The organism is Nocardia sp. NPDC005745, from assembly GCF_040630775.1.
Classification (GTDB): domain Bacteria; phylum Actinomycetota; class Actinomycetes; order Mycobacteriales; family Mycobacteriaceae; genus Nocardia.
Genome location: NZ_JBEXYF010000015.1, coordinates 110,455 through 168,125, shown reverse-complemented (window position 1 = coordinate 168,125; position 57,671 = coordinate 110,455). Strand labels below are relative to the sequence as shown.

The window sequence follows — 57,671 nt, the reverse complement described above, 5'->3', positions numbered from 1 at the left end:
GGGCGCTGGGAAAATCAACACTGTGAACCGGATGGCGGCGCTGCGCGGCACGATCGCGGGCGAGGTCGACACCTCCGAGCGACGGCGCGCGGAGTACTCCTCGGACGCGTCGAACTATCGGGTTCTCCCGGCCGCGGTCGTCTTTCCCCGCACCGACGAGGACGTCGCGATCACCCTGGAATTCGCCCGCGATCACGGCCTGCCGGTGACCGCACGCGGCGCGGGAACGTCGGTGGCGGGCAATGCGATCGGTCCCGGACTCGTCCTCGACTTCAGCAGGCATATGAACCGGATCGTGTCGATCGATCCGGCCGCGCGCGTGGCCACCGTGCAGCCGGGCGTGGTGCTGTCGGAGTTGCAGCGGGCGGCTCGTCCGCACGGGCTGCGCTTCGGGCCGGACCCTTCGACCCAGAATCGCTGCACGCTCGGCGGCATGATCGGCAACAACGCCTGCGGACCGCGCGCCGTCGCGTGGGGCCGCACCTCCGACACCGTGCGCGCACTGCGCATCCTGGACGGCACCTGCACCGAACGCACGCTGGCCGCCGACCTGTCGGCGGTGCCGGGTCTCGCGGAATTCGGCCGGGCCAATCTCGCCGTGCTGCGCACCGACCTGGGGCGCTTCGACCGGCAGGCGTCCGGGTACGGCTTGGAACATCTCCTTCCCGAACGGGGCGCGTCGGCGGCGAAGGCGTTCGTCGGCAGCGAGGGCACCTGCGGCCTGCTGCTGGACGCGACGGTCGACCTGGTCGCGCTGCCCGCGGCCACCGTCCTCACGGTGCTCGGCTACCCGGACATGGCCACCGCCGCCGACGACGTCGCCGCCGTGCTGGCCTGCGCGCCGATCGCGGTCGAGGGCATCGACGCGCGGCTGGTCGACGTGGTCCGGGCGCACCGGGGGCTGGTGCCCGACCTGCCGCGCGGCGGCGGTTGGCTCTTCGTGGAGACCGCGGGCGAGACTCCGGCCGACGCGCTGGCCGTCGCACAGCGGCTGTGCCGGACGGCGGGGGCGATGGACACCCGGATCGTCACCGATCCCGGGACCGCCGCGGCGCTGTGGCGGATCCGGGCCGACGGCGCGGGGCTGGCGGGGCGCACACCCGACGGGCGACCGGCCTGGCCGGGGTGGGAGGACGCGGCCGTTCCACCCGCGCGGCTGGGCGCCTACCTGCGCGATTTCGCGGCCCTGACCCGCGACCACGGCGTCGACGGACTGTTGTACGGGCACATCGGCGACGGCTGCATCCACGTCCGCCTCGATCTCCCGATCGCCGACGCGCCACGCCGTTTCCGTGCCTTCCTCTTCGACGCGGCGGAGCTGGTCGTGCGGCACGGCGGTTCGCTCTCCGGCGAGCACGGCGACGGCAGGGCCCGCTCCGAGTTGCTCTCGGTGATGTACTCCCCCGCGGTGCTCGACGTCTTCGCCGGCTACAAGGCGCTGTTCGATCCGGGCGACGTCCTGAATCCGGGTGTCCTGGTCGCGCCGCGGGCGATCGACGCGGACCTGCGCCTGGCGGGAGTTCCGGACGTCCGGCCGTCGAGCGGCTACGTGCTGTCCGAAGACGACGGCGATCTGGGCGTCGCGGTCCATCGCTGCGTCGGCGTGGGCAAATGCCGCGCCGACGGCGGTTTCATGTGCCCGTCCTACCAGGCCACCCGGGACGAGAAGGACAGCACGCGCGGGCGGGCGAGGGTGTTGCAGGAGGTGGTGCGCGGCGCGTTGCCCTGGTCGTCGGAGGCCGTCGCCGAGTCGCTCGACCTCTGCCTGTCCTGCCGGGCGTGCCGGTCGGACTGTCCGGCGGGCGTGGACATGGCCACCTACAAATCGGAGACGCTGTATCGGCGCTACCGCCATCGGCCGCGCCCGATCGACCACTACTCGCTCGGCCAGTTGCCCCGGTGGTTGTCCGTGGCGAGCCGGATGCCGCGGGTGGTGAACGCGCTGTCCGGGCGAGTCACACTGCGCCGTGCCGGTTTACGAGCGGCCGGCATCGATCCGCGCCGTGACGTACCGCGCCTGGCCCCGCGCGGCTTCCGCCGGATCTGGCGTGATCTGGACGGGGGCGCCGCACTGGCCGAGTCGTCCTACGCGCCGGAGGAACGGGGTGGTTCCGGCGAGGTAATGCTGTGGATCGATACCTTCACCGACGCGTTCGCCCCGGAGATCGCCCTGGCCGCGGCACGGCTGCTGTCCGCTCTCGGCTACCGGGTCCGGATTCCGGAGCGACGCGTCTGCTGCGGACTCACCTGGATCAGCACCGGTCAGCTCGACGGCGCCCGTGCGCGGTTGCGGGCCACCTTGAGCGCGTTGGAGCAGCACGTGGGCGCGGGCGGCCTGGTCGTGGGACTGGAACCGTCCTGCACCGCGGTCCTGCGCGCCGACCTGACGGAATTGCTGCCGGACGACCCGAGATCGGCCCCGACCGCCGCCGCGGTGCGCACCTTCGCCGAATTCCTCGCCGAACAGCCGACCTGGCGTCCGCCGAAGCGAACCGGGCAGTCGGTGGTCGTCCAGCCCCATTGTCACCAGCATGCGATTCTCGGATTCGATGCCGAGCGCCGATTATTAGCCGGCATGGGAGTCGGGGTGACGGAAATCACCGGATGTTGCGGGCTGGCGGGAAACTTCGGAATGCAGGAAGGCCATTACGACATTTCGGTGGCGGTGGCCGAGAACGGCCTGCTTCCCGCGCTACGCGCCGCGGGCGAGGACGCGATCTTCCTCGCCGACGGCTTCTCCTGCCGCACCCAGGCCGCTGCCCTGGCCGGTCGACAGGCGTGGCATCTCGCACAGTTTCTGCTGGGCGAGTGATCCTTTCGCACGCGCCCGCCGGCAATCCGGGCGGGCGCGCCGCGTGTGTCAGCTACCGAACGGCAGGGTGCCGGGCGGGATCTGGTAACCCGAGCTGCCCGCGGAAACCCCGCCCCAGGCGTTGAGCAACCAGTTGAGCAGATTGGTGATCATTCGAACCTCCGTCATTGCTACAGCCAGCTATTTGCCGAACGAAATCGATATCGCCTTGAATCTCGTTCCGTTACATCGGATTGCGGAACGATAATAATGCACGATAGATATAGAAAGACTTCTGGTGTGGTCCAGATGATAATCGTGGTGTCCGGCCGGAGGGTGCTGTGCCGCCGCGCGCCGCACCGGGCAGAATGGGTGCGGTGCGCAGCGTGACGGTCGAGCCGGAAGCGAGCCGGACGGTGACCACGGATCGGCCGATCGATCTGGCGTGCACGCTCGCTCCGCTCGGCCGCGGCACCGGCGACCCGTGCCACCGGGTGACCGGCGACGGCGCCCATTGGCATGCCTCCCGGCTGCCGACCGGGCCGGTCACCTACCGGTTGGCCCAGTCCGGCCCGTGCACTGTGCGGGCAGGGGCGTGGGGGCCTGGAGCGGCGGAATTCCTCGCGGGTCTCGAGCACATGCTCTGCCTGGACGAGGACGTGTCCGCGTTTCTCCCGGATCACCCGAAGCTCGCCGATGCCCACCGCCGCTTCCCCGGACTGCGTATGTTGCGCACAGGCCTGGTCTTCGAAGCTTTGGTGCCCGCGGTGCTGGAGCAGAAGGTGCACACCGTCTCCGCACGGGCGTCGTGGCGGAAGCTGGTCCGGCAGTACGGCGAACCGGCGCCGGGTCCAGCGCCGGACGGAATGCGGCTACCGCCGGACGCCGACACCTGGCGGCGGATTCCCTCCTGGGTCTACCACCGGGCCAATGTCGGACCGCAGCGCGCGCAGACCATCGTGCGTTCGGCTCGGATCGCCGAGTCGCTGGAGCGTGCCGCGCGCGCCGACCCGGCCGAGGCGGCACGCATGCTGCGCAGTGTGCCCGGTATCGGGGTGTGGACCGCCGCGGAGATCGCGCAGCGGGCTTTCGGCGACGCGGACGCGCTGTCGGTCGGCGATTATCACCTAGCCGCCGCGGTCGGCTGGACTCTGCTCGGCCGTCCGATCGATGACGAGGCGATGGTCGAATATCTGGAACCGTTGCGTCCGCACCGCTATCGAGCGATTCGCCTGCTCGAAATCAGCGGCCACTTCCACAAACCGAAGTTCGGCCCTCGCACCGCCCTGACGGACCATACCTGGCACTGAGTCACATCTTTCACATGCGCCTCGTAGGGAACCGTTTTTCTCCGATTTTGCACATTCTTTATCAGTCGCAGCGGCCCCCGGCGAAGCGAAACTAGAGTTCGCCGCGCCACACTCGGCCATCGCCGCATTCACATCGGTACGCGAGCGGGAGCCGTGGTCAGATCGCAGGGGCTTCGGTATGGCGCCGCATCTCATCGTCGAACCACACAACTGCAGGGGGTTGTCAGTGGAGCAGAGGCCACTTGGGGATACACCGCGGTCCAGATGCCAGTTCTACCGGCGGGAATGTGATCTGCCCGCCATTGTCGACCCACCGGGACTCGGCCGGATCGTGCTGCGCGCCGGATCGGTGTGGGCGTTGACCATGCCGAGCAGCCTGGGTCAGGCGGTCAAGGCGCATATGCAGAGCAAACGTGTCCGGCTCGGCCCCATCCTGGCGCACCCGCGCTCGAACCGATGGACCTTCTTGATCGCGCCGGACCTGCCCGAAAACGACACGCGCCTGTTCGCGGAATTGTTCCGGCTGAACGTGTCGGTATCCCGCACCGGATCGACGATCGCGCTGCCATCCCCGACCGCTTCGGTCGGCGCGATCCGAACCTGGATCGTGCCGCCGCGCAACGGGTTCCGACCGTCCGGGCGGGCGGTGGTCGCGGCCATCCGCGCGTGGGCGGATCCGGCGCCGCGCCGCCGTTGAGGGCAGGCGGAGCGCGCTGCGAGGACGTGCCGGGAAATCGTGGCCGGGTCGGGATACCGGCTCGATTTTCGGCAGGCTGTTCGCCCTACAGCGCCGGTCTGCGGCGGTAATATCGGGCCGCGCGTGAGTGCGTCCAGCGGGGAGTGCTGGGTTCTCGGTCCGTACACGTCTGCCGCGGCAGACAACGAAGGAGTCCAATTCGTGAGCATTCAAGGCAACGCGAACATAGACCTGACCGGCGCCACGTGGCGGAAGGCCGGAGAAGGGCCGGGGAGCGACAGCGTCGAGGTGGCGCTACTGGCGGACGGCCACGTGGGAATGCGCAACGGAAAGGACCCGGACGGGCCGGTGTTGATCTTCACGCCCGGCGAGTGGGCCGCCTTCACCGCAGGTGTGCAAGACGGTGAGTTCGACCGGCCGCGATAAGGCGCGGCGGCTTCCGAAGATCACGGAACGACGCATATTCGGCAACGAAAAGACGTTTGCCTGGTTCCGAGACGGGTAGCCCACTATCTGTGGACCGTGGGCTCAAGAGTTCCCATCCCCGGCACAAGAAATTACTGCCGGATGATTGGGTGGAATGGCTGATCGTCGCGCTGTTGTTCGCAGTGTCGGCGGTCGGAGTCTTCGTCCTCACCCACTCGCTGCTGTCGGCGTTGCTCGTCGGCCTGCTGGTGTGGGTCGTGGCCCTCGGTGTCGTAGCCATGTTGTAAGGGTGCGCCGACCGGCCGGGGATCGCCCCGGCCGGTCCTCCCAGCCGCTAACGGCGAAACAGCTTGTTGCCCAGCCAGACCAAGGGATCGTATTTGCGGTCGGCCACCCGTTCCTTCATCGGGATCAACGCGTTGTCGGTGATCTTGATATGTTCCGGGCACACCTCGGTGCAGCATTTGGTGATGTTGCACAGGCCGAGCCCGTGCTCGTCCTGTGCCAACTCGGTCCGGTCGCCGACGTCCAGCGGATGCATCTCCAACTCGGCGATCCGCATCAGATAGCGCGGCCCCGCGAACGATTTCTTGTTCTCGTCGTGATCACGTACCACGTGGCAGGTGTTCTGGCACAGGAAGCATTCGATGCACTTGCGGAATTCCTGGGAACGCTCCACATCGACCTGCTTCATCCGGTACTCGCCCGGTTTGAGATCGGCGGGCGGCGTGAAAGACTGGATCTCGCGGGCTTTCTCGTAATTGAACGATACGTCCGTCACGAGATCCTTGATCACGGGGAAGGTGCGCATCGGCGTCACCGTGATCACTTCGTCCTCGGTGAAGGTGGACATCCGCGTCATGCACAGCAGGCGCGGCCGCCCGTTCACTTCGGCCGAGCAGGAACCGCACTTGCCTGCTTTACAGTTCCAGCGCACCGCCAGGTCCGGCGCCTGGGTGGCCTGTAGCCGGTGGATGATGTCGAGCACCACCTCGCCCTCGTTCACCAGCACGGTGAAGTCGTGCAGTTCTCCGCCGTCGAGATCGCCGCGCCATACGCGGAATTTGGCGTCGTAACCCATCGTTACGCCTCTCGCTCCGTCGAATGCCCGGCCGCGGCCGGGTGCCCGGCGAGTTCATCCGGGGTGTAGTACTTCTCGAGCTCGCCGAGATCGAAGAGGGCGAGCAGGTCCGATCGCATCGGTTGCTGATCCTTGCGCGTCACGGTGACGCCCGGGATCGGATCGTCGGCCGTGCTCGGATCCACCGCGCAGACCAGCAGTTTGTTGCGCCAATCGGGATCCATCGACGGGTGGTCGTCGCGGGTGTGCCCGCCGCGGCTCTCGGTCCGCAGCAGCGCCGCGTGCGCCACACATTCGCTGACCAGCAGCATGTTCTGCATATCGAGGGCGAGATGCCAGCCGGGATTGAACTGGCGGTGGCCCTCCACGGTCACCTGACGGAACCGGGCGCGCAACTCGGCGAGCTTGTCGATCGCCTCACGCACCTCGTGTTCCTTGCGGATGATGCCGACCAGGTCGTTCATCGTCTGCTGCAGATCGGTGTGCAAGGTGTACGGGTTCTCGCCCTTGCCGTCGGCAGGAGGATCGAACGGAGCGACGGCGGCCTTCGCGGCCTTCGTGACGTCGTCTTCCGAGACCGAGGGCCGCGCGCCGAGCTGCTCCACGTAGGCGGCGGCCCCGAGTCCGGCCCGGCGACCGAATACCAGCAGGTCGGACAGCGAATTCCCGCCCAGGCGATTGGAGCCGTGCATGCCGCCGGAGCACTCGCCCGCGGCGAACAGTCCCGGCACCGTGGCCGCGCCCGTGTCCGGATCGACCTCGACACCGCCCATCACGTAGTGACAGGTCGGCCCCACCTCCATCGGCTCCTTGGTGATGTCGACGTCCGCGAGTTCCTTGAACTGGTGGTGCATCGAGGGAAGCCGCCGCACGATCTCCTCGGCGGGCATCCGGGAGGCGATGTCGAGGAAGACGCCGCCGTGCTCGGTGCCGCGCCCTGCTTTGACCTCTTCGTTGATGGCGCGGGCTACCTCGTCACGCGGCAGCAGATCGGGCGTGCGGCGTGCGGAGTCGTTGTCGCGCAGCCATTGGTCGGCCTCTTCCTCGGTCTCGGCGTACTGCCCTTTGAAGACCGGCGGAATGTAGTCGAACATGAACCGCTTGCCCTCGGTGTTCTTCAGCACCCCGCCGTCGCCGCGCACACCCTCCGTGACCAGGATGCCCTTCACGCTGGGCGGCCAGACCATGCCGGTCGGGTGGAACTGCAGGAACTCCATGTTGATCAACGTCGCGCCCGCGCGCAGCGCCAGCGCGTGCCCGTCACCGGTGTACTCCCAGGAATTCGAGGTCACCTTGTACGACTTGCCGATGCCACCGGTCGCCAGCACCACCGCCGGGCTCTCGAACAGGATGAAGCGGCCGGATTCGCGCCAGTAGCCGAACGCGCCGGAGATGCGGTCGCCGTCCTTGAGCAATTCGGTGATGGTGCATTCGGCGAAGACCTTGATGCGCTTCTCGTAGTCACCGGTCTCGGCGAAATCCTCCTGCTGCAGCGAGACGATCTTCTGCTGCATCGTGCGGATGATCTCCAGGCCGGTCCGGTCACCGACGTGGGCCAGCCGCGGGTAGGTGTGGCCACCGAAGTTGCGCTGGCTGATGCGGCCGTCGGGCGTCCGATCGAACAGCGCGCCGTAGGTCTCCAGTTCCCACACCCGATCGGGCGCTTCCTGGGCATGCAGTTCCGCCATGCGCCAGTTGTTCAGGAACTTGCCGCCGCGCATCGTGTCCCGGAAATGGACCTGCCAATTGTCCTTTTCGTTGGCGTTGCCCATCGAAGCCGCGCAGCCGCCTTCGGCCATCACGGTGTGGGCCTTGCCGAACAGTGATTTGCACACCACCGCGACCGACAGCCCGTGTTCTCTGGCTTCGATGACCGCTCGCAATCCGGCGCCGCCCGCTCCGATCACGACGACGTCGTAGTTGTGCCGTTCCACTTCTGCCATGCAGAAAAACTCCTCGATGAGGCGGTCAGTCGATGAACCGCAGATCCGAAATCGTTTGGCTGGCAACCAACATGACGTAGAAGTCGGTCAGCACGAGCGTGCCGAGAGTGGTCCAGGCCAGCGCCATGTGCCGGGTGTTCAACTTGGAGACCTGCGTCCAGAACCAGTAGCGCACCGGATGGCCGGAGAAGTGCTTGAGCCGTCCGCCCGCGATATGCCTGCACGAGTGGCACGACAGCGTGTACGCCCACAGCAGGATCACGTTGACCAGCAGCACGATATTGCCGAGGCCGAAACCGAAGCCGCCGGATTTGCCGTGGAACGCGACGATGGCGTCGTAGGTATTGATCACCGAAACGATCAGGGCCACATAGAAGAAGTAGCGGTGCGCGTTCTGGATGATCAGCGGCAGCTTGGTCTCGCCGGTGTACTTGGCGTGCGGCTCGGCCACAGCGCAGGCGGGCGGTGAGAACCACACCGACCGGTAGTAGGCCTTGCGGTAGTAGTAGCAGGTCAGGCGGAAGCCGAGCAGGAAGGGCAGCACCACGAAGCCCAGCGGCAACAACACCGGCAGTTCGCCGAACGGGGTGCCGAAATGGCTGGAGCCCTCGACGCAGGAAGTGCTCAGGCACGGTGAGTAGAACGGGGTCAGATAGTGGTAGTCGGGAACCCAATACGCCGTGCGCACATACGATCTGACCGTCGCGTAGATGACGAACGCGGCGAGTCCGAGCACCGTGACGAGTGGGGGGATCCACCATCGGTCGGTGCGCAATGTGCGTTCCGAGATCCGGGCCCTTGTTCTGCTGAAAACGCCGGTGCCCGCTTCCGGGGCGGCGGTCGGTGCGGCACTCACAGGTGGATGCCTCGCTGATCTTGTGTGCGGGTGGTCATCGTTACCTCCGCAATCGAATGTGATGCTGAGCACCATACGACACGTGCGCTATGGATCGAGCGGGGTCTCGACAAACCAAGCCCGCCGTCAACCGTATGATTTGCGCCACATCCTGCGTGCCGCTTGATTGCTTACGCCGCGTAGCGGGCTAACCGGACTTTTCGAACTCGACTCGCGTGAAACAAGATTCGGGCGAGGCGGTCGCCGATACCGGATGGGGTGATCGCGCCGGGCGCTTCGAACTCGCGACAACGATGCGGGCGGCTGTGGTAGCGGGTCCGATCGAGGAACTTGCCCTCACCGATTTGCGACCCAGAAGGCGGTGCGGGCGTGATTCCAGTGCCTGCGGCCCCGGGCGTCGCGCCCGCGGTCTCGATTGCCGTCGAACCGGCCCGGCATAAATTTGCCGGTCGAACCGGCGTCGCACCTTGGTTACCCGTCGAACCGGCGTCGCCCTTGATTGCCCCGTCGAAGCGTGGTTGCGCTGGGTGGCTGGTTGAAGCGTGGTTGCGCTGGGTGGCCGGTTGAACCGGCGTCGCGCTGGGTGGCCGGTTGAACCGGCGTCGCAATTGTGGAGGGTCGAACCGGCGTCGCCCTTGATGGCCCCATCCAACCGGCTTGGCACTCGTGGCCCGGATCTGCGCAGGCTTTGCGGCGGAAGTGCCGCTTCGGCGACCGGTATGACATCGACCCCGGGATCGACGTGAGCGGCGATGGTGAGTCGAGCGGTCACGGAACACACGCCGGTCGAGCCGGTGCCGACGACGGCGGTCGATCGCGCTCGAGAGCGGCGCGGCCCCGCAACGTGCCGACGTTGTGCCGAGCTATGGCGCACGCAGACGCCGCGCACCGAGGGCTTTGGCGCGTTCGGCCACGATCTCCGCCCTGGTCGAACGCGGCCCCGCTGACACGCGGGCCCGGCCGCCGCCCGGCCTCAACGCACCGTGATGGGCGGCTTCGCGCCGCCCAGCACGGATTACTTCGTCCGCGGCCGGGAGTGGAAGCCGAGCCCCTCGTCCTGCGCGCCCATCCAGGCGGCTTCGTCGGACTTGCTGTCCGGCACGTAGATGACGTCCTGCGCGCTGCGCCGCACCTCCGGCGGCGGTGACTTCTCGAACTCGTCGGCGTCGATGACGAGCCGCTCGAGGTCGTTCTCCAGCCTGCGTACCGTGCTGGCGTCGCCGTACTGGTTGCGCAGTACGCCGATGGATTGCCGGAGCTGGCCAACCGCGTAGCGTAGTTCCGCAAGTTCGCTGCGTGTCATCGAGACCTCCTGAAATTCCTGGCGGATCTGCGAACTCGATGCCGTGGTGCACGGTTGCCCCTTTGCCTTGGACCGCGCGACATCAAGTTGTGTGACCCACCGCACAACGTGATCTACAACACAGTACAGAAAGATTTTGTTCCTGGCTCGTGCCGGGCCGAAATCAGATGATTGCCCCTCGGTTGCCGAAGGTCAGCCGGCGGCGGCGTACCCGGTGGCCGAGCATGCCGCGGCGAAGGCTCGTTCCACCAGTCCGGCGATGGACAGCGCGACTTCTTCGGCCCGTTCGAGCATCACACTGTGGCCGGCGCCCTCCAGGCGGACCAGCTCGGCGCCGGCCAGTTGAGAGGCCAGTGCCACCGAGTGCGCGAACGGGAAGATGATGTCCGCAGACCCTGCCAGCACCAGCGCGGGGATGACGCCGAGGTGGTGCAGGGTCGCCGTCTCGTCGAAGGTGATCAGCGAGTGCAGGAACCCGGCCATGGTCAGCAGCGGCGTTTCGTTCAGCATCGCGGTGGCCAGCGCGGTCATGCGCGGACTCGCCTTCTTGGTGCCGAATTCCGCCTCGCGCAGGATCGGCGTGCACAGGCGACGAGTCAGGCGCCTGGACGCCCGCATCACGCGTGGGGCGCGGGTGACGGCCACTTGCAGCGAGTTCACCGCCCGCCGGTTCAAAAGGCGCGCCAGCCCGACCTCGGTGATTCCGGCGGCCGCGGCCGCGAGCAGCCCGACGCCGGTGATCCGCGTGCCGATGGCCTCGGGATGAAGGCGGGCGTAGGCGAGTACCACCATGGCGCCCATGGAATGGCCGACCAGGATCACCGGCCCCGTCGGCGCGGCCGCGCGCAGCACGGCGTCCAGGTCGTGACCGAGTTGCTCGATGGTGTAGGTCGACGGGTGCGCCGCCCCGGATTCGCCGTGGCCGCGGTGGTCGTAGAACACCATCCTGGTGTCGCTCCCCCACCGCCGCAGCAGCAGATCGCGCAGGTAGGACCAGGATTCGGTGCGCAAGCAGTGGCCGTGGACGAAGACCACGGTGGCGGTGGCGTCGTCGGCGCCGAAGACGCGGACCGCGAGGGGAATGCCGTCATCGGCCGACACCGTGACGCGGTGGCCGTCGTGATCGACGGCGCGGCGGGCGATGCTCGTGGACATGGCACTCTCCTGTGAGCGAGGCGCATGATCGGCGCTCCTGCCCAGTTGTCGGACTGGATTTCCGCGCCGTTAGCGGCACACGCCTGCCGTTACGCACACGTTGCGCAATTGAGGCTGCCGGTCGATCGGGCAGTCGTCAGGGGGGTCCACAGGAAAATCTACGAATGAATAGCTCAGAAACTAGATTCCTTTAGATTGCGCTGCGCAACTTCAGGCTTCCGCGCGAGCGGCAAGGAGAATCTGCGTATTTCTAGGAGAAATCCGAGACTTGCGAATAATCCGCGAGCGGCCGCCCGCCGCGGCCCACGTCGGGCGGCCGCGACGGGCGGGCGGTGATCAGGACCCCGCGCGGGGGCGCGTAGACGGCAGGAACGGGCGCAGGAGGTTTTCCTCCGTCGACGGACCCATCTGCCACTCCGCGATCCACGGCCCGGTTCCCTCGCTCGGGTCGAGCACGCCCTCCTCCAGCCACTCGTAGCGGCCGTCGAGCACGCCGCGGGTGAGGGTGCGGTCGTCATCGTCGGTGTTCTCCCACAGCGAGTCGAACAATCTGCGCACGCGCACGCGAGACTGCCTGCAGAAGGCGTCCGCCAATTCTTCGGCCGCCTTGCTCTCCGGCGCGTCGGCGGCGCGCAGTGCCTCGGCCCGTACGCAGGCCGCCGACATGGCGAACAGCTCGGCGCCGATGTCGACGATCCGGCCGAGGAAGTTCTGCCGATATTCCAGGCCTGCCTGCCAGCGGCCCATCGCGTACATCAGCGACCTCGCCTGCTTGCGCGCACTGCGCTCGACGAACCGCAGGTGCCGGGCCAGTACGCCGAATTCGGTGTACGCCGCGGGCACCGTCCCCGCTCCGACCGCCAGCTGCGGGAACCACTTGGCGTAGAAGCCCGTCGCTCCGACCGCCGCCTTCGCCTTGTCCTTGAGCTCGGCCTTGCGGTCGACCAGCGCGCCCGCGGCGGCCATGTGCGCGTCGGCCATCTCCCTCGCGATCAGCAGCCGCATGATCTCGCTGGAGCCCTCGAAGATGCGGTTGATCCGCAGATCGCGCACCAATTGCTCGGCCGGAACGGCCCGCTCGCCCCGCGCGGCGAGCGAAGCCGCCGTCTCGTAGCCGCGTCCGCCGCGGATCTGCACCAGTTCGTCGGCGATCTGACAGCTCATCTCGCTGGCCCACAGCTTGGCCAGCGCGGCCTCGATCCGGATGTCGTTGCGGCCCTCGTCGGACATGGTCGCCGACAGATCCAGCGCCGCCTCCAGTGCGAACGTGGTGGCCGCGATGAAGGCGATCTTCTGCCCCACGGCCGCGTGCTCGCCGACCGGCCTGCCCCACTGCACGCGCTGCGTGCTCCACTCGCGCGCGATCTTCAACGACCACTTGGCGGCGGCGGTGCACAGGGCGGGGATGGCGAGCCTGCCCGCGTTCAGCGTGGTGAGCGCGATCTTCAGGCCGTCGCCCTCCCGGCCGATCAGGTTGCGCTTGGGTACCCGGACGTCGTGCATCCGGGTCAAGCCGTTCTCGATGCCGCGCAAGCCCATGAAGGAGTTGCGCCGCTCCACGGTGATGCCCGGTGAATCCGCCTCGACCACGAAGGCCGAGATGCCGCCGCGATGCCCCTCGCTCTTGGGCACCCGGGCCATCACCACCAGCAGTTCGGCGACCACGCCGTTGGTGGTCCACAGCTTCACGCCGTTGAGCACGTAGGCCTCGCCGTCTTCGGTCGGCGTCGCGGTGCTGGCCATCCTGGCCGGGTCGGAGCCGACATCGGGCTCGGTGAGCAGGAACGCGCTGACCGCACCGGCCGCGCAACGGGGCAGGAATTCGGCCTTCTGCTCGTCGGTGCCCGCCAGCTTGAGCGGCTCGGGCACACCGATGGACTGGTGCGCCGAGAGCAGGACGCCGAGACTCGGGTGCGTCGAGCCGACCAGCATCAGCGCGCGGTTGTAGCCGAGTTGGGAAAGACCCTGGCCGCCATACGATTGCGGGATCTTCAGGCCGAAGCAGCCGAGCTCGGCCAGGCCCTTGACGTACTCGTCCGGGATCCGGCTCTCCGCTTCGATCACCGATCCGTCGATGGACTCGCACAGCGTGCGCAGCCGGGACAGGAACGCCTCCGTGCGCTCGGCCTCCTCGGGGCCGGGCTGCGGATACGGGTGGATCAGGTCGAGCCGGAACCGTCCCAAGAACATCTCCTTGGCGAACGACGGCTTGGCCCAGCTCGTTTCGCGGGACTCCTCGACCAGTGCGCGGGCCTGTTCTTCGGTGGCGTCGACTTTCGCGGCTGTCGCCATGATGTCCTCCCTCGGACGTGATCAGGATCACATCCGAGTGTAGGAGGGTTTGTTACCCATCGGTAGGGCTGCTGGCCGAGATAAATCTACGAATATCTATTGATCTTGGAAGAGATGGCCATAGTCGGCAATGCATCGCCGGGCGACGCTCAGACCGAGCGTAGATACCGGCCGAAGTGCGGCACCGTGAAGCCGATCGTGCCGCGTTCGGCGGAGTAGATCAGCCCTTTCTTGATCAGGCCGTCGCGGGCGGGGGAAAGGGAAGCCGGTTTGCGGCCGAGTTCGTTGGCCACCGCCGCGGTCGCCACCGGGCCGTCGTCGCCGGCCAGGTCGGCCATGGCGCGCATGTATTCGCGTTCGGCGGGTGTAGCCCGCTCGTAACGGGACCCGAAGAACCCGACCGCCAGCTCCTCCTCGGCGGCGGGTGAGGCCACCTCGACGTCCTCGGCCGTGATCGGACTCTCGGGCGCCTGATCCCAGGCGGCCTTCCCGTAGGCCTGCACGAAATACGGGTAGCCATCGGCCTTGCGGTACAGCGCGTCCAGCGCCTCGTCGGTGAACTTCACGTCTTCGCGCTGGGCGGGCGCGATCAGCGCTTGGTCGGCGGACTCCCGGTCCAAGCGGTCGATGCGGTGGTAGCTGAACAGTCGCTCTGAGTAGCTCTTCGAGGCGGAGAGCACCGCGGGCAAGTGCGGGAGGCCCGCGCCGACCACGATCAGCGGCGCGGCGTCCTGGCTCAGTTCGTGGCACGCGCCGCAGATCGCGGAGACGTCCGCGGGCCCCAGATCCTGCATCTCGTCGATGAAGATCGCGATGCCGACGCCGATGTCGCCGGCCAGCGCCGCCGCCTCGACCAGCAGTTCCACCAGATCGATCTCGATGTCGCCGGAATCGGCCCGACCGCTGACCGCGGGCACGTCGATGCCGGGTTGCCAGCGTTCCCGCATGCCCTTGTCCGCGGTGGCCCGCAACGCGAAAGCCTTGAGGATGCCGAGGAAGTCGTCCACCCGCTCCGGATTCCGGTGCGACGTGGCGATCGCTCGCGCCGCCATGTGCAGCGCCGAGGACAGCGGGCGGCGCAGGTCCTGGTCCGGCCGCGCCTCGATCTTGCCGGTGCCCCAGCCCCGGGATATCGCCGCGGAGCGAAGTTGGTTGAGCAGCACCGTCTTTCCGACCCCTCGTAAGCCGGTGAGCATCACACTGCGTTCCGGGCGGCCGCGCGCGACGCGTTCGAGCACGATGTCGAAAGCAGTGAGTTGCTTGTCGCGCCCGGCTAATTCGGGTGGGCGCTGTCCCGCTCCGGGGGCATACGGATTCCGCACGGGGTCCATGCCCTGACACCGTAGCGCGTTTCGTCCGGATAATCTGGGCGCGTCTACGGCGTGTCCTAGAGAGCCCTAGCGGTCCGTATTGCACTATTGCTCTCGCCGCCGGTTCTCTAGGCTGGTGGCGGTTCGCCAGAATGGTCGCGCGGTATCGACGCGCGGGAACGGAGGGGGCATGTCCGACGAACCGAACCCGCCCGGCCTCGCCGAAGTGGTCGGGTCCTGGAATGTCCCGGCGGGCGCCACGGTGGCCCAGCGCATCCGGTCCAACATCCTCGTCGCGATCGAACGCGGCTACGACGATCCCCAACTGGTCGCCGATCTCGCGGTCGGGCCGCTGGTCATGGCGCTCGGCGGGCTCGAGGTCGAACTGGCCGAGGCGCGCCGCAGGATCGACGAACTCGAGCGCACGGTGCACGGCTCGCGGTCCTGACCCCGGTGCCCGTACGGGAGCGAAGTCGTCCTTTCGGTGACCCGGCCCCGCCGACCGAGATCCGGTCGTGACCCGAGTCCCGATGGCCGTTTTCCGCCTACGGTGTCGCGGCCCCGGTGGTGATGGAAAAGTCGCAGCTCTGTGCGCTGGACAACATCGCGTCCGCACCGTAATCTTCTCGTGACTTAGTGGAACAAGTCGCTTCGTAAGTGAAACGGCGCCACTAGTTACCGCCTTAACGGCTGTCGGGGCCAACTGGTCTCGGCTGTCGTGCCGGGGACCCACAGGTTCGTCTGGGGTGAATCCTTGCGGCCATTTTCGGTTGCGAGGTAGGGCCGCTCTCCCGGTCCGAACCCGTCAGCTAACCCGGTCGGCGGGAGAGCAGCAAGATCGGAGACGTAGCTCGGTGGGTAAACACAGCTTGCAACGGGATTCTCGGGTTCCGAATTCCGTCAAGGGTGCGATTGTCATGGGTGCGGTGGCCGCGACCGGCGCCATGCCCGCGATTCCGGCCATGGCCGCGACCATCAACGTTCCCGGTGTCGGCAATTTCGACGTTCCGCAAGAATGGGAACAGCCGGTCCAGCAGCTCAATCAGCAGATCCAGCAGGCGCTCGCGGCTGCCCCGGCAGCTCCCCAGGCGCAGCAGCAGGTCGCTCCGCAGGCTCCCAATTTCGCGCCGATGCTGCCGGGCCTGTTCGGCCAGCAGCAGAACTCCCCGGGCGATATCGCCCTCGACGCCGCCAAGACCAAGGTCGGCGCTCAGTACTCCTGGGGCGCCGCGGGTCCCCGGGCCTTCGACTGCTCCGGCCTCGTCCAGTGGGCGTTCCGCCAGGCGGGCGTCGAACTGCCCCGCACCAGCTTCGAGCAGTCGCACGTCGGCGCTCCGGTCGCCTACCACGACCTGCAGCCGGGCGACATCGTCATCACCAACGGCGGCGGTCACGTCGGCATCTACGCGGGCGACAACAAGCTGCTGAACGCGGTGCAGTCGGGTACGCCGGTGTCCTACACACCGCTGCGCCCCGACATGGTGGTCACCGCACGCCGTATCGTCTGACGAGTGGCCCGCGCCGAATCCGGCATCCAGAGCACTGCGACCCAGGCCCGGGTCGACTCGTGGACCTGGGCGGTGCGCCTGTTCAAAACCAGATCCGCTGCCGCGGAGGCATGTCGCGGTGGGCACGTCCGGGTGAACGGCGCGACGGCCAAGCCCGCCCAACCCGTACGCCCCGGTGACGAGGTCCGCATCCGGGCCGGCGGTATCGAACGCATCGTCATCGTGGAGCGGATCGTCACCAAGCGTGTCGGCGCTCCGATCGCCGCGCAGTGCTTGATCGATCGCAGTCCGCCTCCTCCTCCGCGCGAGATCGTGGCGAGCCTGCCCCGTCGCGACCGCGGCGCTGGGCGGCCCACGAAGCGTGAGCGGCGCGAGACCGATCGCCTCATGGGCCGAGCCGATTCCTGAACGAGCGCGTCCTTGTCAGGGCCGTTCGCTTCGCGGAGATTCGTCGGCTTCAGATCATGGCGACCGGCTGCAGCCGGCCCGCGAGGTAGCGGGCCCTGCACTCGCCGCGGCGGAGCTTGCCGCTGCTGGTCTTGGGAATCCGTCCCGGCTCCACGAGCAGCACCGCACCGGGCATCACCTCGTGGATGGACGCGACCGCGGTGCGGATGCGCCGGGCCAGGGCGAACAGTTCGATGGTCTCGCAGCCGCCGAGCGTGACGAGTTCGGCGACCACGACCAGGTCTTCGCGAAGCCCGTCGTCGTGCCCGAACGCCGTCACGTGGCCCGGCCGGACCTCCGGGGCGCATGCCTGCACCGTCGCCTCGATATCGGCGGGATAGTGATTTCGCCCGTCGACCACGATGACGTCTTTGCGGCGGCCCGCGATGTAGAGCTGCCCCTCGTGCTGGAATCCGAGGTCGCCGGTGCGCAGCCAGCGGGCGGCGCTGCCCGGCACGGTGGCGCCGAAGGTCTCCTCGGTGGCATCCGGCCTGCCGAAATACCCGTCGCACACATTGTCTCCGGCTACCCAGATCTCGCCGACGCGCCCGGCGGGCAGCACGGTCCCGGCCACCGGATCGACGATTCGCAGCTCCTGCCCGACGGGTGCGCCGCACCCGACCAGCGGTACGCCGTCCCGGTATCCCGGCGCTGCCTCGGGTAGCGCGACCACGCGTCCTTCGGCCAGCGCGGCACGGTCGAAGTGCTGCCACACGGGGTCCTCGCGCTGGTCGCAGACGGTGACCGTGAGGGTGGCTTCGGCCAACCCGAAGCCGGGGGTATGCGCGTGATGACGGAAGCCGTATGGGCCGAAGGTCTCGGTGAATTCGGTGAGCGCGTCGGCGCGGACCGGTTCCGATCCGTTGAGCACGAGGTCGAGCCCGGACAGATCCAGCCCGGCCCGCTCGGCGGGGGTAGTGCCCGAGACCGCGAGCTTCAGGCCGAAATTGGGGCACCCCGTGGTACCGGCGCGGTAGTCGGAGATCGCGCGCAGCCAGCGGACGGGGCGCTTCACGAACTCCGCGGGCGCGAGCGTGATGCCGTGCACGCCCAGGAACAGCGGCAGCGAAAGGCCGAGAATCAACCCCATGTCGTGGAAGAACGGCAGCCAGGACACGACGGGCCGATCGTGCGCGACCGACACGGCATGCCCGAGCTGCGTCAACGCCGTGGCGAGGTTCTCGTGGGTGACCCGGACACCGGCGGGAGACTTGGTCGAGCCGGAGGTGTACTGCAAGTAGGCGAGTTCGTCGCCCACCGGGTCGATGACGGGCGCGGCCGCGAAGTCCACCGCGGGCGAACCCGTGATCGAAGCGGTTGGACACATGCCCGGCGTACTGGATGGTGCCTGCGATGATTCCGCCTGCGGCGAGACCGCATCCGCCGTTGCGAGCACCGGATAGGTGCTCGACCGAATCTGATCGGCCGACCTCCACTCCGCTACCGAGAGGGTCGCGGGCAAGGTGAGTATCCGGCCCAGCGCGGGACCGAGGATCGGCGCGGTGATCTCGTCCGGCGCAGAGAGCAGGCTGAGCGTGGGCCGGGCGTCGGCCAGGACGGCATGCAGACGGTCGCGGTTGCGCGCGCCCGTGGCCGGGAACAGCGGCACCGCGACTCGATTGCTGTACAGGCAGGCGAGGAACGCCACCGCGTAGTCGATGCCGTGGGCGCAGAGAAGGGCCACTCGGTCGCCGGGCGCGCTCTCCTGCCGTAGTCGTGCGGCCAGCGCGCCCGCCGCCGCGTGCAGACGGGCGTAGGTCAGCGTGACGGGCACCCGTTCCTGAACGCGGAAGCGCAGTTCGGTGAAGGCGGGCTCGTCCGGCCGGGTGGCTGCCCATGCGGCCATCGACGTCGCGAGGCCGTTGCCCGCCGGGGGCGCGTCGCTGCTCACGAGGCGTCTCCGGTATCCGTGGCGACCCGCTCGAGCAGGGCCGCGCCGAGGGCGGTGATGGTGGGGTGCTTGAACAACTCCGCGGTGGCGATCCGGACGCGCAGCCGCGATTCCAGATTCCGTCGCATCTCGATCGCGAGCAGCGAGCTGAGCCCCAGCTCGTTGAAGTCGGCGGCGGGGTCGATGTGCTCGGCGGGCAGATCGAGCGTGCTCGCCAGTACCCTGCGGATGATCGTGGTGAGCGGTTCGGTCGGCTCCGGCGGCGCGGGCGTGGGCTCGGTCGCGGTGTGCCGGGTGGAAGCGGCGCTCGAATCCGGCGTAGGCGCCAGCAGATTCGCCAAGCGCACCGCGACCGGGGACGTGTCGGTCGTCGGGGTGTACTCCAGGGCGAGCAGGTACGGGCCGTCGTAGCGCAGGGCCTGGGACAGTACGGCGCTTCCGCGCCGCAGGTCGAACGCCTCGATGCCCGCGCGCCGCAGATGGGCCGCTCCGCCTGCGGCCGCGGCGAGGCCGGAATCCCACAGCCCCCAGCCGACGCTCAGAATCCGCCTGCCCGGATCACGCTGCGCCAAGGCGTCCATCGCCGCGTTGGCGGCGGCGTAGGCGGCCTGCCCCGGCGCCCCGAGCGCACCGGTGGCCGAGGAGAACAAGAGGACGAAATCCGTTGCGTCGGGCGCGGTGAGTTCGATCAGATTGCCCGCCGCGGTGGATTTGGGCAGGAACGTCCTGGTCACCTGGCCGGTGGTGACCGCGTCGAATCCGGCGTCCTCCAGCACGCCCGCCGCGTGCACGACGCCGCGAATCGCGGAGTCGGAGGCCCGGATATCGCTGAGCGCGTTGGCCAGGTCGTCGCGGTCGGCGGCGTCGCAGCGCACCACGACGATGCGGTCCTCCAAGCCGTCGAGCAGCGCCGGCACCGGGCGGGGCGCACGGGTCAGCACCACCACGTCGCGCGCGCCTCCGTCGAGCAACCAGCGCACGGCGACCGAACCGAGCGTGCCGAGCCCGCCGGTGACGACGTAGGTTCCGTTCGCGTCGATGCCGGCGACCGGCAGGGCGCGCGCTCGCGCGGGCGCGAAGCGCCGCACCGCGACCTCGCCCGCCGACAGGCGCAGCTCGCCGGGAATCGCGCTGTCGGTAGCCGTCGCCAGACGGGTGAGCGGCGGCAAGTTCCTGAGGTCGGGGTCGGTCCAGATCAGCCGTACCGTCCGGCCCGTCTCGAGCTGGAGCGAGCGAACCAGCCCGGCGATCGCGGCGGGGACTATCGAGATCGGCGAGCCGGGCTCGTCGGGCCGCGAGAGTGAGCGCGCCGCCTCCGGCAGCGGCAGTACGACCGTCACGGACGCGGTGGCGGCGTGGGCGCAAACCAGTTGCAGCAGTTCGAGGACTCGACTCGTCGCCGCGGCGGCGTTCTGGTCGTCGCTCCCGCCGGAGTCCGCGGGCCAGACGGCCACTACGGAGTGGCCGCCGCCGCGCCCGGTGAGGACCGCGGCGACGAGCGGGCTCGCGTCGTCCGGTTCGCGTGCGATCCGCTCGGTCGGCAGTTCGGCGTCCAGCGCGCGGGCGAGCCGTACCGCGAGATCCGAAGCACCCACCACCACCGCGCGCCGCACGAGGTTCTCGGCCGCGTCACCGATCCCGAGCGAGCCGGGATCGCGAGCTTGCCAAACCTCGTGACGGAAGGGCACGGCCTGTGTGTCGTCGGCACGTACCGTGCGAAGCGCGCCGAGCTCCTCCTCCGCGCCGGGGTCGGCGTAACGGATGTGCACACCCGAGAAGGCGAGACAGGGCACGCCGTGCTGGTCGGTCGCGATGACGTCCCCGACCAGTCCGGTGTCGCCGCGCTCCCGCACCAGCGCGTGCACTTCGAGCACGTGCCGATTCGGCTCGTGCGACAGCCAGGCCGAGTCGATGCCGATCGGCAGTGGAATCGACGCGGTGGGCAACTCGTCGAACACCGCCGCGGCGAGCACGTGCAGGCAGCCGTCCAGCGTTGCGGTGCGATGCAATTCAGCGGCGTCGAACAGGCCGAGCGCTCGTCCGGTACCCGCCGCGATACCGCGCAGCGTGCGAAACCGGGGACCGTACTCCAGCCGCCTGCGGCGCAATTCCTGGTAGAAAGCGCCGGTGGTGATGACGCGCATGTGGTGCCGGGCGGCCCGGTTTGCATCGACCACCCGCATCCATGCGACGATATCCGCGGGTGTGGGGTCACCGGTGGGCCGGGCCGAAGCCAGCGTCCCGGTGCCCGTGACCTCCGCCCGTACGCTCTCCTCCGCTCCCGGCCCGCGGTAGACGACCTCGGCCAGCACGGCCGGATCGGTTCGCTCGTGCACGGCGAAGTCGGCCAGGGCGGCCGTCCCGGCGGTGTCCCGGGCGAGTCGCAGCAGCCTGCGCAGCCAGAAGGCGGCGGGGACGATGCCCTCGCCCTGCACCACGTGATGAGCGAGATCTTCGGCGGTGAACGCGGATTCGGGGACGTGCGCGCTCGCGCGCTCGGCCACCAGCAGCGGGAACTTCCGCTTGCGCCACTGCCGCGGTGCGAGCGGGCCGAATGGACCGAGCGCGGACCAATCGACCGGCCGCCCCTCCAGGTACAGCCGCGCCAAGCCGGTGAGGAAGCCGCTCGCCTCGTCATCGCGCAGCGCCACGGCATGCGCGCCGTCGCGGAAGTCCGGATACTCCCGCACCGCCGCGAGCAGCAACGGATGCGGGCCGATCTCGACCACGGTCGAGATGCCGTCGCCCGCCGCGCGTTCCAAGGCCGCCGCCAATTCCACCGTGCCCGCCGCGTTCTCGGACCAGTAGTCGCGGTCCATCGCCGCCGTGGTGAGTTTCATGCCGCGCCGCGCCGTCGAGTACACCGGTACGCGCGGTGTCCGGGCGGTGAGCTCGGTCAACGCCGCGACGAAAGGCGCGAGCACGGTAACGACCTGCGGGCTGTGCGCGGCGAAGTCGACCGCGAGCTTACGCGCGAACATGTTGCGGCGCGTAGCCCGCCGCACGAGAGTGTCGACATAACGTGGCGTGCCGGACACCACAACCGATCTCGGGCCGTTGACTGCCGCGATGGCCACCTCCGCTCGCATCGGCTCCACGAGTTTGGCCGCCTCGTCCGGGTGCGCCTCCAGGACCGCCATCGCGCCGTGCCCGTCCAGATGCGCCAGGGTCGCGCTGCGCAGCACCACCACGCGCGCCGCGTCCGCGACCGACAGCGCACCGCTCACCGCCGCCGCCGCGATCTCACCCAGGCTGTGCCCCGCCACCGCGTCGGGCCGAACTCCCCACGCCGCCAGCAGCTTCACCAGCGCCATCTGGAACACGAACAACGCGGGCTGCACGAGATCCGTGGCTTGCGTCTCGCCCGAGGGGGCGAAACCGTAGCGCGGTGTCCATACTCGCGGCCCGCCCGCCGCCACGATCGCGTCGGTCGTCTCGGCGAGCGCGGCGGCGAAGACCGGATACCGCGCCGCCAGCGCGCGGCCCATCTTCGGATGCTGGCCGCCTTGCCCGGAGAACAGGAACAACAGCCCGCCCCGGCGGCGGTTCGCCACGGGGCCGAGCGCCGCGCCCGCGTCGCCGCCTCCGAAAGCGCGCAGCCGGTGCACCGCGTCGGCGTGATCGTGCGCGAGGACCGCTGCCCGGGCCTGCTCGGGAAGCGATCGCGCCGCCGCCGAGGCGAACTCGGGCAGCGGCGGCCGCGCCTCGTCCAGTTCGACGGCCAGCCGCTGTGCGCGTTCGCGCAGTTCCTCGTCGTCGCGTGCGGTGAGCGTCAGCAGAAACGGGAAGTGCTCAGCACGGTCGGACCGGGCCTGGTCGACGCCGCGGAGCACGATGTGCGCGATCGTGCCGCCGAATCCGAACGAGCTGACGCCCGCCACGCGCTCCGCGGCGGCCACCCGGCTCCAGTCCACCGGCTCGGTCGGCACACGCAGGCCGCGCTCGGCCAAGTGCAGCAGTGGGTGTTCGGTGTGGACGTTGATCGTCGGGGCGATCATCCCGTGGTGGATGGACAGCGCGGTCTTCACCATCCCGGTGACTCCGGCGGCGGCCTCCAGATGCCCGATGTTCGACTTCACCGAGCCGATCCAGATCGGATCACCCGCACTGTCGCCGAGCGCGGCGGCGAGCGCGCCGACTTCCACCGCGTCGCCCAACGGAGTACCGGTGCCGTGACATTCGATGTAGCCCGTGCGGCTCGGCGCGCTCCCGGCCCGCGACCAGGCGGTACGCAACGTCTCCTGCTGCGCGCGGCCGTTCGGCGCGTATAGACCGTTCGAGCGTCCGTCCGACCCGACAGCGCTTCCGACGATCTCCGCGTAGACCCGGTTGCCCTCGCGTACCGCGTCCGTACTGCGTTGCAGCACCACCACGGCGCAGCCGTCGCCGCGGGTGTAGCCGTCGGCGGTGACGTCGAACGGCGCCGATCGCCCGCCGGGCGACAGGAACCCGCCCTCGGCGAGGTAGTTCGAGGTGTGCTCCAGCAAGACGAGATTGACGCCGCCCACGATGGCGAACGGGACCGTGCCGTCGGCGAGCAGCCGGACGGCGAAGTCCACCGCGGCGAGCGAGGACGAGCAGGCGCTGTCGAGCACCAGGCTCGGCCCGCGCAGATCGAGCACGTACGAAAGCCGGTTGGCGATGATGCTTAGCGCGGACCCGGTCACCGCGTAGGGCGCGTCGTGGCCCGCGCGGCCGAGTACCGCGATGCCGTGGTCGTACCCCGAAGCGCCGAAGACGACGGCTGCCCCGGAACCCCGTACGCGATAGCCGATCCCGGCGTCGTCGAGCGCCTCGACCGCGACCTCCAGCGCGAGCCGCTGCTGCGGGTCCATGAGCGCGGCCTCGCGGTCGGAGATGGCGAACCAGTCGTTGTCGAAGGACTCGACGTCATCGAGGTACCCGCCGTGGCGGGAGCCGAGGCGCCCGGCGGGCGGGGCGGACGTGGCGTCCCGGCCCTCGATCAGCAGCTGCCAGAACTCGGCGGCGCTCGCCGCTCCGGGCAGTCGGCAGCCGATGCCGATGACGGAGACGGGGGGATGCGAGCAGGCGGGGTCGGTGGGCGCGCCGCTCATCGCATCGCGAGATACTCGACAAGCTGTTCGATGTCCGGATGGTCGTAGATCGCGGTCAGCGGAACCTCGACTCCCATGGCGTCTTCGAGATGGGCGGTCAGCCTCGCGAGTTGACTGGAACCGAGGCCGAGATCGGTGAAGGGCGAACTGGTCGACACCGCGGCGGCGTCGACGCCTAATAGATCCGCGACAGCCAGGACGGCGGCGCACGTGAGCGCGGTGCGCCGGCTATAGCCGAGCGAACCCTCGTTCTCCTGTGCGCCACTGTGCCCGTCCGGAAGACTGGGCCGCATCGCGTCCTCCCTCCCCGTCTCCCCGGCTGCTGTTACCCACTCGAGATCGGTACCCCCGCGATTATGCCGGAGAAATCGTCCTGAGCAAGGTCGCATATCCGCTGCCAGCCCGGCGCTTTCGCGAACCGGCGGTGATCGCATACCGTGGCACCGTGACCGAACCGGACAGCGGTGCCGCCACCCGCGCCGAGCGCACGCCGACTCTGCCCGTCCTGCTGCGCTGCTGCGCCGCGCTGGCGGCCACACCGGGCCGGTTGTTGCGGCCGCGCCGCCCCGACACCACCCTGCTGGCGAACCTCGAGGTGCTGCCGCCGCCCCCCGCGAGCGCCACGGTCGAGCTGACCGTGCTGACCCAGGCCACCATGTCCGCGCCGACCACCATCGTGGCCGAGGGCGTGCGCAGCCTACGGGAGATGCGGCTGTCGATGGCGGCGTTCCTGGTCGAGCATCCGAAGGCGCGTTTCCTGGTCGATCCGGCCCTGTGCGCGGGCGTGCACGAACGCGTGCTGCCCGAACTTCCCTTCCCGGTTCCGTTGCTCGTCGCGCCGGACAAGCCGGTGCTCGGTCTGGCCGACGCGCTCGCCGCGCACGACGTGGCGGGCGAGGACATCGATTTCGTGGTGCCGACCCACCTGCACTGGGACCATGTCTCGGGCCTGCTCGAGCTGCCCGCATCGGTCGAGATCCGGTTGCCGGGAGCCGAGTACGACTGGGCGATGGGCGGCCCGCACGCGCCTGCCGGTGTGGCGCGCGGCCCGCTGCGTGGACGCGGCTTCGACCGCTTCGACCTCGACGGCCCGCCGGTGCTGTCCTTCCCGCGCAGCAAGGACCTGTTCGGCGACGGTTCGGTGCTGTTGGTCGATCTCGCGGGCCACACGCCGGGCAGCATCGGTGTGCTGCTGGCGGTGGACGACGGCAGCCGGGTGCTGCTCGCGGGCGACGCCGTCTGGAGCAAGCTGCAGGTCGATCTGCTGCGGGAGAAGGCGCCGATGCCCGGCAAGCTGTTCGACGCCGACCGGGACGCCGCCTTCGCCACCATCCACCGCCTGCACGCGCTGCCCGACGGCATCGAACTCGTCGCGAGCCACGACTACGCGGCCGTCACCGCCCGCGCGGCCAGGTAACTCCGGTCAGCCCACCACCACGGTTTCGGCGAGGCGCGCCGTGATCAGCCGCTCGGCCTCGGCGACCATCCGGCCGATGAGTTCGGCGCAGGTCGGGATGTCGTGGATCAAGCCCTGGCACAGGCCGACCGACCAGATGCCCGCGTCCAGATCGCCCTCTTCGAACACCCGGCGGCCGCGCGCTCCCGCGACCAGATCCCGCACGTCGTCGAAGGTGCCGCCGGACTTCTCGATCTCGACGACCTTGCGGCTGATCTCGTTGTCCGCGACCCGCGCCGTGTTGCGCATGGTGCGGAAGATGAGCTGGGTGTCGCGCTCGGAGTTCGCGACGATCTTCTCCTTGACCTTCTGATCGATCGAGGACTCCTGCGTGCACAGGAACCGGGTGCCCATGTTGACGCCGTCCGCGCCGAGGGCGAGCGCGGCGACCAGGCCGCGGGCGTCGGCGATCCCGCCGGAGGCGATCATCGGGATGGTCAGTTCACGGGCGGCGGCGGGGATGAGCACCAGGCCGGGAACGTCGTCCTCGCCGGGATGGCCCGCGCACTCGAAGCCGTCGATGCTCACCCCGTCCACACCGATCCGCTCGGCCTTCAGCGCGTGCCGCACGCTGGTGCACTTGTGCAGCACCTTGATGCCGGCGTCCTTGTAGTACGGCAGGAACGGCTCCGGGTTGCTGCCCGCCGTCTCGACGATCTTGATGCCGCTGTCGATGATCGCCTGCACGTATTCCGCGTACGGCGGCGGGTTGATCGACGGCAGGATGGTGACGTTCACGCCGAACGGCTTGTCGGTGAGCTCCTTGGTGCGCGCGATCTCGCGGCGCAGGTCGTCGGGGGTCGGCTGGGTCAGGGCCGTGATGAAGCCGAGCCCGCCCGCGTTGGCGACCGCCGCGACGAGTTCGGCCCGCCCCACCCACATCATGCCGCCCTGCACGATCGGGTGCTCCACTCCGAACTTCTCGGTGAACCTGGTCCGCAGCATTGCGCTTCTCCTATACCTCGCGCGGGCGTGCCGGTTCGCCCGTTGGGGTCGATGGTGACACGAGGATCGCCTCGCATTCAACTCATAAGTGAGCCGAGGTTCGCATATTTGATGATCTTTCACGGCGTAGTCCGCGCCGTGCCGCGACTTGCTATGAGATGTTATTGCCTGCTAGAAGGCGCTCCGCCGAGCTCGAGCCCTGAGCCGGGCTGATTAACCCAGATTCATCTCGCTATCCCTTGCCGGGCGTTTAAGTTAGTTGCTATTCTGCACGCGATTCAGCCCGTCGCCGCCGTCGGACAACCCGGCGGGCCGATGACGGTCCGAGAGGAGTTCGTGGCAATGACCACCGGGGCAGCAGCGCTCGACGAACCGATCAGGTCGCGGCGCAACCACTGGAACAACCAGCTCGCCGTGCACGCGCAGATGCGCCCGGACGCGGTCGCGCTGCGATTCCGTGGCGTGGACACCACCTGGCGGCAGTTGCACGAGCGGTCGCTGAAGTTCGCCGACGGATTGGCCCGCCGGGGCGTCGGGTTCGGCGACCGGGTGCTGATCCTGGCGCTGAACTACCCGGAGTACCTCGAAGCCGTGTTCGGCATCAACGCTCTCGGCGCGATCGCGGTGCCGGTCAACTTCCGCCTGACGCCGCCTGAGGTCGCCTACATCGTCAGCGACAGCGGAGCCAAGGCGGTCGTCACCGACACCGTGTTGCAGCCGCTGGCCACCGCCGTGCAGGCGCAGGCGCCCGCCCTGGAGACCTGCGTGGTGATCGGCGGCGCGTCCGGCGACGGCGTGATCGGCTTCGACGATCTGCTCGCCGAGCCGGGTGAGCCGCACACCCCGCTGGACATCCCCGAGGACACCCCCAGCCTCATCATGTACACCTCGGGCACCACCGGCAGCCCGAAAGGCGCGGTGCTGACCCACGCGAACATGAACGCCCAGGCGCTGACCTGCATCCGGGCGCTGGCGCTGCAGCCGGAGTCGATCGGGCTGTGCACCTCGCCGCTGTTCCACATCGCGGGCCTCGGCAGTCTCGCCCCGGCTTTCCTGCTCGGTGCGAAGACGGTGCTGCATCCGCTCGGCGCCTTCGACGCCGGTGAGTTCCTGGACGCGCTGGAGCAGGAGCAGGCCACCTCAGCCTTCTGCGTGCCCGCCCAGTGGCAGCTGGTCTGCGACCACCCGACGGTGAAGGATCGCAAGCTCGCGCTGGAGGCGCTCAGCTGGGGCGCGGCGCCCGCCTCGGACACCGTGCTGCGCGCGATGGCGGAGTGCTTTCCGAACGCGTTCAATGTAGCGGTGTTCGGGCAGACGGAGATGTCGCCGATCACCTGCGTGCTGGAGGGCAAGGACGCGATCCGCAAGCTCGGCTCGGTCGGCAAGCCCATCCCGACCATTCAGGCGCGCATCGTCGACGACGAGATGAACGACGTCGCACCCGGGGAGGTCGGCGAGATCGTGTACCGCGGCCCGACGCTCATGCAGGGTTACTGGAACAAGCCGGAGGCCACCGCCGAGGCGTTCGCGGGCGGCTGGTTCCACTCCGGCGACCTGGTCCGCCAGGACGAAGAGGGCTTCATCTACGTGGTCGACCGCAAGAAGGACATGATCATCTCCGGCGGAGAGAACATCTACTGCGCCGAGGTGGAGAACGTCCTGTTCGCGCACCCGAAGATCCGCGAGGCGGCGGTGGTCGGCCGCACGCACGAGAAGTGGGGCGAGGTGCCGGTCGCGGTGGTCGCGCTGCACAACCCGGACGACGAGTTGACCCTGGCCGAGTTGGAGCCGTTCCTCAACGAGAACCTGGCGCGCTACAAGCACCCCAAGGACCTGGTGCTGCTGGCCGAGCTGCCGCGCAACGCGAGCGGCAAGGTGGTGAAAGTTCAGCTGCGCAAGGATTATTCGTCCTGAACGCGCGGTGTGTTCGTTTCACGTGAATCGGACGATTCACACGGGCGGGGATGCGTAAGGTCGTCGTATGGCGACCCGACGCATCCGCGCCGCCGTGCTGGCGCTGCACTGGCAAGTGAATGTCATTCGGCCGGAAGGTTTTTTCGGCCCGATGCTGGCCGCGCCCGTGGCTGCCACGGGCGTGGTGGCGCGGGCGGCGGACTTCCACACCGCGGCGCTGGCGGCGCGAATTCCGGTGATCTTCACCCGGTTCACCATCCCAATCGGGGAAGGCGAGCTGGTACGCAACACCGGATTCATGCGCTCGGTCGGCGCGGCGCAGACCGAGTTCCGGCCGGATTCTCCTGGCGCGGCGATTATTCCGGAGATGGTGGCGCAGCCGACAGAAGTCTTCGACAACCAGAAGCTGTCCGGTCTCGCGGGCAGCAAACTGCCGGAGTGGCTGGCGGATCAGGGTATCGAGACGCTCTTCGTCACGGGCGTCGCGACCAATCTCACCGTCGAGCAGACCGCGCGTCACGGCACCGATCTCGGGTTCACCGTGCACCCGGTGGCCGACTGCGTGGCCGCCGCATCCCCGGAAGCGCACGAAGCCGCGCTGGCCAACCTCGAACTCGTCACGGCGGGCAGCGTGCGGGCCGCCGACGCGGTGGAGCGCATGAACTCGCGCTGATCCGCGGTCCGCGTCCGGGAACCCTCGCGGCGACGGCCCGTCAAACCCCGCTCAAGCCCGGGCCGACCAAGCGCACCAAGCGGCGGTACGCCTCTTCGGCCGAGAGCGGTGGGTGCCCCTCCGCGATCGCGCCGAGCAGGCCGACGACGCCCCAGGACAGGAACGTCACGGTGGTCGCGAACTCGTCCTCCGGCATCGCCAGCCGGTCGCGCAGCCGCTCGGCGAGGATCTGCGCGACCATCACCCGGGTGGTGCGCAGCAGCACGGTGCCGCTCTTGCGGCCGAGCAGAGCCCGGTAGATCTCCGGATTACCCGCGGCCAGTTCGAACAAGGTACGAACCGGCGCCAGCAGGTCGGGCGCATCGGTGTCCGTCTCGGCCGCCGCCATGGCCGCGCGCAGGTAATCGGTGCTGCTGCGCAACAGCAGATCGTCTTTGTCCCGGTAGTGCGCGTAGAACGTCGACCGCCCGACGTCCGCGCGAGCCAGGATGTCGCGGACGGTGATCCGGTCGTAAGCGCGCTCGACCATGAGTTCGATCAGCGCCCGATGCAGCAGGGCTCTGGTGCGCCGGACCCGGCGATCGGCGCTGCCCTGTTCTTCCGGCACGATGCCTCCCGAACAAATGTCTCGTATGCGTCCGGTTCCGGACGGATCCCGGGGCATTGCCCCTGGTCGGCGGTGCGTTCTGGGCCGATCCTGAACTCATGTCCGGAAACGAACCCCAGTCTGCCATCACTTCGCACGCCGAGGTCGGCGTCCTGCTCACCCAACCGCGCCGCTACCGCGCGTTCAAGGCCGCTTTCCTGCTCGGCCGGGGAGATCGCCTGAACGGCCGCCTCGCCGAACTGGCCCGCCCGGCGCCCGGCGCGCACGTCGTCGATATCGGTTGCGGCCCTGGCGACCTCGCCCTGGTGCTGGCGCGCCGCGCCGGCCAGGTCACCGGCGTCGACCCGTCGCCGCAGATGATCGACTACGCCACCGCGCGCTCCCGCCACCTGGCGAACTGCCGATTCGAACTCGCTACCGCGCAGGCGCTTCCCTTGCCCGACGCGTCCGCGGATCTGGTGACCTCGACCTTCGCGATGCACCACATCCCCGCCCTCCGCCGAAGCGACGCCGTCGCGCAGATGTTCCGAGTGCTGCGACCCGGGGGCCGGCTCTTGCTCGCCGACACCTATCCGACCGACCCGTTGCGCTCCGCCGCCGTGCGCGTCATGGCGCGGTTCGCGGCCCACCGCACTCACGACACCGGCCACGACCACAGTGATCCCATGGCCGGAGTAGATATCCGTCGATATCGGGACATGTTGCGCGCGAGTGGGTTCGAGGACGTCGAGTTCGTCGCGGTGCGCCCCGCGACCGGCGTCCTGCTGGCCACCAAGCCGTAGGAAGTCCGTGGGCGAATGTAGGCCTAGATCAAGTCCTGCTTCGCCAGCCAGCGCATGGTGGCCCAGCCGCAGAACACCGGAAGCCAGCAGGTGAGCACGCGGTAGAGCAGCACCGAGGGCACCGCGATGTCGGCGGGCAGGCCGAACGCGGCCAGACCACCGATCAGCGCGGCCTCGACCGCGCCGACACCGCCCGGGGTCGGCGCGGCGGAGGCCAGCGTGCCGCCGATCATGGTGACGATGGTGACGGTGATGAACGTGGTGCCGCCGCCGAACGCCTCGACGCTGGCCCAGAGCGCGCCGGCGAGGCCGAGGGTGATCGCCGCGCAGCCGAGGACGATCACCGCCGAGCGCCTGGGGTCGCGGGCGAGCAGGGCCAGCTCGCCGAGCACTTCCTGCAGTTGCGGGCGCACCGCGTTGTTCAGCCACCGGCGCAGTTTGGGCACGAACATGAACGTGCCGACGATGCCGACGCCGACACCGGCGAGCAGATACAGCACCGTCGCGTCCGGGACGAAGTGCGAGAGATCCGTCGAGGTGCCCGCCAAGATGCTGAACGCGAGCAGCAGGCTGACGTGCGTCATCACCTGCACCGCCTGTTGCAGCGCCACCGCGGCGGTGGCGCGCACCGCGCCGACGCCCCCCTTTTGCAGGAAGCGGACACTCAGCGCGAGCCCACCGACCCGCGCGGGCGTGGTCGTCGCGGCGAAAGTGTTGGCGATCTGCATGATCACCAGATTGCGGAAGCTCACCGCGCCGGACGCGCAAGCCCACAGCGCCGCCGCCGCGCCGATATAGGTCAACCCCGAGACCGCGAGCCCCAGCAGCGCCCACCACCAGTTCGCCGTCCGCAGCTGGGTGAAGAAGGTCGGCACCGCGCTGATGAACGGGTAGGCGACGTACACCAGCGCGATCAGCAGCACCAGCTGGATGATCTGGTTACGGGAGAACCGGGTGATCTGCTCGGCTTCGATCCGATTCTGCCCGGTCTGTTTGCGCACCTCGTCGCGGGCGGCCGACAGCGCGGCCTTCCAGTCCGGCACCGCCTTGCGGATCCCGGTCGGTACGGCGGATTTGGTCAACCGGCTGGCCGCGGCGAGCACCCGCGCTTCGCCGAGGGTGTCGATCGCCGCGCACACCGCGGGCTCCTTGCCGAAAGTCGCGGTGGTGGTCACCAGCAACTGGGCGATATCGGATTGCAGTTGCGCGTCCGACGCTCCGTACTCGGCGTTGCCGAAGCCGCCGAACAACGTGACGCCGTCGTCCACACGGATGTCGATCGGCCGCAGGTCGCCGTGCGAGATCCGCTTCTGATGCAAGGTGTCGAGGGCTCGCCACACCCCGGGCAGCGCGTCGGCGGACCGATCGGTGATCGGCACGCCCCGGGGCCGGGTGTGCGCGTACAACATCCAGCCGCGGGAGAGCGCGGCGACCGCGACGGGCGTACTGCTGCCCAATCCCAGGTCGCCCACGGCGATCGTCATGAGGGCGCGATGCTCGACCACGCGGTGCATGGAACCGTGGATGGCCGCGGTCTCGCTGGAGCGGAATGTCAACCAGCGCCACAACTGCCGCAGCGCGCCGAAGCTGCGCTGGTTCTTGCCGAACATCTCGATGGTCAGTTCGCGTTCCGGCCCTTCGACGGCGGCGGCGAGCATCAACGGCCCCCGGCCCGCCGGATGCACCACGATGAATCCGGTGACCGTATGACCGCGTCCGGCGAGCACCCGGACGGCCGCGTCGAGCGGGACCTCCAGCGCAGGGGTGCCAACCACGAGCACGATCACCGCGCCGACCAGCCAGCCGACCGCCAGCCCGAACATCGCCCGCGCGGGCACCACGGTGCTGACCACGAGATGGATCGGCGCGAACGTCAGCAGCAGGAACCACAGCCAGCGCCGCGGCCGGACGGGCAGCCACGGGCTGGCGACGGTCAGCATCGCGGCGATCATCGCGATCCAGCGCGGATCGTCCAGGAACTGGGACAAGAAAGTGTCCAACCGGTCCGGCACCTGCAGATGCCATTTCGGCGCGGACAGCCCGGTGCCGGTGATGGACAGCAGCAGTCCGGCGACCGCACCGGCCGCCGCGTAACCGGCGAGCAGCTTCCACTGCCTGCCGATGATCAGTTCGATCAGGATCGCGAACGGCAGCGCGAGAATCGCCATGCCGTAGACCAGATACACCAGGTTCGACTGGTCCGGATTGAGGAAACCGACGATGTTGGAGACCGAGCGTTCCAGCGCCAGCCATTCCGGGCGGGTGATCAGCGACGCCGCGATCACGACCGCCACCCACAGCGCCGCGAGAACGACGCGGATGATGTCGCTCGTCCGCCGGATCAGCGGCTGTAGCAGGTTGCCCGTGACCGGGATCTCCCGCCCGTCCACTCGCATGCTGTTCCGCCTCTCCGGGTCTTCAGGCCGTACTGTTCAGGTGGCGCAGGATTTGCGTGCAGGTCCTGCGTGGGTGCCACTCCTGTTCTGTGCGTGCCCGGCGAGTTACCCATGTGCGTACGAAATCAGTTGCCGCGTTCGCTGCACGATACCGGCCGACGCGCGGCGTGAACTCGGCAGAACCCAGCCGCGGTCGGGATCGATGAGGCGCTGTGCCGGACATCACTCGAGATCGAGGTTGATCCTCACACTAGTGTCAAGTTCGAGCATGAGGGCATGGACAACGAACTCTTCGGCTACAGCCCCATCGTCGACCGCCCGCCGCTGCGCTGGCCCGGCAATGCCCGGGTCGCGTTCTATCTCGGGCTCAATGTCGAGCACTACCAGGTGGACCGCCCGTCCACGAGCATCTTCCCCGGCACCGCCGGGCTCGCGCCCGACCCGCTGAACTACGGGTGGCGCGACTACGGGCCGCGCGTCGGCATCTGGCGGGTGATCGAGGTACTCGACCGGCACGGCATCCGGGCCAGCGCGTTGCTCAACTCGGATGTGGCCGAACACTATCCCCAGATCGTGGCTGCGGGGGTGCGGCGGAACTGGGCGTGGCTCGCGCACGGGAAGAACAACTCGATCTTCCAGGCCGACCTTCCGCGGGACGAGGAGCGCGCCTACCTCGCCGACGTGGTCACGACCATCGAACGAGCGACCGGCCGCAGGCCGCGCGGCTGGATGGGACCGGCGCTCACCGAGTCGTTCCTGACCCCGTCGCTGCTGGCCGAACTGGGCCTCGGCTACGTACTCGACTGGACCAACGACGACCAGCCTTATCCCCTGTCGGTGCCCGGCCTGCTCAGCGTCCCCTACTCGGTGGAACTCAACGACAACACGCTGTTCCTCGGCAAGGCCACCAGCGGACCGGACTTCGTGCGGATCGTGCGCGATCAGCTCGACCAGCTCTACGCGGAGTCGGCAGGCAGCGGGCGCGTCATGGCGCTGGCCCTGCACCCGTTCGTGATCGGGCAGGCGTTCCGGATCAAGTACCTGGATCAAGCGCTCGACTACGTGGCCGACCACCCGGGGGTGTGGCTGACCACCAGCGACGAGATCGCCGAGCACTACGCGGGCGCGTTGCTTGCCGAATACGCCCGAGCCGAAGACGATCGGGTCACTTAAACGATGCTCGGGAGGCAGCGATGACAGCGCAGGACGAGGTACACGACAAGGACCTCACCGGAAAGACGGTGGTGGTGACCGGCGCGAGCTCCGGTATCGGCGCCGCAGCGGCACAGGTGCTCGCCGCGCGCGGCGCAAGCGTCGCGGTGGTCGGCCGATCACCGGAGCGGACCGCCGAGGTGGCTGCGAAGGCAGGGGCGGAGCCGTTCGTCGCCGACTTCGCCCGGCTCGACGACGTGCGCAAGCTGGCCGACCAGCTGCTCGACCGGTATCCCGGGATCGACGTGCTGGCCAACAACGCGGGCGGCGCGTGGCCCGAGCGGACGGTCACCGACGACGGCAACGAACTCACCTTCCAGGTCAATCACCTGGCGCCGTTCCTGCTCACCAACCTGTTGCTGGAGCGCTTGGCCCACTCGCGGGCCCGGGTGGTGAACACCGCGAGCACGACCTACCGGATTGCCAAGCTGGACCTGGACACGGCCAACGCGGCGACGGGCTCGTTCAACCAGCTCGGTGCGTACGGTACGTCGAAACTGGCGAACATCCTGTTCACCCGGGAACTGGCCCGCCGTACCGAGGGCACCGGCATCACCACCGCGGCGTTCCACCCCGGCGCGGTCGCCACCCACGTCTACGACAACGCCCCGTTCGGTCTCGGCTGGTTCATCCGGTCCCCGCTGGCCCGCCCTTTCTTCATCCAACCGGACAAGGGCGCGCAGCCGCTGGTGCACCTCGCCACCACCGCCGACGGCGCGGCGATCAACGGACAGTACTTCCACCGGTTCGAGCTGGAGCCGCCGAGCAACAAGCAGGCGGTCGACGCCGATCTCGCGCGACGGCTGTGGACGCTGTCCGAGCAGGCCACCGGGCTGACGCCGAGCGGATAGGCCGGCCCTTACGGCTCGGCGTCGGTGAGCCGCAGGGACAGGCCGTCCACCGGCTCCGGCTCGACGCCGACCCCGTACACCCCACCGGACCGGTCGCTCGCATCCAGTTCGACGATGGCCCGCGCGACTTGCTCGGTGCGGACCAAGACGGGAAAAGTGTTGGGCGCGATGGCATTCACCCGCACTCCGAACTCGGCGAACTCCGCGGCGAGATTGCGGGTCAGCTGGTTGAGCGCGGCTTTCGACGCGGAGTACAAAGTCTGTCCCGGGTAGACCTCCGAGCCGGAGATGCTCGAGACGTTGACGATGTTCCGGTTGCGCGCGCGATTCTCGGGTCCCGCGTGCAGCCAGCACCGCTGCGCCAGCCGCGCCGAAAGGCGCAGTGGTACGGCCACGTTCAATGCGAAGTGGGCATCGAAGTCGTCCAACGCCGCATCGCCGTCGACGATGCCGCGCGGGTGCAGCCGGACGTGCGCCGCGTTGTTCACCAGCAGGTCGACCCGGCCGAACCGGGCCAGCGCCAGGTCGACCACTCGTTCCACTTCGCCAGGCTGGGTCAGGTCGGATCGGACCACGAACACGCGGGAATCGTTCTCCGGCACCGCGGCGTCCGGCGCCAGCGGATCGACGTACCACTCCAGCTGTGACGGCACCGCGGGAGTGCGGGTGCGGCACACGGCGAGGATGTCGTAGTCGCGGTGGTAGGCCTGGCAGAAGGCGTCGCCCAGCGTGCCGCTCGCGCCGGTGAGCAGGCAGACGCGGCGTTCACCAGTGAACAATCTTGTCTCCTCCCCAGCGCCGTTCGGCGTCCGCCTTGGTGCGATGCACCCACATCACCACACTGTTGCGGTCTCTGATGTTGTTGCCCGCGAACGTGTGCCAGCTGCGCGGGGTCACCTCGAACAGCACGAGCGAATTGTCCAGCGGCGGCACGAGGGCCACCGACGGTAGCTCGGCTCCGTCGCTGACGCGGTCGTACAGTGCGGTCTCGCCTCCGTCGCCCGGCTCCCACCCCGGATTGCCCAGGTAGAACAGCACCGCTACGGCGCGCACGGTCTCGCGCGCGACGACGCCCGGATCGCGCGCACCGGTCTTGGTGTGGACCGCGCGGTCGGGAAGGCGCACTTCGCCGGGACCGGGCGGTGGCCCGGGGAACCAGGCCGGGTTGAGGTCGTTGTGCGGCCACCCGAACGGGCTGCCCGGTCCGTGATGGTGAATCGACCCTTCCACGTCGCCGGTGGCCTCGACGCCGCCGAGCCGGGCGACCAAGTCGTGCCACTCGCGCGAGGCGAACACCGCGAACGGCCCGCCGCGCAGGTCGGAGAACCGGATCCCGTCGGCGCTGTAACCATCGGAGACGGTCGCGAACAGGCCGGGGCGTTCCCCGCGAAGCCGCTCGAACTCGTCGGCCAACCGCTGGTAGAACTCGGGAACGAAGACGTCGCGGGCGTAGACGTGCGGGAACGGGAGACTGCGCCGGACCCAGCGCCGGTGCGCGAACAGTTCCGCGAACCACTGCGGAACCGGCGGTGTCGCAAGCTCCGGCTCGGTTGTCACCATTACTCCCTCCCGGTCGAACCTCCGTGATCATATTGCCCGCATCGGGCATTCGCGGGCCGGTCTCCGCGCTGCCAGGATCAGGTGGTGAGCCGTGATCTGCGTGTGTGTTTCGTCGGGGATTCGTTCGTCGCCGGTGTGGGCGACCCGGCTTGCCTGGGCTGGGCGGGCAGGCTCGCGTCCGATGCGCACGCGCAGGGCGTCGCGCTGACCGCCTACAACCTAGGGGTCCGCAGGGAAACCTCGGCCGCGATCCTGCGGCGCTTCCGAGCCGAATGCGCGCCCCGCCTGCCGGAGGGCACGGACGCCAGGGTGGTGCTGTCGTTCGGCGTGAACGACGCCATGCACGAGAACGGCGGTCCGCGGGTGCCCCCTGACGAGTCGGTGGCCAATCTGGGCGAACTGCTCGCGCAGGCGGCCGAGCGGCGGTGGCCGGTGCTGATGGTCGCCCCGCCGCCGATCGCGGACGACGAGCACAATGCCCGCACGGCCGCGCTGGACGAGCGATTCGCGCAGGTCTGCACCCGATCGGAGGTGCCGTACGTACGCGTGCACCAGCCGCTGCGCGCCAATGCGGTGTGGGCCGCCGAGGTCCGCGCGGGCGATGGGGCGCATCCGGGGGCCGCGGGCTATGACGAACTCGCGGCACTCATCGCCCCGCGGTGGCGCGCGTGGTTGGCGTGATGAGATCAACTGTCTGAGACAGAAGGCGGCGCGGCGCCGGGATCACGCCATATCTGCTGATAGATCAGCGAATCCGCTTGCGAGTCAGCAGAACCGGGTTCACGCGATCGGCATCCCGCGGTTGCTCTTCTCGGCCCGCCGCCTTCGCGCGGTCCCCAGGTCCACCGTGGGCGCGATGGCATCCGTGTTCTCCTCCGGGATGAACGCCTCGCTCAATTCCGGTATCCAGCGCACGATTTCGTCGCGATAAGGGCCTTCGGTCTCCAGCTGGCCGAGCACGCCCACCAGCGTGAGGAAGGAGCGGGCGAACGGCGTGAAGTAGGCGGGCATGGTCATCTGCCGTACCACGTTGCTCAACCGGAGATTGGTGGTGCGCAACACTTGCCGGCGCAACCAACGTGCGGTCAGGCGATACGTCTCGTGGCGGAAGGGTTCACCGCACGGGGTGATCGCGGCGTAGAGCGCCTCGCTGTCGATGGCTTGCCCGTTCTCCACGAAACCGTGCCTGCGCGTGGCCGCCGCCAGATCCCCCGGTCCGCCACGGAAGATCGCCTTGCAGCAGTCGAGCGTCAGCTCGCCGAAACCCGCGGGGGGCCAGGCGCAGCACGCGCCGAAATCCATGACGCCCAGCCTGCCGTCGGGCAGCACCCGGAAGTTGCCCGGATGCGGATCGGCGTACAGCAATCCGTGACGGCCCCAGCCGGAGGTCACGAAACGGACCATGAGCATGCCGACCCGGTCGCGCTCGGCCTGCGTGCCGCAGGCGACGACGCGCGGTACCGGCGTGCCTTCGATCCATTCGCTGATCAGCACATCACCGTGCTGTGCAATGACCTTCGGTACGTAGAAGTCCGGATCGCCTGCATAGGCCGCGGCGAAAGCCGTCTGGTGGGCGGCCTCCGCCGCGTAGTCCAGTTCCCCGGCGACCGACGCGCAGATCGCTTCGGTCACCGCCTTCACGTCCGCGCCGGGAAGGAACACCGTTGCGAGATAGGAGATCCGGCGCAGCTGGTCCAGATCGCGCGCCACCGCTTGCCTGCCGCCCGGGTACATCACCTTGACCGCGACCGTCCTGCCGTCGTGCCAGACCGCGCGGTGCACCTGCCCGAGCGAGGCGGCCGCGGCGCGCCGGTCGTCGAATTCGCGGAAGCGCGAAAGCCAGTCCGCGCCCATGCTTTCGGCCATGGCGGCGTGCACCGTGTGCGGCAGCATCGCGGGCGCGGCATCCTGGAGCCTGCTGAGCGCGATCCGATACGGTTCGGCCACCTCCCGCGGCAGCGCCAGCTCGTAGATGGCCAGCAGTTGCCCCAGCTTCGCGGCGCAGCCCTTCAGCTCGCCGAGCACCTCGAAGATGTGCTGCGCGGTGCGCAGCTGAATGTCGCGATTGACTTCTTCGGCCGATCTGCCCAGCGCCCGCTTGCCCAGGCCCGCGGCCTGACGTCCGGCAAACGCCATCGGCAGCGCGGCGAGCTTGGCGCCGCGTACAGCGCCGTGAACAGGCGGTTTACCCTGGGACCGCGACGCGAAAAGGCGGGATCGCTTGCCCGTGGACCCCTCCTCGGGACGCTCTCCGATGGGCCGGATGGTCATGCCTCACCTCACAGTCGCGCGCACAAGTGTGACACAGGTGCAGTACCGGACAGTAGGGCTTAGACTGTCTGGGACGTGTTCGAAAGTAGTCGAAAGGTGACTTCGATGGGATCCCAGACGGTGGTCGCCGACGTTGCCGACGAGCTGGCGCGCCGGGTTGCCGCGGGGGAATATCAGCCGGGGGATCTCATGCCGTCGGTGCGTCAGGTCGCCGAGGAATTCGAGATGAATCGCGCTACGGCGCAGCTGACCTTGGGCCGGCTGGAGTCGTACGGCTTCGTCGAAGCAAGGCGCGGCAAGGGATTCACGATCCGCGATGTCCGGGAGGCCGGCGGAGTGGACGTGTACCGCCAGCTGTTCCGGTTCTCGATTCCCATGCCGGACATCGCGATAGAGATGTTCCGCGACATCGTCGACGTCGAGCGCAATCTCGTGCTCGAGGCGCTGCTCACCTATACGGGTGGCGAAGAGCGGATCGATTCGGCCGAACTGAAGAACGCGATCGACGAACTCGAATCGATAGCGCGCCAGTCCGATCCGGACTTCCGGCAGCTCCTCGCACTCGAGGTCGCGCTGGTGCGCAGGCTGTTGACCGTGCTCGGACTCCCCATGCAGCGCGCGATTCTGAACTCGATCGGCGAGATGGTGCTCGAGGTGCCGGAGGCGGTCGAATCGTACTTCGCGGGTGCGGCGGACCTACACGTCCTGGTCTGGCGGGCGCTGGCCGCGGTGTGGGATTCCGGCTCCGGGCCGAGCGAGGCGCAGCTGGCGCTGTTCGAGGATCTGTTCGGTATGTACCACGAGAAGGTCATCGCGCGCTTCGAGGAATTGGTGGCCGGGGTCGTGGACGAGGCCGACGAGTCCCGCGCTGCCACCGCCTGATTTTCGTACGCTGCACAATCCGTCTGGGACGGATCGGGGAGACCAGTGCGGATTTGTCCGCTCGGTCCACCCAGATCCGTCTGTCCGCTGAGTTCGGCGAAGAGTCTCGTCTCAGACAAAGTGCAGGAGGCGGTGTGGGTCCCGGCAGCTGAGCCGCTCGCGGGCGCTCGGGTCCGCAGGGCTCTGCCAGTCGCGACGAATCACTCTGGGCGACAGTGCATCAATGCTCCGGCCGACCGCCGAAGAGGCGGCTCGGTGCCGTCCTGAACCGCTTGGACGCGGCCGAGCGGATGTCACATGGCAGGACCGACGCTGCCGTGGCAGCATCGACCATTCGGTACCCGCGCTCGAATCCTGCCGTGGGATGCCGCACGGGAGATTCCGCGCGGCATCGCGGCCGGAAACCGGCGCCCGAACTCAGACCCCGCCGTTGAGCTTGTTGAGGCGCTCGCACGCCTCGACGTACTCCTGGATCAGCCGGTTGACCACGTCGGCGGAGCGCTCCACGCGGTTCATCATGCCGACGATCTGGCCGACCGGATTGAAGTTGACGTCCTTGGCGGCCTCCGGATAGCGGTGACCACGCTTCACGCCGTCCAGTGCGACCATCATCTGCAGCGGCATCGGCAGCGGGTCGGGGGTCTCGGCCTGCTCCCACGCCTCGGTCCAGTCGTTGCGCAGCATGCGGGCGGGCTTGCCGGTCCATGCGCGCGAACGCACGGTGTCGTGGCTGGTCGCGTCGATGTAGGTCTGCATCTGAGCCGGCGGCACATTGGCTTCCTCGACGGTCAGCCACACCGAACCGGTCCACGCGCCCGCGGCGCCCATCGCCATCGCGGCGGCCACCTGGCGGCCGTTGCCGATGCCGCCCGCGGCCAGCACCGGCAGGTCGCCGACGGCGTCGATGACCTGCGGCCACAGCACCATCGATGACACCTCGCCGCAGTGGCCGCCGCCCTCGGTGCCCTGGCAGACCACGAAGTCCAGGCCCGCGCGCTTGTGGTTGAGCGCGTGCTTGACCGAACCGCACAGCGCGCCGATCAGCCTGCCGGAATCCTGCACCTGCTTGATCACGTCCTCCGGCGGGGTGCCGAGAGCGTTGGCCACCAGCTTCGCCTTCGGATGCCGCAGAATCACCTCCACCTGCGGTCCCGCGGTGGTGGCCGTCCAGCCGAGCAACTGGTTGTGGTGCTCGTTCTCCGGCAGCTTGGGCACGCCGTGGTCGGCGAGGATCTTCTCGGCGAAGTCGCGGTGCCCCTGCGGGACGAGTTCGGCCAGCTTGGCTTCCAGCTCCTCGGGGCTCAGGTCGTCGATGCCCTTGCCCTCGTACTTGGACGGGATCACCAGGTCGACGCCATATACGCCCTGCACGTGCTCGTCCAGCCAGGCCAGCTCGACTTCGAGCTGCTCGGCGGTGAAGCCGACGGCGCCGAGCACGCCGAGTCCGCCCGCGTTGCTGACCGCGGCCGCCACGTCGCGGCAGTGGGTGAAGGCGAAGATGGGGAATTCGATCCCGAGCCGTTCGCAGATTTCGGTACGCATGGCGTGCTGGTCTCCCTAACTGCTCCGCCGCGAACGGCGCGGCGCAGGTGTACTAGAACGAGTTGCATAAGTGGCGCGCCGTGCGGCCGGGCCGCCGTGCATCGAGTCCACCGCGAGCCGCGCATATCGCCATGAAGCGGCTGCGGCTTCCTCGACCGGCCGTTGCACCATGCATCGACAGTAACACGTTCTAGTTTTCCGGGGAATGCGCTGCCGTCAAGCGGTGGCGCGCTCCAGCTCGGCGAGCGATTCCTCCAAGTGATCGAGCAGGCGAGGCAACTGCGGCACACTGCGGCGGCAGCCGACAACGCCGAAATCGAGGTTGCCCGCGTTGGAGGTGAGCGTGATGTTCACCGCTTGGCCGTCGAACGGGATCGACAACGGATAGCTCGCGTCCAGCCGCGCACCGTTCCAGTACATGGGCTCGCGTGGCCCCGGCACGTTCGAGATCACGATGTTGAAGGTCGGATTGGTCAACGAGATCAGCGCGGGCACGAGATTGAGGGCGAGCGGGCTGAGCATCAGCGCCGACAGCGCCATCGTCTGGTTGCACGAGAGCGTGCTGTAGACGTCCTTGCCGTCGCGCATCGAGCCCGCGACCACCCGCAGGCGGTCCAGCGGATCGGCGATGTCGGTGCCGAGATTGCACAGCACCGCCCCGACCTTCACCCCGTTGGTCTCGTCGTCGTCCTCGGCGCGCAGCGACATCGGTACCATCGCGATCAACGGCTTGTCCGGCAGCGCGTCCCGTTCGATCAGGTACCGCCGCAGCGCGCCCGCCGACATGGTGAGCACCACATCGTTGAGTGTCGAACCGGACGCCTTCTTCACCTGCTGCAGCCGCTCCAGCGGCCAGGACCGGACCACCGCACGGCGCGCGCCGCCGATCGGCACGTTGAACATGGTGCGCGGGGCCGCGAACGGCAGGGTCAGCTGCTGCCGCGTCAGGGCGGTGCGCGCGGCGCGCAGCACCGACGCGCCGGAGGCGGCCGCGGAGGCCAGGTTCCGCGCCGGACCGGCCGCGGAGGCCAGGTTCCGCGCCGGACCCGCCGCGCCGGACTCCCTCCTGCGCCTACCCCGGGGCAGATGCCACGGCACCCGCGTGGTGCTGGAGGACGGATCGCTGGTCAGCGTGCGCCGCAGCAGGCGTTGGGCCGAGACGCCGTCGATCAACGCGTGATGCATCTTCGAATACAGCGCGAACCTGCCGTCGGCGAGTCCCTCGATCAGATGGAACTCCCACAGCGGGCGATGCCGGTCCAGCAGGCTGCTGTGCAGGCCGGAGGCCAGCTCCACGAGCTGGTCCATGCGGCCCGGCGCGGGCACGGCCAGTCGCCGCACGTGATAGTCGAGTTCGACGTGCTCGGCATGCGTCCACGCCATCTGCGGCGACCCGAAGATGGTTGCGGGATGCTTGCGGAAGGTCGGATCGACGTCGGTGCTTCGGAGTAGTTCGGCGTGGACTCGAGCGGCGAAGTCCGCTCCCGCGTCCTCCGGTGGCTCGAACAATTGCAGCGAACCGACGTGCATCGGCTGTTCCCGGGACTCGGCGAGCAAGAAGACGGCATCGACCGGCGCGATGAATTCCATGATGAGTCGCCCCCTGACGACATGGTGGAAAGGTTCGGAGTTCAGATCGACCACGTTGTCGGCGGGCCCGCGCAGCCATGAAGCCGCCGCGACACGACAAACTTACCCGGACGGGACGGACCGCGTTCGGTGAATCACCGAACCTTCGATGCCAGCAAGTAGGCCTGCCCGAACCGTTCCTCGGGACCCGGTTCGCGCACCACGCGAGCGATCATGGCGAACCCGGCGGCGCCGAGTAGACGCGCGAGGCGTTTCGGTGCCCACCGGTAGGCGCGAATCACCCTGTGATCGAAGGCTTCCACCGCATCGGGCCGGTCCGCCGTCTGGAAAGTCAGCAGCACGTGCCCTTTATTCGCGAGTACCCGATTGCACTCGCTCAACACATGCGGCACGCGATCCGGTGGCGTGTGGATCAACGAATACCAAGCCACTATGCCGCCGAGCGTGTCGTTGCCAATCGGTAGCTGTTCTATCGAACCCTGCGCGAAGGGCAGGTGCGGGTATTCCGCATGGGCCAGCGCCACCATGCGAGGCGCGAGATCGATGCCGAACACCCGCGCACCCAGCGTCGCGAGATGAGCCGTCACATGCCCCGGCCCGCAGCCGAGATCGGCGATCGGCCCGGAACCGTCGCCCGCCACCGCTTCCGCGAACACCGCCAGCATCGCCCGGTCGAGCGGCTGGCGCTCGAGCCGGTGCCGGACATCGTCGGCGTAGCGGTCGGCGATCTCGTCGTACGCCTTGCGGGTGGCGATCGGATCGGGACGCTCGCCGGCGAAGTCTTCGGTCGAATCCAGCACCCGTAGCAGCGTATTACGTGCTCACTCCCCCGGGGTCGAATGCCTGGGCGACGGCGAGACTGTCCTCGTAGACGTGGTGCCGGGTGATCAGCCCGCCTTGCACCGTGAGGTGCAGCGCGAAACGCGCACGATAGGCGCGGCCGGTGCCACGCGCGGTCTGCCGGATCTCGCCGAGCACCACGGCGTCGTCACCGTCGACGAGCACCCGGTCGACCCGCGTGGCCGCCTCCTCCGGCACATGGTGCTCGGCGATCGAGCGGAAATGCGCCGCGGCGTCGGCGCGGGTGGACCGGTGCCGGATCCAGGGCGTCGCCACCCTTCCGTGTTCCGCCTCCGGCCAGTCGAGCTGCCAATCCGTGTGTTCGGCGTACAGCTCGGCCACGGCTTCGGGATCACCGGAACCGATTCGGCGCAACAACTCTTCGACCACCGATCGAGTGGACGGCGCGGAGACCGACAAGACGGATCCTTTCGCTGGGGTGCCGCGTGAACGTGCGGCGCCTTGCCATTCTCGGCAAGCGCGCGCTCGATGGCGATTACCTCTCGGGTAATCGGGCGGCCGCCTCCGGCGCGGCGGGCGCGGGCAGATCCGCCCGGGCCGCCTCGTCGCGCCCGCGTGCGGTTCCGAGCACCGAACCGAGGATGACCAGCGGGAATCCGATCGCCATGCCCGCGGTCAGCGGCTCGTCGAGCGCCGTGACGCCGAGCAGGATCGCCACCGCGGGATTGATGTAGGTGATCACCGTCGCACGGGCGGGGCCGACCTCGGCGATCAGCGCGAAGAACAACAGGAACGCCGCGGCCGTGCAGATCACCGCGAGACCCAGCACCGACCAGCCCGCGTCGGCGGTGATGCGCGACGGCCACAGCCAACCCGCGAACGGCGCGTAGATCGCCGCCGCCAGCAGCAGCGACCCGGTCACCACGCCCAACGGAGGCAGATCGGCCAGCGCGCGATCGATGACGATCGGCCCCACCGCGTATCCGATCGTGGTCAGGCCGATCGCGGCGAGCGCCGCCGGATTCCCCAGATCGACGTCGAGGCCGACGAGCGCGGCGACGCCGGCGAACCCGGCGAGCAGACCGATCACCCGGCGCGCGTCGAACCGGTCGTGGCCGAGCACCGTCACGATCACCACGGCGATCAGCGGCACCGCCGCGATCAGCAAGCCGACGGTCGAACTGTTCAGCGTGGTCTCGGCGTACCCGATCAGGAACCACGGCCCGGTGATCTCCACCAAGGTGTAGAGCAACAGCGGCCGCCACCGTCGCAGCACCGGCGCCAGCGCGCGAGCGTACAGCGCGACCGGCAGCAATAGCATGCCGCCGATGAGCGTGCGCCCGAACGCGACAACGATCGGGTCGAGATCCCGCACCGCCACGCGGATCATCGCGTACGGCACGCCCCAGATCAGGCCCATCGCCAGGAACAGTGTCCACCCGCGGCGCGTCATCGCGCGCCCACTGTTCGGCACGCACGGACGGCGACCGGCTCGGTGCCGGATGGAATCTCGATTCGGGACATACTCCGCTCGCTTTCGACCGTTCGGAGCCTATTCAAATGATCCGATCATCCGACAGATCCCGTTCCCGCTTGTGACAAGAGGCCGCCTGCCTGTCCTTTTCGTCCGATTCGGGCGAATGATCCGCGCGTGCAAGGTGTTCGGGCTAGTCTCGCCGGGAGCGAAGGGAATACATTGTGGTCGACGTGATCCGCCGGCTGGCCCCGAGCGAGGAAATGTTCGCCGCGGGCGAGGTCTTCATCGGTTACGCCGCACGGGTGTCCGGGCGGCTGGACCTGCCCGCGCTGTCGGCCGCCTTCGAGGCCGTCGCGGGGGCACATCCGATCCTGCGCGCCCGCATCGAGGCGACCGAAGCGGGCGGCCATGTCTTCGCCGTGACCGATGCAACGCCCGAGATCTTCGTCGCCGACGCGAACCCCGAATTCCCGCTCACCGGCGCGAAATTCGATCAGCGGGCGGGCGTTTGCGCCCTGTGCGTGGTGCACGACGGCGCTACCGCGAGCGTCACGCTGATGCTCCATCACAGCATCGCGGACGCCTTCCACGCGTTCGCCATCGTCACCGAACTCTGGACCGGATATCGAGACGCGGTCGGTGAAGGTACGTCCGAGCTGCCGGTGCACCCGTTCCCCGAACCGGTCGAGCACCTGCTCGCGGCGCGATGCATCGAGAAGATGGTGTTGCCCGGTTCCGGCCCCGCCGGTGCGACCTCCGCCACGCCGACGGAGGTTCCGCGACCGCGCGACGACGAGTACCCGGCGTTGCGCACCAGCCGGTGCCTGCTCACCCAGGAGGAGACCGCGGCGCTGGTCGCGGTCGGGCATCGCGCGAACGTCACGGTGCACGGCCTGGTGTCGGCGGCGCTGCTGCGGACCGAGGCCGAGATCCGCGAACTGCCGCTCACCGGACTGCTCTACCTGTACTCCGTCGACCTGCGGACCAGAGTGAGCCCCGCGATCGACGCCACCGAAGGGACGAACGTCCTCGGTTTCGCCACCTACCTCTCCCCCGCATCCGACGTGACGCTGGTGGAATCGGCCCGAGGGATCAGCGAGGCTCTGCATGCGGGCCTGGCCGCGGGCATCGTGCAACGCACGCCCCTGAGCATTCCCGACATGGCGGCCGCACCGAGGCCCGCCCTGCCCGGCGTGGTCATCGCCACCAACTGGGGCACCATCCCGCCCTTACCCGAGCAGGACGGGCTGCGCATCGACGACTTCCACTCCACCATGCTCGCCAAGCCGGACCTGACCGGCCGCCGTCCGCAGCAGCCGGGTGGCGGCACCTGCGTCATCAGCACTTTCGCCGGGCGGCTGAGCGTGGAGATACACCATCCGGAGGAATTCACCGAACTCCAGCACCACCGCATCGAAGTGCTGGCCCGTAACCTCCGCGCCGTCATCTCCTGACAGCGTCGCCGGCGCGCAGGTGCGTCCGGCCGACCGTTACTCGTTGCGCCACTCGCCGGTGCGATGACCGGCGAATTCGGCCTGCCGCGCTGTTATGGTTGGCCCCTTCTGGTGAACCGACGCCGCTGGTCCACGGCGTATCGCTTTCCCGCCCGGTGACCGGGCGTCGTCGAACAGCTCCGGAATCACGCCGACGAACGGAAGGAACAGCATCCGGTGGCAACCACAAACGGCGGGTCCGCGCGGGTCGCGGTGGTGACTGGCGGTTCTCGCGGCATCGGCCGCGCGTGCGCCGAACGTCTGGCAGGTGACGGGTTCGCGGTGGTGCTGAACTTCGCTTCGAATGCCGCCGAAGCCGACAGCACCGCTGAAGCCATTCGCGCCGCGGGGGGCGCCGCGGTGATCGCCCAGGGTGACGTCGCCGACGAGTCCGCGATGGCGGCCGTATTCGATCGAGCGGAAAGCGATTTCGGCAAAGTCGACGTGGTGGTGCACGCAGCGGGCCGTATGCAGCTCGCGCCGCTGGTCGAGCTGGATCTGACGGTGCTGGACAGCACCTACCGGACCAATATTCGCGGCACCTTCGTCGTGGACCAACAGGCGGCCCGGCGGCTGGAACCGGGCGGGGCGATCATCAATTTCTCCACCTCGGTCGTCGGCACCGCGTTTCCGGACTACGGCGCCTACGCCGCCAGCAAGGGCGCGGTGGAGGTGCTGACCAGGATCCTGGCCCGTGAACTGCGCGGCCGGGACGTGACCGTCAACGCGGTGGCGCCCGGACCCACCGCCACCGACCTCTTCCTGCACGGAAAAGACGACGCCACCATTCAGCGACTCGCCGACGCCGTGCCACTGCGACGACTCGGCACACCCGACGATATCGCCGCTGTGGTGGCGTTTCTGGCCGGCCCGGACGGCCGCTGGGTCAACGGTCAGGTGATTCGCGCCAACGGCGGCCTGGTCTGAGCGAAGCGCCGTCGGCTCGCGATCGCGCCGAGTGGCGATCACGAGCCGACGGGTTGGTCAATTCGACGTTCGCGCGGTCGTAGTGGTGGTCGGCGCCGCGGATTGCGTTGTGGTCGTGGTCGTGGTCGTGGTCGTTTCGGTGGTGGTCGGCTTCGCCGTCTCGACCGGAGCCGCGACCGGGGACGGAGCGGGCGTCGTGGTGACCGCCGGCGTCGAGGTCGTGCTCGTCGGCGCGACCGTAGTCGTCGAACTGCCCGTGGTGGTGGTGGTCGTCGTCGGGGCGGCGCTGGTCGATGACGTGGTCGAAGTCTTGGCGGGTTCGGTCGTCGGCGTCGCCGAGGTGGTCTCCGCCGCCTTGTACACGGCGGCGAGGTCCGCCTCTTGCGGCTTGGACGTCGGGTCGACCTGCTTGCCCGCCTGCGCCTGCTTCGCCAGATGGGTGAGCCAGGCGGCGGCGTACTCGGCGGAGGTAAGCGGCTTGCCTGCGCCGGGGTCGGCGTCGTCCCAGTAGTCGAAGTGATGACCGGTGTGGTTCGGGCCGAGCGTGAGGTTGTACGGGTCGCTCATGATCACGGGGATCGTGTTCTGGTTCGTCACGATCAGACCGATGATCTCGTTGAACACCTTCTGCGGCAGGTAGGCCAGCGGCGACATGTCGTTGGTCGCGATCGCGTCCGCCTTCGCAGGAGCCTTCGGCTGCTCACCCGGCTTGTACGCCGGATCAGACACCCTCAGCAGCACTTGCAGGAAGGTCTCGTCGCTCTGCATCCAGTTCGGCTGCGACTGGATGTCGGCGAACGCCGCCAGCGCGATCCTGCCGAGCACCACCGCGACGTCCTGCCCGGTCGCAGGCGTGAGACCGTCGCGTTCGAGCGCGTCGACGTTCAGTTGCCTGCCGACGTTGACCACCAACTGCAGCAATGAGATGTTCTGCGGGGCCGAGCAGGTGAGATCACCGTCCGAGCAGAACGACGCGATCTTGCCGTTCAGCGCACCGAAGTCACCGCTGGTTCCCTGCACCGCTCCCTGACCGGGCACCGGGTTCGTGCCGTTCTGATACTGCTGGTCGAAGCCGTCCGGGTTGCCGAACGGGTCCTTCGATCCGGGGAACGGCCCGTCTCCCGCCGAGCGACCCGAGTCCGCGAGGATGACGACACCGACGACGTCGTCGGGATCCACGATCCCGTAGGCGCCGTCCTGGCCGGGCTCCTGGTGACCGATCTTCATCGCGACGCGGCGGACGACGTCGGCGCCCTCGCTGTAGCCGACGATCGAGAACTTGGTGTCCGGGCACGCCGCGGAGATCTCCCGCATCACCTGTTCGGTGTTCGCGACACCCGCGTTGACGGCATCCTCGTACGTGGACATGTCCGCCGGATACGCGATGTAGACCGCGGCGTACGCGCCGGGATCGACGTCATCGGCCGGCGCGTTGACGACCGGGTCGACCCACTCACTGCTGTGATCACCGGACAGGGCGGCCGGCAACGGGTTGCCGTCGGCGTCCACCAGCATCTTGGTGGTGCCCTCCCGCGGAGTGTCATTGCGACCGGCCACCGAGATGGTGACCATGTCGTGGCATTCCGTGACGGACGACGTGAGCTGCGTATCCCTGGTTTCCGGCGTCGAGGTCAGTGCCAACGAGGCGGCGACTACCGCCGCCACCCCCAGTACAGCCGGCGCGGCAGCGGCCGAAGCGATGCGATGCCGCGCGAAGAACTCGCGAAGAGCCATGTCCTGATTTCCAATCCATACACCGACAAAGTGGACGGACAAGCCCCCCGACGGGCCATACGTCACCGAGGACGTCGTGGTTGGGGACCCGAGCGTTACTCGAGTGGAAACGAACGGCCCGCTATCCGGCGCGGGCGGGGCCACTCAGCGGTGCCGCCGAGTGCCCACGCGAGAGCACCCGCACACGCGCGCCATCTCCTCGCCAGGCCTAGCCGCGGGCCATGTCCACGAAGCGCGACAAATGCAATTGGTGGGCGACGGTGATCGTCGCGGTGGGACCATTACGGTGCTTGCCGAGAATGAGATCCGCCTCACCGCCGCGCGGGTCGTCCCGCTCGAAAGCGTCGGGACGATGCAACAGGATGACCATATCGGCGTCCTGCTCGAGGCTCCCTGACTCGCGGAGATCGGACACCATCGGGCGCTTATCGGTTCGCTGTTCGGGGCCGCGGTTCAGCTGGCTGATCGCCACCACCGGCACTTCGAGTTCCTTGGCCAGTAGTTTCAGATTTCGGGAGAAGTCCGAGACTTCCTGCTGGCGGGATTCGACTTTCTTACCGGAGGTCATCAGCTGCAGGTAGTCCACCACAACGAGTTTCAAATCGTGGCGTTGCTTGAGCCGCCGCGCTTTCGCGCGAATCTCCATCATGGTCAGGTTCGGTGAATCGTCCACGAACAGCGGCGCCTCGCTGATCTCGCTCATCCGCCGCGCCAATTTCGTCCAGTCGTCATCGCTCATCCGCCCGGAACGCATATCCCCGAGCTTGATCTTCGCCTCCGCCGACAACAACCGCATGACAATTTCGGTCCGGCTCATCTCCAAGGAAAAGATAACGCTCGCCAAGCCATGCTTGATCGAGCAACTGCGCATGAAATCCATTCCCAGCGTCGAATTGTGCGTCGGGATCATCGATCGTCCGGCCAGATACAAGTGATCGGCATTGTCCACCTCGACGCAGCGCACCGGCACGCTGTCGATCCGACGCACGTCGACGATGAATCGCGAGTTCGATCGCACGGTGCTGCGGCTCGCACGCCGTTCCTTCTGCAGTACGGCTTTCCGATGCAGGCCGAAGACCTCGTCGTCGGTGGCGAAGGTGAGGGTGTACGCGGTTGACGATTCCTCGGAACGACCCGCCACCCGCTTGGTGGAGAGATGGCAGCGATAGCCGAGCCCGACGATCAGTTCGTGCACGTCGCTGATGAGCCGGGCGTTCGTGACGCTGAACTGCACGGAGCCGCCGCGGGTCACGGTGCCGTCGGTGTCCAGCAGCCCAGCCAGCAGGGAACGACGCTGTTGTTCGGACGCTCGCAGGTAGTCGGTGGGGATGTGCTTGTCACCCAGGACACCGAGTGTCCGCAGACGCGCCTGCACGCTGCCGATGGTGTTCCGGCATTTCTGGCACAGGCGCAGACCGATCGACTGTCCGCCACAATTCGGGCAGCGCGGCGGAGGTACCGGAGCCGAATGGAACCGCGCTTTTCCGCCGCAGGACCGCCCGCAGGTACGGACCTCGCTGGTGAAAGGAATGAATTCCTTTCCGCAGATCACGCACTCGCGAGCAGCGATCGGCTCGTCGGCAGGCAATCTGAGCTGATATCGCAGCCGAGCCGATCGTGACGGCACGGCGACGATTCCCTCGCCTTCGATCCGCGCGATGATCTCCGGATCAGCGCAGGTCAGCTGTGCGGCGGCAGAGGTTCCGTCGCCGAGCCAGGCACCCAAGGTGTAGGGGGGCACGGGCAACGCGCGCACGGGCAACTGCAGCGGCGCGGTATTGGTGACCGAGTGGTTGAGCCTGCGATCGGCGGTGTCGCACCGCAGCGTCTGTGCAATTTCCGCGGTGGTGCGCACTTCGGCGTGAGTTCGCTTCGATCGACGGGACGCCCTTGTCTCGGTGAGCCATTGGTGCTTTTCGTCCGCGACGATCACCGTGCCATCGGAGAACTCGACTTCGTAGCACGGACGTCCGGTCAGGACCTCCGTGGCCGCGACGACGCGAGTGGGCAAGCCATCGGCATCCAGCAATTCATCGCCGATCTGCACTCGGCCCATTGTGGTCCACCCGGTGGGCGTCGGCAGGGGAGTGTCCACCGCCAGTGCCTTACCCACGCCGGGTCGCGCCGCGACGATGATCATCTGGCCCGGGTGCAGGCCGTTGGTGACCTCGTCGAGTTCGGTGAAACCGGTGGGGACGCCGAGGGAGATGCCGCCGCGGCTGGCGATGGAGTCGATCTCGTCCATCGTCGGCTGGAGCAATTCCTCGAGGGGCAGGAAGTCTTCGCTGGTGCGGCGTTCGGTGACCTCGTAGACCTCGGCCTGGGCGCGGTCGACGACCTCGGCGATGTCCTGGCCGTCGGCGCCCGCGTAGCCGTACTGGACGATGCGGGTGCCCGCCTCCACGAGGCGGCGCAGAATGGCCTTCTCCGCGACGATTTCGGCGTAGTAGCTGGCGTTCGCCGCCGTCGGCACGGTCTGGGTGAGCGTGACCAGATAGGGCGCGCCGCCGATGCGTTTGAGTTCGCCACGGCGGTCGAGGCCCGCGGCGACGGTCACCGGGTCGGCGGGTTCCCCGCGCCCGTAGAGATCGAGAATCGTGTCATAGACGGCCTGGTGAGCGGGACGGTAGAAATCGCCGGGCCGAATCACCTCGACGACGTCGGCGATGGCGTCCTTGCTCAACAACATGCCGCCGAGCACCGACTGCTCGGCCGCCATGTCGTGCGGAGGTTGTCGGCCGAAGTCTTCGCCGGGGGGTTCGGGCGGAAAATTTCTGCGCCCGCGGTCATCGGTGGCTGTCACCAGACTCGACCGTCCTCTCTACCCCACGACCGGGTTGCACCCTGTCGACTCGTTTTACTCCCGGGCACCGACACGTACGTGAAAGCCGTTGACCGGGGCTCCAGCTACCGCTGCGGCACCCGTCCGTGCCCGCGACCGGGAGCGTTCCGCGCGCAGCGATGCGACGAACCTAGGCGACCCGAGGGGCGTGGACCAAACCGCACTGTGCACACAGCTGTGGATAACTTGGGGAAAGTTCACCCAACCGTGTGCAGCCCCTGTGGACAACTTGGGGAAAACCCAGGTCGCCGGGGTCAAATACGCAGATAGATACAGACTTCCGCGTTTTCCCAGGTGTGGATTAAAGAAGTACCGGCGTGTCGGCCGAGTTGAACAGCCGGGCGTGTTGGGTTAACAGCACGTGATCCGCATATGACCTGAATCACATTGCGAGCGGTCGGTTTTACCGGTAATCCACAGGCTGGGTGAGCGGAGCGCTTGTGTGGGTGGAGTGACGCCCCGATTGTCCCGAATGGCGCTCGGCGCCATTCGGCAAATAATTAGCTATAAAGCAGGCCCGGTTGACAGGGCACAGCCGAGGACCACTCCCGTTCAACAGAGGGGAGCGGTCCTCGACGCGATGCCTGAATCAGGCGGCGGTGACCGTGAGGTCGAACTTCGCCACCACATCCGGGTGCAGGTGCACCACGATGCCGTGCTTGCCGGTCGACTTGATGTGCGACTTCGGCAGCTCGATGCTGCGCCTGTCGACGACGGGGCCACCCGCCGCCTTGACGGCCGCCGCGACGTCCGACTGGGTCACCGAGCCGAACAGCTTGCCGGTGCCCGCGGTCTTGACCGCCAGCGAGACCGAGTCCAGGGCCTCGATGGCCTGCTTCAGCTCGTTGGCGTGGTCCAGGTCGCGGACCCGGCGGGCTTCCTGCGCCCGGCGGATGCCCTCGACCTGCTTCTGCGCACCGCGGCTGGCCGCGATCGCCAGGCCGCGCGGCAGCAGGTAGTTGCGGCCGTAGCCGTCCTTGACCTCCACGGTATCGCCGGGGGCACCGAGGTTGTCCACATCAGCAGTCAGAATCAACTTCATTTGTGTGCCTCCCTTTCTCAGCGAGCCGTCGACACGTAAGGCAGCAGCGCGACCTCACGCGAGTTCTTGACCGCAACCGCGATATCGCGCTGGTGCTGCACGCAGTTGCCGGTGACACGGCGGGCGCGGATCTTCCCGCGGTCGCTGACGTACTTGCGCAGCAACGCCGTGTCCTTGTAATCGATGTTGACGGTGCCGGTCTTGCTCTCCTTGCAGAACGCGCAGGCCTTCTTCTTGAGCACCTTTTCGCGCGCGGGCGCTTTAGGCATGGTCTTGTACTCCGTAATCAGTGATGGCCCGAATTCCTGCGGGCCGTTGTGGCCGTTCTCAGAACGGCGGTTCGTCATCCATGCGGCCGCCGCCCCCGAAGGAGCCGGCCGCGGGCGCACTGCCCCAAGGGTCGTCCTCGGCACCGCCGGAACGCCCACCGCTACTACCGGAGGAGGCGTAGTTGCCACCGCCGCCGGAGCCGGACCCGAAGCCGCCGCCTCCGCTGCCGCGGCTGGTCTTGTTGACCTTGGCGGTGGCGTAGCGCAGCGAGGGACCGACCTCGTCGACCTCGAGCTCGACGACCGTGCGCTTCTCACCCTCGCGGGTTTCGTAGGAGCGCTGCTTGAGCCGTCCGCTCACGATGACACGGGAACCTCTGGTCAGGCTTTCGGCGACGTTCTCCGCGGCCTCGCGCCAGATATTGCAGCGCAGGAACAGCGCTTCGCCGTCTTTCCATTCGTTCGAATTACGGTCGAACACACGGGGAGTCGACGCGACGGTGAAATTCGCCACCGCCGCTCCCGCCGGTGTGAATCGAAGCTCCGGGTCGGCCGTCAGATTGCCGATGACGGTGATGACCGTGTCGCCTGCCATGTGGTTCCTCCTGCTCGGTGTGCAGTCCGCGTCTCGCTGTTGCGCTAGAGCCTAGGCACAGGCTCCGACGCAAACGAGAGTTGCCGGACTACTTGTCGTGGCGCAGAACCTTGGTGCGCAGCACCGTCTCGTTCAGACCGAGCTGGCGGTCGAGCTCGCTCACGGTGGCGGGCTCGGCGGTCAGATCGACCACGGCGTAGATGCCCTCGGCGTGCTTGGCGATCTCGTAGGCGAGCCGGCGACGGCCCCAGATGTCGACCTTGTCGATCTTGCCGCCTTCGGTGCGAACGACACTGAGCAGGTTGTCCAGCGACGGACCAACAGTGCGCTCGTCCAGGCTCGGATCGAGGATGACCATCACTTCGTAATGACGCACGGACCAATCACCTCCTGTGGACTAGGAAACGGCCACGGACGGTCCGTGGCAGGAGGGTCGTTGCGTCAGCAACCCGAACAGGCTACATGAGCGGGGCGTGAGCAGTGAAATCGCCCCGCCGAGCCGCCGGGGCGAGCACGGGATCGGTCCGCGCGTTCACCTTCGTGGGGAGGGGAACGGCGGCGCGGCCCGGACCGTCCGCTTAGGGTGGATCCATGCCGACCGCACTCGCCGCCAGCGACCTGCCCGCGGGTGGTGTGCGACGCCGCGCGGCGTTGGCCGTGGTGGTGGTGTTGCTCTGCGGTCTCGTCCTGGGGCTGGCGTACGCGAACAAGGCGCGGTGCGCGGGGGCGCCGTTCGACCGGGACGGGCGCAGCACGGTTTTCGACGTCATCAAGGACTCGGACGTCTGCTATTCGGACATCCAATTCCTCTGGCTGGGCCGAGACATCAACGAGCACGTCTTTCCCTATGTGAGCGGCGGCATCACCGACGGCGGGGCCTTGGTCGGCGGCGCGGTGGAGTACCCGGTGCTCAGCGGCGTGCTGATGTGGCTCGGCGCGGTCGGCGCGCACAACGACGCCGATTTCCTGCGGTACTCCGCGCTGCTGCTCGCGCCGTTCGCGCTGCTGACCGCGTGGATGCTGGCTCGCCTGGCCGGAGGCGCCGCCCTGCTCTGGGCGGCCGGACCGCCGCTGGTGCTCTATGCCTTCCACAACTGGGAGCTCCCGGTGGTCTGCACGGCGGTGGCGGCCGTCTACGTGATGGCGACGTTGACCCGATACTCCGTGCGTACCAGGGGAATCCTGGCCGCGGTGCTGCTCGGCCTCGGGTTCTGCCTCAAGCTGTACCCGGGGATCTTCGTGTTGCCGCTGCTGGCGTACGTGCTGACCGGCGGCGTCGACCGTGCCCCGGAAGAGCGCGAGCGCGGACTCGACCCGTGCGGCGCGCTGCTCACCGCCGCCGCGGCGATCGGCACCGTCGTCGCGGTGAACCTGCCGTTCGCGCTGGTGGGGTACGAGGGCTGGCGCGCGTCGATCACCTTCCAGCAATTGCGTCAGGCCGACATCACCACGAACTCGATCTGGTACTGGGGACTGCGGCCGATGTTCGGCCCGGACGCGCGCGGCGAGGTGGCGTTCCAGCAGGTGGTCACCATCGCCTCGCCGCTGCTGGTGCTCGGGGCGTTCGCACTCGCGATGTGGCTCGGCTGGAAGCGTTACCTGACGGTCGGCGTTTTCCCGTGGGTGGGCGTGAGCGGGGCGATGCTGTGTGGATTCCTGTTGTTCCACAAGGTGCATTCGCCGCAGTACACCCTGTGGCTGGTGCCGTTTCTCGTGCTGCTCGAGGTGCCCTGGTGGCTTATCGGCAGCTATCTCGTCGCCGACGCGGCCATCGGGATCGGGGTGTTCCGCTACTTCTACTCGATGGGTGCGGGCACCTCGGTCGAGCAGATGGAGAACGTCGTCCAATTCGGTGTGTGGGGGCGCGCGAGCCTGCTGATCGTGCTGTTCTTCGTGTTCGTGTGGGCGATGCCCCGAGGGCACCGTTCGACGCCGCCCCCGGTGGCGCGGTCCGACCCCCGCGATCTGGTCCCGGTGGTCTAAGGCCCGCCGTGCCGGGCGCGGAAGGCGGCGCTCTTGGCGCGGTTGCCGCACAGCGTCATGTCACACCAACGGCGCGAGCCGCCCCGGGAAGTGTCCACATAGAGCCGGGTGCATACGGTCCGGCCGCACTCCTTGACGAGTGCCCCGCCACCCAGTAGCTCGATCGCGGAACGGGCGATGGCGGCCAGAGCGGCATCCGCGTCACCGGAGCGGACGACCGCGCCGTCGGTGCCCAGGCTGATCGAGGGCGGTGCTGCCACGGCGAATTCGTTGAGCGTGCGGCGGTCGGCGTCGGCGAAGGCGTTTCCGTGAGCGGCGGCCAGTGCCGACCGATAAGCCGCCTCGCGCAGCCGCACCGCACGCGCGAGGGTGTCCGCGTCGCTGGGCGGGGGATCGTCGAGCAGGTTCGCGGCGGCGATCCAGTCGGCGAGCGCGGCGGGTGTGGTGAGGGCGTCCTCGAACGTGGTCGAGCGCGCCTTGACGGTCCCGGCGAAGTCCAAGGCGAGATTTCCGCTCACGAAGGTGAACACGCCCTCATGGTAACCGCCTTGACAGGTTAGTCCGCAGGATGTCACGGTGTAACCGCCCAAGGTGGTTATTTTCGGGAGGTCCCGTGCAGAGTCGGTTCGCGATGGTGGCCGCGCAGCCGCTGTTCGTCCTGTTGTGGAGCAGTGCGTTCATCGCCGGTGTGATCGGGGTCGGCGCGGCGCCGCCGCTGCTGGTGCTGTTCGTGCGCTTCGCCGTCGCCGGGGTTCTGCTCGTCGCGTACGCGCTGCTGGCGCGGGTCGAGTGGCCGCGCGGAAGTCGACTGCGTCATGTGCTCGTCGCCGGGTTACTGATGCAGATGGTCCAGTTCGGCGCGTTCTACACGGCCATGGCCGAGCACGTCTCGGCCGCGGTGATCGCGCTCGTGCAGGGCTTGAATCCGGTGGTCATCGCCCTGTGCGCGGGGCTGATCGGCGAAGTCGTCACCTTGCGGCAGTGGTTCGGCTTCGGTGTCGGGGGGATCGGAGTCGCGCTGGCCGTGTTCGACCAGTCCCACTTCTCCCTGACCGGATTGGCGTTGTGCGTGGTGGGGTTGCTCGGGCTGAGCCTGGGCACCGTGTACCAGAAACGGTTCGTTCCCGCCATCGATCCAAGGGCCGCCACGGCGTTGCACGTGGTGGTGAGCGCGCCGATCGCGGGGGCGCTGGCCTGGCTGTCGGGCCAGACGCACGTGTCGGACGCGGGTCGCTTCGCCGGGTCGCTCACCTGGATGGTGCTGGTGAACTCCATGGCCGCGTTCCTGCTGTTCAACGCCATGCTGCGCCGCTGGGACGCGACCAGGGTTGGCAAGCTGTTCTTCGCGACGCCCGCCGTGACCGCGATCCTGGCCTGGCTGCTGATCGATCAGCCGTTGCGAATGCTGACGGTCGCCGGGCTCGGCATCGGCCTGGTCGGTTTGGTGTTCGCCGCGCGCACGCCGACCGGCTCGGCGGTCGTGGCGCGGCAGCCCGTGCCCGCGGCGCGGTGACCTACTTGCGCCCCGCCTGCCACTGCATGCCCCACTGGTAGGCCTGGTCGAGTTCGCGCTGGGCGCCGTTGACGTAATGCACTTCGCGGTGCACGGTGATCCCGGCCCCCTGGTTCAGCAGCAGGGCGATGGCGCACGAGCGCGCGCCGTCCACCGGAGAGTCGAGGCGGACCTCGATCTGCGGACCGGACGTGGGGTAGAGCGTGACCACGCCGTCGGCGGCGGCCCA

49 protein-coding genes and 1 riboswitch (1 of these 50 running past the window's edge) are annotated in these 57,671 nt (G+C 68.5%); of the genes, 20 read left to right on the top strand and 29 right to left on the bottom strand.

The annotated features are described in order from the left end of the window. Positions 1-31: 31 nt before the first annotated feature. The 5 genes from ABZ420_RS18180 to ABZ420_RS18160 all read left to right on the top strand — a co-directional run bounded on the left by ABZ420_RS18180 (position 32) and on the right by ABZ420_RS18160 (position 5,511). Positions 32-2,812, top strand: a complete 2,781-nt coding sequence (locus ABZ420_RS18180; RefSeq protein WP_357123830.1) for an FAD-binding and (Fe-S)-binding domain-containing protein — start codon at positions 32-34, stop codon at positions 2,810-2,812. Between the two features lie 356 nt (positions 2,813-3,168). Then, entirely contained in the window at positions 3,169-4,101 is a 933-nt protein-coding gene (locus ABZ420_RS18175; protein ID WP_357123740.1) for a DNA-3-methyladenine glycosylase 2 family protein, read from the top strand. A gap of 358 nt (positions 4,102-4,459) precedes the next feature. Next, positions 4,460-4,798, top strand: a complete 339-nt coding sequence (locus ABZ420_RS18170) for a DNA-directed RNA polymerase subunit beta (protein WP_357123737.1) — start codon at positions 4,460-4,462, stop codon at positions 4,796-4,798. A gap of 201 nt (positions 4,799-4,999) precedes the next feature. Further along, positions 5,000-5,224 (top strand): DUF397 domain-containing protein, encoded by a 225-nt coding sequence (locus ABZ420_RS18165; RefSeq protein ID WP_040871258.1) that lies wholly within the window; start codon positions 5,000-5,002, stop codon positions 5,222-5,224. 89 nt (positions 5,225-5,313) lie between these two features. Further along, positions 5,314-5,511 (top strand): hypothetical protein, encoded by a 198-nt coding sequence (locus tag ABZ420_RS18160; RefSeq protein WP_357123734.1) that lies wholly within the window; start codon positions 5,314-5,316, stop codon positions 5,509-5,511. Between the two features lie 47 nt (positions 5,512-5,558). Here ABZ420_RS18160 and ABZ420_RS18155 read toward each other — a convergent pair whose 3' ends face one another. The 7 genes from ABZ420_RS18155 to ABZ420_RS18125 all read right to left on the bottom strand — a co-directional run bounded on the left by ABZ420_RS18155 (position 5,559) and on the right by ABZ420_RS18125 (position 15,185). Further along, entirely contained in the window at positions 5,559-6,305 is a 747-nt protein-coding gene (locus ABZ420_RS18155) for a succinate dehydrogenase/fumarate reductase iron-sulfur subunit (protein WP_040871255.1), read from the bottom strand. 2 nt (positions 6,306-6,307) lie between these two features. Beyond that, a complete protein-coding gene (locus ABZ420_RS18150; protein ID WP_357123731.1) occupies positions 6,308-8,248 on the bottom strand; it encodes a fumarate reductase/succinate dehydrogenase flavoprotein subunit in 1,941 nt (646 codons plus the stop codon). Positions 8,249-8,273: 25 nt separating this feature from the next. Next, positions 8,274-9,104: a hypothetical protein gene (locus tag ABZ420_RS18145; RefSeq protein WP_357123728.1), complete on the bottom strand. Its 831-nt coding sequence runs from the start codon at positions 9,102-9,104 to the stop codon at positions 8,274-8,276. 1,015 nt (positions 9,105-10,119) lie between these two features. Then, on the bottom strand, positions 10,120-10,407 hold the full coding sequence (locus ABZ420_RS18140; RefSeq protein WP_040871251.1) for a hypothetical protein: 288 nt from the start codon (positions 10,405-10,407) through the stop codon (positions 10,120-10,122). Positions 10,408-10,599: 192 nt separating this feature from the next. Then, positions 10,600-11,562: an alpha/beta hydrolase gene (locus ABZ420_RS18135; protein ID WP_357123725.1), complete on the bottom strand. Its 963-nt coding sequence runs from the start codon at positions 11,560-11,562 to the stop codon at positions 10,600-10,602. A gap of 336 nt (positions 11,563-11,898) precedes the next feature. Then, complete coding sequence (locus tag ABZ420_RS18130; RefSeq protein WP_357123722.1) at positions 11,899-13,854, bottom strand: acyl-CoA dehydrogenase family protein; 1,956 nt, start codon at positions 13,852-13,854, stop codon at positions 11,899-11,901. Positions 13,855-14,003: 149 nt separating this feature from the next. Then, on the bottom strand, positions 14,004-15,185 hold the full coding sequence (locus ABZ420_RS18125) for an ATP-binding protein (protein ID WP_357123719.1): 1,182 nt from the start codon (positions 15,183-15,185) through the stop codon (positions 14,004-14,006). 169 nt (positions 15,186-15,354) lie between these two features. Between ABZ420_RS18125 and ABZ420_RS18120 the strand changes: the two genes are divergently transcribed. The 3 genes from ABZ420_RS18120 (at position 15,355) to ABZ420_RS18110 (ending at position 17,080) form a co-directional block, all read left to right on the top strand. Continuing rightward, on the top strand, positions 15,355-15,612 hold the full coding sequence (locus ABZ420_RS18120; protein WP_357123717.1) for a hypothetical protein: 258 nt from the start codon (positions 15,355-15,357) through the stop codon (positions 15,610-15,612). 221 nt (positions 15,613-15,833) lie between these two features. Then, positions 15,834-16,003: riboswitch (cyclic di-AMP (ydaO/yuaA leader) on the top strand. A 78-nt stretch (positions 16,004-16,081) separates the two neighbouring features. Continuing rightward, positions 16,082-16,672, top strand: coding sequence for an NlpC/P60 family protein (locus ABZ420_RS18115; protein ID WP_040871243.1), 591 nt, complete (start codon positions 16,082-16,084; stop codon positions 16,670-16,672). Between the two features lie 3 nt (positions 16,673-16,675). Further along, on the top strand, positions 16,676-17,080 hold the full coding sequence (locus ABZ420_RS18110; protein WP_245549225.1) for an RNA-binding S4 domain-containing protein: 405 nt from the start codon (positions 16,676-16,678) through the stop codon (positions 17,078-17,080). Between the two features lie 49 nt (positions 17,081-17,129). On the opposite strand, the gene ABZ420_RS18105 is transcribed toward ABZ420_RS18110, so the two are convergent. Genes ABZ420_RS18105 through ABZ420_RS18095 form a run of 3 tightly spaced genes read right to left on the bottom strand, consistent with a single transcriptional unit; the run spans position 17,130 to position 24,378 of the window. Next, entirely contained in the window at positions 17,130-19,010 is a 1,881-nt protein-coding gene (locus ABZ420_RS18105) for a fatty acyl-AMP ligase (RefSeq protein WP_357123714.1), read from the bottom strand. Continuing rightward, positions 19,007-24,085 (bottom strand): SDR family NAD(P)-dependent oxidoreductase, encoded by a 5,079-nt coding sequence (locus ABZ420_RS18100; RefSeq protein WP_357123711.1) that lies wholly within the window; start codon positions 24,083-24,085, stop codon positions 19,007-19,009. Before ABZ420_RS18100 ends, ABZ420_RS18105 begins: the two co-directional genes overlap by 4 nt. Further along, on the bottom strand, positions 24,082-24,378 hold the full coding sequence (locus ABZ420_RS18095) for an acyl carrier protein (protein WP_051175699.1): 297 nt from the start codon (positions 24,376-24,378) through the stop codon (positions 24,082-24,084). The genes ABZ420_RS18100 and ABZ420_RS18095 overlap by 4 nt, the downstream gene beginning before the upstream one ends. A gap of 152 nt (positions 24,379-24,530) precedes the next feature. Here ABZ420_RS18095 and ABZ420_RS18090 point away from each other — a divergent pair, with 152 nt between their 5' ends. Continuing rightward, positions 24,531-25,502, top strand: a complete 972-nt coding sequence (locus ABZ420_RS18090; RefSeq protein ID WP_357123708.1) for an MBL fold metallo-hydrolase — start codon at positions 24,531-24,533, stop codon at positions 25,500-25,502. A gap of 6 nt (positions 25,503-25,508) precedes the next feature. Here the strand turns inward: ABZ420_RS18090 and ABZ420_RS18085 are convergent, their stop codons facing one another. Beyond that, entirely contained in the window at positions 25,509-26,486 is a 978-nt protein-coding gene (locus ABZ420_RS18085) for a nitronate monooxygenase family protein (RefSeq protein WP_357123705.1), read from the bottom strand. 342 nt (positions 26,487-26,828) lie between these two features. On the opposite strand from ABZ420_RS18085, the gene fadD5 reads away from it, so the two are divergent. Together fadD5 and ABZ420_RS18075 are read left to right on the top strand one after the other, a co-directional pair. Further along, the gene (gene fadD5 / locus ABZ420_RS18080; RefSeq protein WP_357123702.1) at positions 26,829-28,400 is read left to right on the top strand and encodes a fatty-acid--CoA ligase FadD5; all 1,572 of its coding nucleotides are present in this window, start codon (positions 26,829-26,831) and stop codon (positions 28,398-28,400) included. Positions 28,401-28,467: 67 nt separating this feature from the next. Then, complete coding sequence (locus ABZ420_RS18075; protein ID WP_357123699.1) at positions 28,468-29,073, top strand: cysteine hydrolase; 606 nt, start codon at positions 28,468-28,470, stop codon at positions 29,071-29,073. 40 nt (positions 29,074-29,113) lie between these two features. Here the strand turns inward: ABZ420_RS18075 and ABZ420_RS18070 are convergent, their stop codons facing one another. Continuing rightward, positions 29,114-29,680, bottom strand: a complete 567-nt coding sequence (locus ABZ420_RS18070) for a TetR/AcrR family transcriptional regulator (RefSeq protein WP_357123696.1) — start codon at positions 29,678-29,680, stop codon at positions 29,114-29,116. A 98-nt stretch (positions 29,681-29,778) separates the two neighbouring features. Here ABZ420_RS18070 and ABZ420_RS18065 point away from each other — a divergent pair, with 98 nt between their 5' ends. After that, complete coding sequence (locus ABZ420_RS18065; protein WP_357123693.1) at positions 29,779-30,462, top strand: class I SAM-dependent methyltransferase; 684 nt, start codon at positions 29,779-29,781, stop codon at positions 30,460-30,462. Between the two features lie 23 nt (positions 30,463-30,485). Here ABZ420_RS18065 and ABZ420_RS18060 read toward each other — a convergent pair whose 3' ends face one another. Continuing rightward, positions 30,486-32,858, bottom strand: a complete 2,373-nt coding sequence (locus tag ABZ420_RS18060) for a lysylphosphatidylglycerol synthase transmembrane domain-containing protein (protein WP_357123690.1) — start codon at positions 32,856-32,858, stop codon at positions 30,486-30,488. A gap of 276 nt (positions 32,859-33,134) precedes the next feature. Here ABZ420_RS18060 and ABZ420_RS18055 point away from each other — a divergent pair, with 276 nt between their 5' ends. Together ABZ420_RS18055 and ABZ420_RS18050 are read left to right on the top strand one after the other, a co-directional pair. Next, positions 33,135-34,031 (top strand): polysaccharide deacetylase family protein, encoded by an 897-nt coding sequence (locus ABZ420_RS18055; RefSeq protein ID WP_357123687.1) that lies wholly within the window; start codon positions 33,135-33,137, stop codon positions 34,029-34,031. Positions 34,032-34,051: 20 nt separating this feature from the next. Further along, positions 34,052-34,921 (top strand): SDR family NAD(P)-dependent oxidoreductase, encoded by an 870-nt coding sequence (locus ABZ420_RS18050; protein ID WP_357123684.1) that lies wholly within the window; start codon positions 34,052-34,054, stop codon positions 34,919-34,921. A gap of 8 nt (positions 34,922-34,929) precedes the next feature. On the opposite strand, the gene ABZ420_RS18045 is transcribed toward ABZ420_RS18050, so the two are convergent. Both ABZ420_RS18045 and ABZ420_RS18040 read right to left on the bottom strand, forming a co-directional pair. Continuing rightward, the gene (locus ABZ420_RS18045; protein ID WP_357123681.1) at positions 34,930-35,700 is read right to left on the bottom strand and encodes an SDR family oxidoreductase; all 771 of its coding nucleotides are present in this window, start codon (positions 35,698-35,700) and stop codon (positions 34,930-34,932) included. Beyond that, positions 35,687-36,481, bottom strand: coding sequence for a 2OG-Fe(II) oxygenase (locus tag ABZ420_RS18040; protein ID WP_357123678.1), 795 nt, complete (start codon positions 36,479-36,481; stop codon positions 35,687-35,689). The genes ABZ420_RS18045 and ABZ420_RS18040 overlap by 14 nt, the downstream gene beginning before the upstream one ends. 84 nt (positions 36,482-36,565) lie before the next feature. On the opposite strand from ABZ420_RS18040, the gene ABZ420_RS18035 reads away from it, so the two are divergent. Further along, positions 36,566-37,162 (top strand): GDSL-type esterase/lipase family protein, encoded by a 597-nt coding sequence (locus ABZ420_RS18035; protein ID WP_357123675.1) that lies wholly within the window; start codon positions 36,566-36,568, stop codon positions 37,160-37,162. Positions 37,163-37,261: 99 nt separating this feature from the next. On the opposite strand, the gene ABZ420_RS18030 is transcribed toward ABZ420_RS18035, so the two are convergent. Further along, positions 37,262-38,752 (bottom strand): AarF/ABC1/UbiB kinase family protein, encoded by a 1,491-nt coding sequence (locus ABZ420_RS18030; RefSeq protein WP_357123672.1) that lies wholly within the window; start codon positions 38,750-38,752, stop codon positions 37,262-37,264. A gap of 105 nt (positions 38,753-38,857) precedes the next feature. On the opposite strand from ABZ420_RS18030, the gene ABZ420_RS18025 reads away from it, so the two are divergent. Beyond that, a complete protein-coding gene (locus ABZ420_RS18025) occupies positions 38,858-39,634 on the top strand; it encodes a GntR family transcriptional regulator (RefSeq protein WP_357123669.1) in 777 nt (258 codons plus the stop codon). Positions 39,635-40,051: 417 nt separating this feature from the next. Here ABZ420_RS18025 and ABZ420_RS18020 read toward each other — a convergent pair whose 3' ends face one another. The 5 genes from ABZ420_RS18020 to ABZ420_RS18000 all read right to left on the bottom strand — a co-directional run bounded on the left by ABZ420_RS18020 (position 40,052) and on the right by ABZ420_RS18000 (position 45,020). Next, positions 40,052-41,176 (bottom strand): nitronate monooxygenase family protein, encoded by a 1,125-nt coding sequence (locus tag ABZ420_RS18020; RefSeq protein WP_357123666.1) that lies wholly within the window; start codon positions 41,174-41,176, stop codon positions 40,052-40,054. Between the two features lie 216 nt (positions 41,177-41,392). Continuing rightward, complete coding sequence (locus ABZ420_RS18015) at positions 41,393-42,766, bottom strand: wax ester/triacylglycerol synthase family O-acyltransferase (protein WP_357123664.1); 1,374 nt, start codon at positions 42,764-42,766, stop codon at positions 41,393-41,395. Positions 42,767-42,900: 134 nt separating this feature from the next. Continuing rightward, positions 42,901-43,566 (bottom strand): class I SAM-dependent methyltransferase, encoded by a 666-nt coding sequence (locus ABZ420_RS18010; RefSeq protein WP_357123661.1) that lies wholly within the window; start codon positions 43,564-43,566, stop codon positions 42,901-42,903. A gap of 13 nt (positions 43,567-43,579) precedes the next feature. Then, positions 43,580-44,026, bottom strand: coding sequence for a nuclear transport factor 2 family protein (locus tag ABZ420_RS18005; protein ID WP_357123658.1), 447 nt, complete (start codon positions 44,024-44,026; stop codon positions 43,580-43,582). 76 nt (positions 44,027-44,102) lie between these two features. Continuing rightward, positions 44,103-45,020, bottom strand: coding sequence for a DMT family transporter (locus ABZ420_RS18000; protein ID WP_357123655.1), 918 nt, complete (start codon positions 45,018-45,020; stop codon positions 44,103-44,105). Between the two features lie 245 nt (positions 45,021-45,265). Between ABZ420_RS18000 and ABZ420_RS17995 the strand changes: the two genes are divergently transcribed. Together ABZ420_RS17995 and ABZ420_RS17990 are read left to right on the top strand one after the other, a co-directional pair. Next, positions 45,266-46,498 carry a hypothetical protein gene (locus ABZ420_RS17995; protein ID WP_357123652.1) on the top strand — a complete coding sequence of 411 codons (1,233 nt, stop codon included), beginning with the start codon at positions 45,266-45,268 and terminating at the stop codon, positions 46,496-46,498. A gap of 216 nt (positions 46,499-46,714) precedes the next feature. Further along, positions 46,715-47,464 carry an SDR family oxidoreductase gene (locus ABZ420_RS17990; RefSeq protein ID WP_357123650.1) on the top strand — a complete coding sequence of 250 codons (750 nt, stop codon included), beginning with the start codon at positions 46,715-46,717 and terminating at the stop codon, positions 47,462-47,464. Positions 47,465-47,521: 57 nt separating this feature from the next. Here ABZ420_RS17990 and ABZ420_RS17985 read toward each other — a convergent pair whose 3' ends face one another. The 6 genes from ABZ420_RS17985 to rpsF all read right to left on the bottom strand — a co-directional run bounded on the left by ABZ420_RS17985 (position 47,522) and on the right by rpsF (position 54,322). Next, the gene (locus ABZ420_RS17985; protein WP_357123647.1) at positions 47,522-49,198 is read right to left on the bottom strand and encodes a cutinase family protein; all 1,677 of its coding nucleotides are present in this window, start codon (positions 49,196-49,198) and stop codon (positions 47,522-47,524) included. Between the two features lie 208 nt (positions 49,199-49,406). Then, complete coding sequence (dnaB, locus tag ABZ420_RS17980) at positions 49,407-52,001, bottom strand: replicative DNA helicase (protein ID WP_357123645.1); 2,595 nt, start codon at positions 51,999-52,001, stop codon at positions 49,407-49,409. Between the two features lie 628 nt (positions 52,002-52,629). Then, on the bottom strand, positions 52,630-53,082 hold the full coding sequence (gene rplI, locus ABZ420_RS17975) for a 50S ribosomal protein L9 (protein WP_357123642.1): 453 nt from the start codon (positions 53,080-53,082) through the stop codon (positions 52,630-52,632). A 17-nt stretch (positions 53,083-53,099) separates the two neighbouring features. After that, positions 53,100-53,351, bottom strand: coding sequence for a 30S ribosomal protein S18 (rpsR, locus tag ABZ420_RS17970; RefSeq protein ID WP_040871322.1), 252 nt, complete (start codon positions 53,349-53,351; stop codon positions 53,100-53,102). 58 nt (positions 53,352-53,409) lie between these two features. Beyond that, entirely contained in the window at positions 53,410-53,946 is a 537-nt protein-coding gene (locus ABZ420_RS17965) for a single-stranded DNA-binding protein (RefSeq protein WP_040871221.1), read from the bottom strand. Between the two features lie 88 nt (positions 53,947-54,034). Further along, positions 54,035-54,322, bottom strand: coding sequence for a 30S ribosomal protein S6 (gene rpsF / locus ABZ420_RS17960; protein WP_040871220.1), 288 nt, complete (start codon positions 54,320-54,322; stop codon positions 54,035-54,037). 215 nt (positions 54,323-54,537) lie between these two features. Between rpsF and ABZ420_RS17955 the strand changes: the two genes are divergently transcribed. Next, positions 54,538-55,929 carry a hypothetical protein gene (locus tag ABZ420_RS17955; RefSeq protein ID WP_357123639.1) on the top strand — a complete coding sequence of 464 codons (1,392 nt, stop codon included), beginning with the start codon at positions 54,538-54,540 and terminating at the stop codon, positions 55,927-55,929. Here the strand turns inward: ABZ420_RS17955 and ABZ420_RS17950 are convergent. Continuing rightward, positions 55,926-56,459 carry a CGNR zinc finger domain-containing protein gene (locus tag ABZ420_RS17950; RefSeq protein WP_357123636.1) on the bottom strand — a complete coding sequence of 178 codons (534 nt, stop codon included), beginning with the start codon at positions 56,457-56,459 and terminating at the stop codon, positions 55,926-55,928. The genes ABZ420_RS17955 and ABZ420_RS17950 overlap by 4 nt on opposite strands. A gap of 83 nt (positions 56,460-56,542) precedes the next feature. Here ABZ420_RS17950 and ABZ420_RS17945 point away from each other — a divergent pair, with 83 nt between their 5' ends. Beyond that, positions 56,543-57,442: a DMT family transporter gene (locus ABZ420_RS17945; RefSeq protein ID WP_357123633.1), complete on the top strand. Its 900-nt coding sequence runs from the start codon at positions 56,543-56,545 to the stop codon at positions 57,440-57,442. A gap of 1 nt (position 57,443) precedes the next feature. Here ABZ420_RS17945 and ABZ420_RS17940 read toward each other — a convergent pair whose 3' ends face one another. Next, positions 57,444-57,671, bottom strand: partial view of a Tellurium resistance gene (locus ABZ420_RS17940; RefSeq protein ID WP_062966718.1) — the 3' portion only. Its footprint extends 396 nt past the window's final position; 228 of the gene's 624 nt are visible here — the last part of the coding sequence; its start codon lies off the right edge, out of view; it ends in the stop codon at positions 57,444-57,446.

Excerpts from the sequence above, each read along its gene's own strand:
- ABZ420_RS18095 (WP_051175699.1), bottom strand. The coding sequence starts at position 24,378 with ATGCGGCCCAGTCTTCCGGACGGGCACAGTGGCGCACAGGAGAACGAG.
- rplI (WP_357123642.1), bottom strand. The coding sequence starts at position 53,082 with ATGAAGTTGATTCTGACTGCTGATGTGGACAACCTCGGTGCCCCCGGC.
- ABZ420_RS18180 (WP_357123830.1), top strand. The coding sequence starts at position 32 with ATGGCGGCGCTGCGCGGCACGATCGCGGGCGAGGTCGACACCTCCGAG.
- ABZ420_RS18025 (WP_357123669.1), top strand. The coding sequence starts at position 38,858 with ATGGGATCCCAGACGGTGGTCGCCGACGTTGCCGACGAGCTGGCGCGC.
- ABZ420_RS18085 (WP_357123705.1), bottom strand. The coding sequence starts at position 26,486 with ATGCTGCGGACCAGGTTCACCGAGAAGTTCGGAGTGGAGCACCCGATC.
- ABZ420_RS18015 (WP_357123664.1), bottom strand. The coding sequence starts at position 42,766 with ATGGAATTCATCGCGCCGGTCGATGCCGTCTTCTTGCTCGCCGAGTCC.
- ABZ420_RS17985 (WP_357123647.1), bottom strand. The coding sequence starts at position 49,198 with ATGGCTCTTCGCGAGTTCTTCGCGCGGCATCGCATCGCTTCGGCCGCT.
- ABZ420_RS18020 (WP_357123666.1), bottom strand. The coding sequence starts at position 41,176 with ATGCGTACCGAAATCTGCGAACGGCTCGGGATCGAATTCCCCATCTTC.
- ABZ420_RS18050 (WP_357123684.1), top strand. The coding sequence starts at position 34,052 with ATGACAGCGCAGGACGAGGTACACGACAAGGACCTCACCGGAAAGACG.
- ABZ420_RS18125 (WP_357123719.1), bottom strand. The coding sequence starts at position 15,185 with ATGGACCCCGTGCGGAATCCGTATGCCCCCGGAGCGGGACAGCGCCCA.
- ABZ420_RS18040 (WP_357123678.1), bottom strand. The coding sequence starts at position 36,481 with ATGGTGACAACCGAGCCGGAGCTTGCGACACCGCCGGTTCCGCAGTGG.
- ABZ420_RS18060 (WP_357123690.1), bottom strand. The coding sequence starts at position 32,858 with ATGCGAGTGGACGGGCGGGAGATCCCGGTCACGGGCAACCTGCTACAG.
- ABZ420_RS18115 (WP_040871243.1), top strand. The coding sequence starts at position 16,082 with ATGGGTGCGGTGGCCGCGACCGGCGCCATGCCCGCGATTCCGGCCATG.
- ABZ420_RS18075 (WP_357123699.1), top strand. The coding sequence starts at position 28,468 with ATGGCGACCCGACGCATCCGCGCCGCCGTGCTGGCGCTGCACTGGCAA.
- ABZ420_RS18130 (WP_357123722.1), bottom strand. The coding sequence starts at position 13,854 with ATGGCGACAGCCGCGAAAGTCGACGCCACCGAAGAACAGGCCCGCGCA.
- ABZ420_RS18030 (WP_357123672.1), bottom strand. The coding sequence starts at position 38,752 with ATGACCATCCGGCCCATCGGAGAGCGTCCCGAGGAGGGGTCCACGGGC.
- ABZ420_RS17965 (WP_040871221.1), bottom strand. The coding sequence starts at position 53,946 with ATGGCAGGCGACACGGTCATCACCGTCATCGGCAATCTGACGGCCGAC.
- ABZ420_RS18000 (WP_357123655.1), bottom strand. The coding sequence starts at position 45,020 with ATGACGCGCCGCGGGTGGACACTGTTCCTGGCGATGGGCCTGATCTGG.
- ABZ420_RS18055 (WP_357123687.1), top strand. The coding sequence starts at position 33,135 with ATGGACAACGAACTCTTCGGCTACAGCCCCATCGTCGACCGCCCGCCG.
- ABZ420_RS17955 (WP_357123639.1), top strand. The coding sequence starts at position 54,538 with ATGCCGACCGCACTCGCCGCCAGCGACCTGCCCGCGGGTGGTGTGCGA.
- ABZ420_RS18150 (WP_357123731.1), bottom strand. The coding sequence starts at position 8,248 with ATGGCAGAAGTGGAACGGCACAACTACGACGTCGTCGTGATCGGAGCG.
- ABZ420_RS18140 (WP_040871251.1), bottom strand. The coding sequence starts at position 10,407 with ATGACACGCAGCGAACTTGCGGAACTACGCTACGCGGTTGGCCAGCTC.
- ABZ420_RS18155 (WP_040871255.1), bottom strand. The coding sequence starts at position 6,305 with ATGGGTTACGACGCCAAATTCCGCGTATGGCGCGGCGATCTCGACGGC.
- rpsR (WP_040871322.1), bottom strand. The coding sequence starts at position 53,351 with ATGCCTAAAGCGCCCGCGCGCGAAAAGGTGCTCAAGAAGAAGGCCTGC.
- ABZ420_RS18135 (WP_357123725.1), bottom strand. The coding sequence starts at position 11,562 with ATGTCCACGAGCATCGCCCGCCGCGCCGTCGATCACGACGGCCACCGC.
- fadD5 (WP_357123702.1), top strand. The coding sequence starts at position 26,829 with ATGACCACCGGGGCAGCAGCGCTCGACGAACCGATCAGGTCGCGGCGC.
- ABZ420_RS18065 (WP_357123693.1), top strand. The coding sequence starts at position 29,779 with ATGTCCGGAAACGAACCCCAGTCTGCCATCACTTCGCACGCCGAGGTC.
- ABZ420_RS18100 (WP_357123711.1), bottom strand. The coding sequence starts at position 24,085 with ATGAGCGGCGCGCCCACCGACCCCGCCTGCTCGCATCCCCCCGTCTCC.
- ABZ420_RS18120 (WP_357123717.1), top strand. The coding sequence starts at position 15,355 with ATGTCCGACGAACCGAACCCGCCCGGCCTCGCCGAAGTGGTCGGGTCC.